General features: G+C 67.5%; 43 protein-coding genes. 28 read left to right on the top strand and 15 right to left on the bottom strand.

All coding sequences use genetic code 11. The features are described 5' to 3' along the window. Positions 1-125 precede the first annotated feature (125 nt). Both ACN469_RS41360 and ACN469_RS41355 read right to left on the bottom strand, forming a co-directional pair. Positions 126-1,925 (bottom strand): DUF4215 domain-containing protein, encoded by a 1,800-nt coding sequence (locus ACN469_RS41360; RefSeq protein ID WP_498777555.1) that lies wholly within the window; start codon positions 1,923-1,925, stop codon positions 126-128. 223 nt (positions 1,926-2,148) lie between these two features. Beyond that, positions 2,149-3,609, bottom strand: a complete 1,461-nt coding sequence (locus ACN469_RS41355; protein WP_498777553.1) for a M20 family peptidase — start codon at positions 3,607-3,609, stop codon at positions 2,149-2,151. A 199-nt stretch (positions 3,610-3,808) separates the two neighbouring features. On the opposite strand from ACN469_RS41355, the gene ACN469_RS41350 reads away from it, so the two are divergent. Then, on the top strand, positions 3,809-5,569 hold the full coding sequence (locus ACN469_RS41350) for a glycoside hydrolase family 18 protein (RefSeq protein ID WP_498777551.1): 1,761 nt from the start codon (positions 3,809-3,811) through the stop codon (positions 5,567-5,569). A gap of 84 nt (positions 5,570-5,653) precedes the next feature. On the opposite strand, the gene ACN469_RS41345 is transcribed toward ACN469_RS41350, so the two are convergent. After that, on the bottom strand, positions 5,654-7,858 hold the full coding sequence (locus tag ACN469_RS41345; protein WP_498777549.1) for a M3 family metallopeptidase: 2,205 nt from the start codon (positions 7,856-7,858) through the stop codon (positions 5,654-5,656). A gap of 194 nt (positions 7,859-8,052) precedes the next feature. Here ACN469_RS41345 and ACN469_RS41340 point away from each other — a divergent pair, with 194 nt between their 5' ends. From ACN469_RS41340 to ACN469_RS41320, 5 genes are all read left to right on the top strand, one after another. Beyond that, on the top strand, positions 8,053-9,132 hold the full coding sequence (locus tag ACN469_RS41340; protein WP_498777547.1) for a hypothetical protein: 1,080 nt from the start codon (positions 8,053-8,055) through the stop codon (positions 9,130-9,132). A gap of 38 nt (positions 9,133-9,170) precedes the next feature. Next, complete coding sequence (locus ACN469_RS41335) at positions 9,171-10,712, top strand: acetyl-CoA hydrolase/transferase C-terminal domain-containing protein (RefSeq protein WP_498777545.1); 1,542 nt, start codon at positions 9,171-9,173, stop codon at positions 10,710-10,712. Further along, on the top strand, positions 10,709-11,482 hold the full coding sequence (locus ACN469_RS41330) for a tetratricopeptide repeat protein (protein WP_498777544.1): 774 nt from the start codon (positions 10,709-10,711) through the stop codon (positions 11,480-11,482). Before ACN469_RS41335 ends, ACN469_RS41330 begins: the two co-directional genes overlap by 4 nt. Positions 11,483-11,781: 299 nt before the next feature. Continuing rightward, positions 11,782-12,063 carry a hypothetical protein gene (locus tag ACN469_RS41325; RefSeq protein WP_498777542.1) on the top strand — a complete coding sequence of 94 codons (282 nt, stop codon included), beginning with the start codon at positions 11,782-11,784 and terminating at the stop codon, positions 12,061-12,063. Positions 12,064-12,292: 229 nt separating this feature from the next. After that, positions 12,293-12,688: a hypothetical protein gene (locus ACN469_RS41320; RefSeq protein WP_498777540.1), complete on the top strand. Its 396-nt coding sequence runs from the start codon at positions 12,293-12,295 to the stop codon at positions 12,686-12,688. Between the two features lie 76 nt (positions 12,689-12,764). On the opposite strand, the gene ACN469_RS41315 is transcribed toward ACN469_RS41320, so the two are convergent. Continuing rightward, a complete protein-coding gene (locus ACN469_RS41315; RefSeq protein ID WP_498777538.1) occupies positions 12,765-13,331 on the bottom strand; it encodes a hypothetical protein in 567 nt (188 codons plus the stop codon). 330 nt (positions 13,332-13,661) lie between these two features. On the opposite strand from ACN469_RS41315, the gene ACN469_RS41310 reads away from it, so the two are divergent. Then, positions 13,662-13,982, top strand: a complete 321-nt coding sequence (locus ACN469_RS41310) for a DUF6289 family protein (RefSeq protein WP_498777536.1) — start codon at positions 13,662-13,664, stop codon at positions 13,980-13,982. A 158-nt stretch (positions 13,983-14,140) separates the two neighbouring features. Here the strand turns inward: ACN469_RS41310 and ACN469_RS41305 are convergent, their stop codons facing one another. Continuing rightward, positions 14,141-15,334 carry a sensor histidine kinase gene (locus ACN469_RS41305; protein WP_498777534.1) on the bottom strand — a complete coding sequence of 398 codons (1,194 nt, stop codon included), beginning with the start codon at positions 15,332-15,334 and terminating at the stop codon, positions 14,141-14,143. A gap of 217 nt (positions 15,335-15,551) precedes the next feature. Between ACN469_RS41305 and ACN469_RS41300 the strand changes: the two genes are divergently transcribed. Beyond that, a complete protein-coding gene (locus ACN469_RS41300; protein WP_498777532.1) occupies positions 15,552-18,254 on the top strand; it encodes a hypothetical protein in 2,703 nt (900 codons plus the stop codon). 403 nt (positions 18,255-18,657) lie between these two features. Next, complete coding sequence (locus tag ACN469_RS41295) at positions 18,658-19,602, top strand: hypothetical protein (RefSeq protein WP_498777530.1); 945 nt, start codon at positions 18,658-18,660, stop codon at positions 19,600-19,602. Positions 19,603-19,629: 27 nt separating this feature from the next. Here ACN469_RS41295 and ACN469_RS41290 read toward each other — a convergent pair whose 3' ends face one another. Further along, the gene (locus ACN469_RS41290) at positions 19,630-20,010 is read right to left on the bottom strand and encodes an oxidoreductase (protein WP_498777528.1); all 381 of its coding nucleotides are present in this window, start codon (positions 20,008-20,010) and stop codon (positions 19,630-19,632) included. Between ACN469_RS41290 and ACN469_RS41285 the strand changes: the two genes are divergently transcribed. Then, positions 19,907-20,155, top strand: a complete 249-nt coding sequence (locus ACN469_RS41285; RefSeq protein WP_498777527.1) for a LysR substrate-binding domain-containing protein — start codon at positions 19,907-19,909, stop codon at positions 20,153-20,155. The two genes, ACN469_RS41290 and ACN469_RS41285, sit on opposite strands and share 104 nt — an antisense overlap. Before the next feature lie 299 nt (positions 20,156-20,454). Beyond that, positions 20,455-21,171, top strand: coding sequence for a hypothetical protein (locus ACN469_RS41280; RefSeq protein ID WP_498777526.1), 717 nt, complete (start codon positions 20,455-20,457; stop codon positions 21,169-21,171). Between the two features lie 111 nt (positions 21,172-21,282). Here the strand turns inward: ACN469_RS41280 and ACN469_RS41275 are convergent, their stop codons facing one another. Continuing rightward, positions 21,283-22,590: an adenylate/guanylate cyclase domain-containing protein gene (locus ACN469_RS41275; protein WP_498777525.1), complete on the bottom strand. Its 1,308-nt coding sequence runs from the start codon at positions 22,588-22,590 to the stop codon at positions 21,283-21,285. A gap of 599 nt (positions 22,591-23,189) precedes the next feature. Between ACN469_RS41275 and ACN469_RS41270 the strand changes: the two genes are divergently transcribed. From ACN469_RS41270 to ACN469_RS41260, 3 genes are read left to right on the top strand one after another with little or no spacing between them, the layout of a single operon-like run. Then, entirely contained in the window at positions 23,190-23,639 is a 450-nt protein-coding gene (locus tag ACN469_RS41270) for a hypothetical protein (RefSeq protein ID WP_498777523.1), read from the top strand. Continuing rightward, positions 23,636-25,801, top strand: a complete 2,166-nt coding sequence (locus tag ACN469_RS41265) for a DUF7125 family protein (RefSeq protein WP_498777521.1) — start codon at positions 23,636-23,638, stop codon at positions 25,799-25,801. Before ACN469_RS41270 ends, ACN469_RS41265 begins: the two co-directional genes overlap by 4 nt. Further along, the gene (locus tag ACN469_RS41260) at positions 25,801-27,282 is read left to right on the top strand and encodes a GAF domain-containing sensor histidine kinase (RefSeq protein ID WP_498777519.1); all 1,482 of its coding nucleotides are present in this window, start codon (positions 25,801-25,803) and stop codon (positions 27,280-27,282) included. The genes ACN469_RS41265 and ACN469_RS41260 overlap by 1 nt, the downstream gene beginning before the upstream one ends. A 93-nt stretch (positions 27,283-27,375) precedes the next feature. Here the strand turns inward: ACN469_RS41260 and ACN469_RS41255 are convergent, their stop codons facing one another. Beyond that, on the bottom strand, positions 27,376-29,316 hold the full coding sequence (locus ACN469_RS41255; protein WP_498777517.1) for an FG-GAP-like repeat-containing protein: 1,941 nt from the start codon (positions 29,314-29,316) through the stop codon (positions 27,376-27,378). Positions 29,317-29,485: 169 nt separating this feature from the next. Here ACN469_RS41255 and ACN469_RS41250 point away from each other — a divergent pair, with 169 nt between their 5' ends. Next, positions 29,486-30,157 carry a hypothetical protein gene (locus ACN469_RS41250; RefSeq protein ID WP_498777515.1) on the top strand — a complete coding sequence of 224 codons (672 nt, stop codon included), beginning with the start codon at positions 29,486-29,488 and terminating at the stop codon, positions 30,155-30,157. Positions 30,158-30,326: 169 nt separating this feature from the next. After that, positions 30,327-33,026 (top strand): hypothetical protein, encoded by a 2,700-nt coding sequence (locus ACN469_RS41245; protein WP_498777513.1) that lies wholly within the window; start codon positions 30,327-30,329, stop codon positions 33,024-33,026. Between the two features lie 24 nt (positions 33,027-33,050). On the opposite strand, the gene ACN469_RS41240 is transcribed toward ACN469_RS41245, so the two are convergent. After that, positions 33,051-34,367, bottom strand: a complete 1,317-nt coding sequence (locus ACN469_RS41240) for a hypothetical protein (protein WP_498777511.1) — start codon at positions 34,365-34,367, stop codon at positions 33,051-33,053. 120 nt (positions 34,368-34,487) lie between these two features. On the opposite strand from ACN469_RS41240, the gene ACN469_RS41235 reads away from it, so the two are divergent. Then, positions 34,488-35,411 (top strand): zinc metalloprotease, encoded by a 924-nt coding sequence (locus ACN469_RS41235; protein WP_498777509.1) that lies wholly within the window; start codon positions 34,488-34,490, stop codon positions 35,409-35,411. A gap of 103 nt (positions 35,412-35,514) precedes the next feature. Here the strand turns inward: ACN469_RS41235 and ACN469_RS41230 are convergent, their stop codons facing one another. From ACN469_RS41230 to ACN469_RS41220, 3 genes are all read right to left on the bottom strand, one after another. Continuing rightward, positions 35,515-37,104 carry a hypothetical protein gene (locus ACN469_RS41230; RefSeq protein ID WP_498777507.1) on the bottom strand — a complete coding sequence of 530 codons (1,590 nt, stop codon included), beginning with the start codon at positions 37,102-37,104 and terminating at the stop codon, positions 35,515-35,517. A 369-nt stretch (positions 37,105-37,473) separates the two neighbouring features. Then, complete coding sequence (locus ACN469_RS41225; protein ID WP_498777505.1) at positions 37,474-38,343, bottom strand: immunity 52 family protein; 870 nt, start codon at positions 38,341-38,343, stop codon at positions 37,474-37,476. Beyond that, positions 38,249-39,463: a Tox-REase-5 domain-containing protein gene (locus ACN469_RS41220; RefSeq protein ID WP_498777503.1), complete on the bottom strand. Its 1,215-nt coding sequence runs from the start codon at positions 39,461-39,463 to the stop codon at positions 38,249-38,251. The genes ACN469_RS41225 and ACN469_RS41220 overlap by 95 nt, the downstream gene beginning before the upstream one ends. A gap of 634 nt (positions 39,464-40,097) precedes the next feature. On the opposite strand from ACN469_RS41220, the gene ACN469_RS41215 reads away from it, so the two are divergent. Beyond that, a complete protein-coding gene (locus ACN469_RS41215) occupies positions 40,098-40,703 on the top strand; it encodes a hypothetical protein (RefSeq protein ID WP_498777501.1) in 606 nt (201 codons plus the stop codon). A 169-nt stretch (positions 40,704-40,872) separates the two neighbouring features. Here ACN469_RS41215 and ACN469_RS41210 read toward each other — a convergent pair whose 3' ends face one another. Continuing rightward, on the bottom strand, positions 40,873-41,370 hold the full coding sequence (locus ACN469_RS41210; protein ID WP_498777499.1) for an RICIN domain-containing protein: 498 nt from the start codon (positions 41,368-41,370) through the stop codon (positions 40,873-40,875). A gap of 339 nt (positions 41,371-41,709) precedes the next feature. Between ACN469_RS41210 and ACN469_RS41205 the strand changes: the two genes are divergently transcribed. The 4 genes from ACN469_RS41205 to ACN469_RS41190 all read left to right on the top strand — a co-directional run bounded on the left by ACN469_RS41205 (position 41,710) and on the right by ACN469_RS41190 (position 46,422). Further along, positions 41,710-42,639, top strand: coding sequence for an arginase family protein (locus tag ACN469_RS41205; RefSeq protein ID WP_498777497.1), 930 nt, complete (start codon positions 41,710-41,712; stop codon positions 42,637-42,639). Positions 42,640-42,648: 9 nt separating this feature from the next. Beyond that, entirely contained in the window at positions 42,649-43,203 is a 555-nt protein-coding gene (locus ACN469_RS41200; RefSeq protein ID WP_498777495.1) for a CGNR zinc finger domain-containing protein, read from the top strand. Between the two features lie 198 nt (positions 43,204-43,401). Beyond that, positions 43,402-45,354: a hypothetical protein gene (locus ACN469_RS41195; RefSeq protein ID WP_498777493.1), complete on the top strand. Its 1,953-nt coding sequence runs from the start codon at positions 43,402-43,404 to the stop codon at positions 45,352-45,354. Between the two features lie 162 nt (positions 45,355-45,516). Further along, positions 45,517-46,422 carry a Vgb family protein gene (locus ACN469_RS41190; RefSeq protein ID WP_498777491.1) on the top strand — a complete coding sequence of 302 codons (906 nt, stop codon included), beginning with the start codon at positions 45,517-45,519 and terminating at the stop codon, positions 46,420-46,422. A 37-nt stretch (positions 46,423-46,459) separates the two neighbouring features. Here the strand turns inward: ACN469_RS41190 and dusA are convergent, their stop codons facing one another. Further along, on the bottom strand, positions 46,460-47,455 hold the full coding sequence (dusA, locus tag ACN469_RS41185; protein WP_498777489.1) for a tRNA dihydrouridine(20/20a) synthase DusA: 996 nt from the start codon (positions 47,453-47,455) through the stop codon (positions 46,460-46,462). Positions 47,456-47,588: 133 nt separating this feature from the next. Here dusA and ACN469_RS41180 point away from each other — a divergent pair, with 133 nt between their 5' ends. The 6 genes from ACN469_RS41180 to thrA all read left to right on the top strand — a co-directional run bounded on the left by ACN469_RS41180 (position 47,589) and on the right by thrA (position 55,328). Beyond that, positions 47,589-48,491 (top strand): LysR family transcriptional regulator, encoded by a 903-nt coding sequence (locus ACN469_RS41180; protein WP_498777487.1) that lies wholly within the window; start codon positions 47,589-47,591, stop codon positions 48,489-48,491. 123 nt (positions 48,492-48,614) lie between these two features. After that, positions 48,615-48,941 carry a thioredoxin gene (gene trxA / locus ACN469_RS41175; protein ID WP_498777485.1) on the top strand — a complete coding sequence of 109 codons (327 nt, stop codon included), beginning with the start codon at positions 48,615-48,617 and terminating at the stop codon, positions 48,939-48,941. A gap of 260 nt (positions 48,942-49,201) precedes the next feature. Continuing rightward, the gene (locus tag ACN469_RS41170) at positions 49,202-49,828 is read left to right on the top strand and encodes a DUF47 domain-containing protein (protein ID WP_498777483.1); all 627 of its coding nucleotides are present in this window, start codon (positions 49,202-49,204) and stop codon (positions 49,826-49,828) included. A gap of 1 nt (position 49,829) precedes the next feature. Further along, positions 49,830-50,855: an inorganic phosphate transporter gene (locus tag ACN469_RS41165; RefSeq protein WP_498777481.1), complete on the top strand. Its 1,026-nt coding sequence runs from the start codon at positions 49,830-49,832 to the stop codon at positions 50,853-50,855. Between the two features lie 78 nt (positions 50,856-50,933). Beyond that, positions 50,934-52,508 carry an adenylate/guanylate cyclase domain-containing protein gene (locus tag ACN469_RS41160; RefSeq protein WP_498777479.1) on the top strand — a complete coding sequence of 525 codons (1,575 nt, stop codon included), beginning with the start codon at positions 50,934-50,936 and terminating at the stop codon, positions 52,506-52,508. Between the two features lie 366 nt (positions 52,509-52,874). After that, positions 52,875-55,328, top strand: coding sequence for a bifunctional aspartate kinase/homoserine dehydrogenase I (gene thrA / locus ACN469_RS41155; protein ID WP_498777477.1), 2,454 nt, complete (start codon positions 52,875-52,877; stop codon positions 55,326-55,328). On the opposite strand, the gene ACN469_RS41150 is transcribed toward thrA, so the two are convergent. Further along, positions 55,250-56,118 (bottom strand): sensor histidine kinase (locus ACN469_RS41150; protein ID WP_498777475.1); only part of this gene is annotated, 869 nt, incomplete at its 5' end. The genes thrA and ACN469_RS41150 overlap by 79 nt on opposite strands.

Below are 56,118 nucleotides of genomic sequence, written 5' to 3'. Positions count from 1 at the left end.
TCCCTCGCCTGGGGCCTCGCGCTTCGCCCCCACCGCGCGCCGGGCGGGATTCCCTGGCGCGCGGCGGCGGGGCCCGAACCGCCCCTGGCACTCGAGGCCAGGAGCGGCTCGTCACGACGGACGACTCAGCCGATCTCCACCTTGCACGTGGCGCTGCAGCCGTCGTTGCTGTTGGTGTTGCCGTCGTCGCACTCCTCGTTGGCCGGAGCCTCCGACTGCGTCTTGCCATCGCCGCAGCGCGGGCCGAACACGCAGCCGGGGGCGCACTGGTTGTAGCCACCCGCGTTGATGATGTCGTCGCACTCCTCGCCGGTGTCCACCTCGCCGTTGCCGCACGTGGCGGCGCAGACGGTGCGCTTGGTCTCGAAGTTGTTGAGCGTCAGCCGATAGGACGACCCGTTCGTGTGGCGCTCGGCCTGGAACACGACGACCTCGTAGATGCCGCCCACCGTCAGGCCGAGCGTGCTGGCCAGGCTCGACACCCGGACCTCGCCGTCCTGGGGGCCATGGACGCCACCCAGGTCCAGCGCGAGCGTGCCGTTGATGAACACCCACACGTCGTCATCACCGCGGAAGTTCAGCAGCTCGGTGCCCTTGTACTGGAACCAGTAGCGCACCTCGCTGGTGAAGTGGAAGTTGTGCTGTTGCGAGGGCTGTCCGTTGTCGGCGCGCAGATTCTCCAGACCCGCGGCCACCCAGCTTCCCGGATGGTTGGTCAACGGGAAGAACCGCCCCTCGTTGAACTCGTACGAGCCATTGCCCTGGCGCACCATGTTCAGCGTCCCGACGATGGTCTTGTTGTAGTTGGGGTGGTCCGTGTACCACTGGTGGAAGGCCGCCGCGCCATGCGTGGTGGCGGAGGTGACCCCCGTCTTGTTGTACTCCGGCTTGCCACCCGGGTAGGCCTTGCCCTCGAGCGTCGTGGCCAGCTTCGTCTTCACGATGCCCCTCTCGGACGCGTTCCCGTTCTCGAAGTCGATGTGGCCGCGCGGAGTCGAGCCCTGCGCCTGCAGGTCATACCCACGGAAGTCGCGGAAGACAGTCGGCAGCGCGATGGTCGTGGGCGGCTCCGTCTGGATGACCTGGCACACGTAGCCCGACTCCAGCTTGCACGTGGACGAGCAGCCGTCGTTCGAGCGGGCGTTGCCGTCGTCACACTGCTCGGAGGTGTCGTTGGGCAGGATGATGCCGTCGCCGCAGGTGGCCTGGCACACGCCGTTGGCGCAGCGCGGCTCGCGCTTGCACGTGGGCGAGCAGCCATCGCCCATGTCCTTGTTGCCGTCGTCGCACTCCTCGGTGCCCTCGATGACGTTGTCACCACACGTCGTCTTCGCGCAGGACGCGCCCACCGTGGGGCACTTCCAGCCCTCCTCGAGCTTGCACGTGGACGTGCAGCCGTCGCCGTTGGCGACGTTGCCGTCCTCGCACTCCTCCTCGCCCACCCGGATGCCGTCGTTGCACTTGGCGGCGTGGCACCGGCCGCCGATGGCGGGGCAGTTCCAGCCTGGCTCCACGGTGCACGTCGCGCTGCAGCCGTCGTTGGACAGCACGTTGCGGTCATCACACAGCTCGGGAGCCTCCACCTTGCCGTTGCCGCAGCCGAACAGCTTGACGCAGGCCTGACCGGGGACCTCGCAGGACCAGCCCTCTTCGATGGTGCACGTCGCCGTGCAGCCGTCGCCGCTCACCTTGTTGCTGTCGTCGCACGCCTCACCCGTCTCGCGGGTGCCGTTACCACAGGGGTCCGAGGTACAGGGTCCGCCGTCACAGAGGGTGGGTCCACCATCACCGTCGGGGGGTCCTCCGCCACCGTCGGGCTTGCCATCACTGCCACCGCCTCCACAGGAGGATGCGATTATCGAGAAGAGAAGAGAGGCGAGTACGAGACTCGCGAGCCGCGTTCCAACAGGGGGGACGGTCGCCATGGACACCGATGCTGGAAGTGCACGCGGTGCGTGTCAACGCGGTTGCGCATCTGCCCTCCCGCACCACCCGTGAAAATGCAGGGATTGCACAGATGTGCAGGAAGAGCGGATTGAATCACCTGTTTTCGTGTCTCAGACCCACATCCCCATCCATGGCGCGCGTGTCGGGCCCGGACTCGGCTGCCCTGGCCCGGCTGCCAGGGGGCCTGTCTCAAGCGGTGTCTCAGCGCGCGGCGTTGCGCAGGTACTGGGCGTAGAACCGCACGGCGTCCGCGTGGGCGGTCACGGCGATGCGCTCGTCCTTGCCGTGGATGCGCGCCAGGTCCTCGCGCTGCAGGTGCACGGGGAGGAAGCGGTAGACGTTGTCGCTCAAGCCCACGAAGTGCCGCGAGTCGGTGGCGGCCACGTTGAGGTACGGCGACACGAGGACCTGGGGGAACACCTGGCGCAGCGAGCGCTCCAGCTCGCGCCAGGATTCGGAAGTGGTGGGAGACACCGGCGAGGGCTCGCTCTGGAAGTCCAGCGTGCCGACCTCCACGCGCGAGTCATCCACCGTGGCCTTCACGTGCGCGAGCACGCTGTCGACGCTGTCGCCCGGGAGGATGCGGAAGTTCACCACCGCGCGGGCGCTCGGCGGCAGGACGTTGTCCTTCACGCCCCCCTGGAACACGGTGACAGCCGTCGTCGTGCGCACCGCCGCGTTGGTGGTGGGCTTGGCGGCGAGCTGCGAGACGACGAGCGGCTCGGTGAGCCAGAGGTTGGCGAAGAGCAGCCGCATGCCGAAGGGCATCTCCGGCCCCACGCGGGTGAACAGCTCGCGGCTGCCACCCTGGAGCCGCGTGGACATGGGCGCCGACTCCAGGCTCGCCACGGCGCGGGCCAGGATGCCCACCGCGGTGCTGGGCGGCGGCATGGACGAGTGGCCCCCTTCGCCCTTCACCGTCAGCACCACGCTGACGAAGCCCTTCTCCGACGTGCCCACCAGCGCCACCGGCGCGCTCACCCCGGGCACCGTGCCGGACATGATGACGCCACCTTCGTCCAGCACGGACTCCAGCCGGACCTCGCGCTCCTGGAGCAGCTTCGCGATGGCCACCGCGCCCGCCTGGCCGCCCACCTCCTCGTCCGCGCCGAACGCGAGCAACACCGTGCGCCGGGGCTTCTCCCCCGCCGCCAGCAGCGCCTCCACCGCCTCCAGCTGCGCCAGCACGCTCCCCTTGTCGTCCAGCGCGCCGCGCCCCCAGACGAACCCGTCCGCCACCACGCCGTCGAACGGAGGATGGGCCCAAGCGGCCTCCGTGCCGGGCGTCACCGGCACCACGTCCAGGTGCCCCAGCAGCATCAGGGGTCGCAGCGCGGGGTCCGTCCCCTGCCATGTGTACAGCGACGAGTGCGCGCCCACCGCCTCGCGCTTGAGCTCGGCGTGGACGCGGGGGAAGTGCTCTCTCAGGTAGGCATGCAAGGCCTCGAAGGCCGCGTCGTCCGCGGGCACGCCCTCCGACGCGGCCACCGTCTTCAGCCGCAGCGCCCCCGACAGGCGCGAGGCCAGGGCCTCCGCGTCCACCGCCAGCGCCGTCGCCGGCTCCGGCACCACCTGCCGGGAACGGAAGGTGAGCGTCCGGACGACCAGCACCACGGCGAGGACACTGACCCCAAGGGCAATGGACAGGAGGAGTCTTTTCATTGGCAGGTGCGCCCAACCTAGCAAACGCGCTACCGGGGGACCTGGGAACGTCCACTCCCCGCATTCCATTTTCTCGGGATATGAGAGCGACTCAAACCCTTGTCCTGGGGGAATCACATGCAGTACTGCTACACAATTCCAGCACAAGAAATGTCAGGCTTCCCCGTATAATCGGTAGCTTGGTCCATGAGGTGCGCAGGTGAAAACTCGACACGCGGCGCGGTGGCAGCTCGTCCTGGCGTTGGCAATGGGGACGCTGCTCGGGGGATGCGGCAAGAGTGACGAAGGCCCGGGGCTTCCGGCGGAGCCGTCCGCGGTGGAGGCGCAGGCAGCGGACTCCCAGGCGCTGGTGACGTGGACACCTCCGACGAGCGACGGTGGCCATCCGCTCCTGTACTACGTGGTGCGGTGCCAGCCCGCGTGCGGCGGCGCCATCGTCAGCGCCAATGAGCGCCAGGCCACGGTGATGGGCCTCAACAATGGCTTCGCCTACCTGTTCAAGGTCTCCGCGGTGAATGCGCGAGGCGAGGGCACCTCCTCCGTCCAATCCTTCCCGGTGATGCCGATGCCGGGCATGTCCATCAACAACCCCACGGTGCCCGGGCAGCCGCGCTCGGTGAGGGCGACGGCGGGCAACGGGCAGGCCTACGTCAGCTGGCTGCAGCCGGCGAGCTACGGGGGTCGCGCGCTCACGAAGTACGTCATCACCGCCGAGCCCGGTGGCAGGTCCGTCACGGTGGACGCGCGGGCCGCGAGCGTGAGCATCCCGGACCTGACCAACGACAGGCCGCACGTCTTCACGGTGAGGGCCGTCAACGAGGTGGGCGAGGGCCCCACGGCGCTCGTGGGCCCGGTGACGCCTCGGCCCGGCGGAGCTCCGGCGAGCTGGGTGTCGGGCTACTACGTGGGCTATCAGCGACAGCAGCTGCCGCCGGAGCAGGTGGACTTCTCCGGGATGACGCACATCGTGGTGGGCCGCGTGCGCCCCCGGTACGACGGGACGCTGCACACGGACTTCGACATCACCACCTACGAAGGGCCCATCATGGCCAAGGCGCTGTCGGCGGGGGCCCGGCTGGCGGGAAAGAAGTCCCTGCTGATGGTGGGCGGCTTCGGTGAGCATGACGGCTTCGTGCAGGCGTCCACGGGCGAGAGCCGCATCGTCTTCGTCAAGGAGCTCATCAAGGCGATGGACGAGCTGGGCTACGACGGGCTGGACCTGGACTGGGAGCCCATCAACCTGCCGCCCGCGGGCAATGACGGAGAGCTGCTGATCGCGCTGATTGATGAGCTGCGCGCGGCCCGCCCGGAAATCATCATCACCGTGCCTGTGAACTGGCTGAACTCCAACTTCGGGATGCCGGAGGTGGAGGAGAAGTTCATGGCCCGGCTCGCCGAGCGCGTCGATCAGCTCAACATCATGTCCTACAAGATGAGCGGCCACTGGGGCGGCTGGGAGAGCTGGCACTCCAGTCCCCTCAAGGACGAAGCCCAGAACCGCCCGACCTCCGTCGCCTACTCCGTGGCGGGCTACCTGAAGGCAGGCGTGCCGCGCGGTCGGCTGGGCGTGGGCATCGGGTTCTTCGGCACCTGCTGGCAGGGCGTGACGGAGCCCCGCACGCCGCTGGACGGACGGCCCGACGTCAACGAGGGCCAGAGCGACAACGCGATGAGCTACGACAACATCATGGAGAACTACTACCCGACGGCGGAGAGGCACTGGGACGAGAAGGCCGCCTCCCCCTACCTCTCGTCTCCCTCCGTGAATGGCCCGGGCCACTGCAACTACATCTCCTACGAGGATGGCCAGTCCGTCTTCGCCAAGGGCCAGTGGGCGCGCTCGCAGGGCCTGGGCGGCACCATCATCTGGACCATCAATCAGGGACACAGGACGAAGAAGCCCCAGGGCGAGCGGCACGAGCTGCTCATGGACGTGAAGCGCGCGTTCCTGGACCCCTGAAAAAGCGTGGGGGCACGAAGCGGCGGCTGGCCATGCTTCGCGCCCCCAGGCTGTGTCACCCGACGTCGGTCACGACGTCGTCGCTCAAGGCTGCGACTTCGTCTGCGCGGCGGCTGGCACCGGGAAGCCGCGCTTGCGCATCAGCGCATTGATGCCGGCGTCGCGGCCCCGGAACGTGCGGTAGCCCTCGGCCGGGTCCACGGTGTTGCCCACGGAGAACACGCTCTTGCGCAGCTTCTCCGCCACCGCCTTGTCGTAGGCGCCCTTGCCCTCGGTGAAGCCCTCGAAGGCGTCCGCCGTCAGCGTGTCGGACCACAGGTAGCTGTAGTAGCCCGCCGAGTAGCCGTCGCCCGCGAAGACGTGGCCGAACTGCGGCGTGCGGTGACGCATCACGATTTCCTTGGGCATGCCCAGCGCCTTGAGCGTGTCGCGCTCGAAGGCATCCGCGTCGATGCTCACGTCGCCCGCCAGGTGCAGCTTCATGTCCACCAGCGCGGAGGACAGGTACTCCACCGTGCCGAAGCCCTGGTTGAACGTGGCGGCCTTCTCGATGCGCGACACCAGCGCCTGGGGGATGGGCTTGCCCGTCTGGTAGTGCAGCGCGAAGGTGTTGAGCACCTGGGGCGTGGACAGCCAGTGCTCCAGGAGCTGCGAGGGGAACTCCACGTAGTCGCGCGCCACGCTGGTGCCGGACAGCGACGGATAGGACACCGAGGAGCTGAGGCCGTGCAGCGCGTGGCCGAACTCGTGGAACAGCGTGCTCGCGTCCTCCCAGGAGATGAGCACCGCCTCGCCGGGAGTGCCCTTCACGAAGTTGGAGTTGTTGGAGACGATGGTCGTCACCTCGCCCTTGAACCGCTCCTGGTTGCGGTACGCGTTCATCCACGCGCCGGAGCGCTTGCCCGGCCGCGCGTACGGGTCGAAGTACCACAGGCCCACGTGACGGCCGGAGGCCTGGTCCTTCACCTCCCAGACGCGGACATCCGGGTGGTAGACGGGCACGCCCGTCACCGGCGTGAAGGCGAAGCCGAACAGCTCACCGGCCACCCAGAACATGCCCTCGCGCAGCTTCTCCAACTGGAGGTAGGGCTTCACCTCGTTCTGGTCCAGGTCGTACTTCGCCTTGCGGACCTTCTCCGCGTAGAAGCGGTAGTCCCACGGCTCGATTTTCAGCTTCGCGCGCTCCTTGTCGGCCACCTTCTGCATGTCCGCGACCTCCTCGCGGACACGGGCCACGGCGGGCTTCCACACCGCCTCCATCAGCTCCATGGCGCGCTCGGGCGTGCGAGCCATGGCGTTCTCCAGGCGCCAGTGCGCGTGCGTGGCGTAGCCCAGCAGCTTCGCGCGCTCGGCGCGCAGCTTGAGGACCTCCGAGATGATGGCGTTGTTGTCGCGCGCGTCCCCGTTGTCGCCCCGGTTGACGTAGTTGCGCCAGACCTTCTCGCGCAAGTCACGGCGCGACGAGTACGTCAGGAACGGCTCCATGGAGGAGCGCGTGTTGGTGATGATCCACTTGCCCTTCTGGCCCCGCGCCTCGGCCGCGGCGGCGGCGCCCGCGCGCACGGAGTCCGGCAGGCCCGCCAGGTCCGCCTCGGACTCCAGGACGACGGTGTAGCCCTCCTCGTCACCGAGCACGTGCTGGCTGAAGGACGTGTAGAGCGACGCGAGGCGCTGGTTGATGGCGCCCATCCGCGTCTTCGCCGCCGCGTCCAGCTTCGCGCCGGAGCGCACGAAGCGCGTGTAGTGCAGCCACGCCAGCCGCTGCTGCTCCGGCGTCAGCTTCGCCTTGTCGGGGGACTGGTAGACGGCTTCGATTCGGCGGAAGAGGCCCTCGTTCTGGGTGACCTCGTCCTCGAAGGCGGCGAAGCGGGGCGCCATCTCCCGCTCCACGGCCTGGAACTCCGGGCTGCTCAGGGACGAGCCCCAGATGCCGTAGAGCGTCTCCACGTTGGCGTACGTCCGGCCCGCGTTCTCCAGCGCGCCCAGCGTGTTCTCGAAGTCGGGCGCGGCGGGGTTGCCCGCGATGGCGGCCAGCTCCCGGCGGTACTCGTTCATCGCCGCTTCGATGGCGGGCTTGAAGTCCTCCACCTTCACCTGGGCGAAGGGCGGCACGCCGCCGTGCGGGCCGGACCACTTCGCCAGCAGGGGAATCGAGGGGGCCACCGGCGCGGCGACCTCGCTCGTGGGGGCCGGCGCGGCGACTTCGGGGCGGGCCTCCGGGGACGTCGTCGCACAGCCGGAGGAGACGAGCGCGGCCACACCCGCGCTGGCGAAGAAGAGGTTACGCATGAAAAGTGGTTCTCCCGACGAAAAGGGGTGTGCACCAAAGCACGGAATCAGGGCCCCCAACACGTTCCGGAGGCCGCGTCTTCCCGGCCGAGGACAGACGCCCCTTCGTCCGGGTGAGGGGGCCCTCGAAGCGGGCTAGAGCAGGAGGCCACGCCGGGGTGTCCCGGCCCGCGCACGTCGGCAGGAGCCTCCTCATGCGGAACGCCCCGGGCACCCGCCCGCCCAGGACCCGAACCCCGCTGCCAGCGCTGGTGGCGGTGCTGCTCGTCGCGGCGTCGGAGGCCCGGGCGGACTGGACGTGGGAGTACAACTCCCCCGCCCCGCTCTTCCTGGACCGCAGCTACGTCTTCGGCTCGCCCAACCGCATCCACCGACAGGGGGACCCGGACTCGCCCGCCCCGTTGCTGTTCGAGGCGCAGATTGCCCCCAACCTCTTCTTCCCCCAGCTCCACAACGGACACTTCCGGAGCAAGGGGGGCGAGTGGTTCCTCACCGCGGTGCTCACGCCGTACATCCGGCTGCGGATGTTGAACACGGACAGCAATCCCGTCATCCCTCCGTCCTACGTCCCCAAAATCACGCTCCAGGTGGCGCACCTGCGCGTGCTCCCGGGCTCGCGAGGCAAGGACGGTCCGGGGCGGGGACTGGCGCTCGCGGCCAACCTCACCGTGGGCCACTACTCGAATGGCCAGGAGGGGTGCTTCTTCGCGAATCAGGAGGGCACGGACCCCGACTGCACGCCCGCGCGAGGAGAGCTCCCGCTCAACGAGCTGACCGGCAGCTTCTCCACCAACTTCCTGCGCGGAGAGCTGCACGCGCGGGTCGCCTTCGCGGTGGAGCCGAACCTGGACAGCGCGTGGCTCGTGGGCGGCGGCTCGTTCCTGGAGCTGAACACGACCATCGGCCCTGGAGGCATCACCGAGGAGCAGCGGCGCGTCTACGGCGATGGCAACTGGGGCGTGAGCGTACTGGGTGAGCGCATCTGGAAGCAGCACCGCTTCCGGCTGGAGTGCGCCCTGTCAGCGCCCTTCGGGGAGACGCCGCACCGGCGCGCCACGGTGAGCGCCGAGGTCGCCGCGCTGCCGTACTGGGGCGCGGGCTTCGGCATCTTCACGCGCTACGTGCACGGCCAGGACTCCTACAACATCCTCTTCCTGGAGCGCGCGAACTTCTGGCAGTTCGGCCTGGTGTTCGAGCTGTCTCCAGGGGCTCGACTGAAGGCCGAGGACGCCGAGACGGACGCGGACAAGCGGCGGCCTCCGGGCTTCCGCTGAGGACCCAGGCGTGAGGGTGTGTCATCCTCTCGCCGCCCATGAACGCTCCGAGCACGCTGAAGGACCGCATCCAGAACGCCGGCCTGCTGGCCAAGGTCATCCCCGTCGAGGAGGCGGTGAAGCACGTCACCGACGGGAACACGGTGGCCATCAGCGGCTTCACCAAGTCCGGGGAGCCCAAGACGTTCTTCCCCGCGCTGGCCGCGCATCTGGCGAAGACGGCGCCCCAGACGCGCATCACCCTGCTGTCGGGCGCCTCGCTCTCCGAGGACGTGGAGGGGCCCATGGCGCCCTTCATCCGCAAGCGTGGGCCGTACATGTCCTCGTCGGCGTCGCGGCGTCGCATCCACGCGGGGGAGATGGACTTCACGGACGTCCACCTGTCCGCCTTCGCGCGCAACATGATGTACGGCTTCTACGGCGACATCGACGTGGCGGTGGTGGAGGTGTCGCGCATCCGCCCCAACGGCAGCGTCATCCTCAGTTCGTCGGTGGGGGTCAGCTCGGAGGCGCTCGCGAAGGCGAAGAAGATCATCCTCGAGGTGAACACCTCCGTGCCGGACTACACGGGGTTCCACGACATCGTCCTGCCCACGGTGCACCCGCACGTGGGCTGGCCGCTGCCGCTGCTCAACGTGAGGGACCGCATCGGCAACCCCTACGTGGAGTTCGACACGAGCAAGGTGGTGGCGGTGGTGGAGTCGCGGACGCCGGACCATCCGGTGCCCTTCAAGGCGGCGAACTCGACGGACAAGCGGATTGCCCAGAACGTGGTGGAGTTCCTGCTGCGCTGCCGCGAGCAGTTCCAGTGGGGCAAGCGCCTGCCGCCCATCCAGTCCGGCGTGGGCAACGTGGCCAACGCCATCATCGGTGAGCTGTACGCGTCACCGTTCCAGAAGATTCGATTCTGGACCGAGGTCTTCCAGGACGGAATGCTGCGCTACGTGGAGGATGACGCGAAGTTCGAGTACGCGTCCGCCACGGCGGTGTCCTTCTCAGCCGAGGGGCGAGCGAGGTTCCATCAGATGTTCGAGCGGTGCCGGGAGCGACTGGTGCTGCGGCCGATGTGGCTGTCGAACAGCCCGGAGATCATCTCCCGCCTCTTCGTCATCGCGATGAACACGCCCATCGAGGTGGACATCTACGGGCACGTGAACTCGACGCACATCGACGGCTCGCGCATCGTCAACGGGCTGGGTGGCTCCGGGGACTTCTTCCGCAATGCGTACCTCAGCATCGTGCACACGCCCTCCGTGCGGAAGCTGAAGGACGGCCGGACGGTGAGCTGTGTCATGCCGTACGTGCGGCACATCGACCACACGGAGCACGACATCAAGTGCGTCGTCACCGAGCACGGCTACGCGCTCAACATGGACATCCGCTCGCCGAAGCGGCGGGCCACGGACATCATCGACCAGTGCGCGCATCCGCACTTCAGGCCGCTCCTGCACGCGTACCTGGACATGGCGGGACCGGGCGATGAGCCCCGGGCCTCGGACATGAAGGTGCTCGATGCGTGGTGGCGTGACTACGACGCCCTCTGCCGTGATTTCCCCGCCGGGGAGTCCGAGGCGGAATGACGAAGCAGGGCGACCCAAGGCCTCGGCCACTGGAGCGGCCGGAGGACGGCGAGCGCAATGGACGCGAGCCGTGTCCTCCCGAGGTCGCCGAGAAGCTTCGCGAGCTGGACCGGCTGCGCAGGAGCGGGAGGTACACGACGGCGCTCGCACTCGCCCGCTCGCTCGCGGAGGCGCACCCGAAGCTGGGGCGCGTCCTGATGGAGCTGGCGATGACGCTCGGCATCTGGGGTGGCGCTCCCGCCGAGGCCCTCCCCTGGTTCGAGCGCGTCCTGGAGCTGGCACCCGGACACCGCACGACACGCCTGCACAGGGCGCTGTGCCTCGCCCGCCTCGGTCGCCATGTCGAGGCCGTCGCGGACTTCGACGCGCTGGTGGACGGCAACTATCGCAAGGCGCTCGTGTTGCACATGAAGCGCGCCGAGTCCCTGGAGGTGCTTGGCCGAGACGCCCAGGCCGAGCAGGACTGGACGCTCGCGCTCGCGGAGGACCCGGACAACCCCTGGCTGCTCCAGCAGCGGGCCTCCGTCCGCGCCCGCCTGGGCAGACACGCCGAGGCCATCCAAGACCTCACGGCCGCACTCGCCCTGCAAGAGGGAGAGGGCATCGACCCCGAGCTGCTTCACGAGCGGGGCCTGCTGCGTGCCCAGCTTGGAGATGTCGACGGCGCGCGCGCGGACTTCCAGGCGGGACTGTCCGCCCTGCGCCGGGGAGACCCGAGCACGCTGCCAGACGCGCTGCGCTCGGCGCTCGACGCCCTCTCCGCGACCTGAATGGGAGAAAGAGCTGTCAGGGACACCAGGCTTCAGCCGGTGCTGACTCCAGTTCCCTCACCGTGTCATGGCGGGCGCGGTCCGTCGCGCTATTGGACAAGGCGTGGCGCTCAACGGGCCTGCGACGCTCGACGACGCCATCTCGATACATGGTGGCCGCCAACGCCCGCGCATTTGACAATGAGATGAGCCGAAAGAATAGTCGCCCTGTGAAATGAGAAAGACTGGGCATGGTAGTTCCGCGGTCAAGCCTTTGCACGCGACGAGTCGGACAGCACCCGGCAAGCGCAAGGCGATTGATGGCTCTGCTCATGGTATTGGCGGTGGCCAGCCTCGGATGCACCCACACGCAAGTGCCCGAGCGAAAGATGTACCTGATTGCCGAGAACGCCAGCAGCATCGAGCTCAAAGAAGATGCGCGCGGGATTGGTGGTTCTGGTGCCGAGGCCTACTGCAACGAACTTCAAATAAAGTGCTATGACAATTGCTGGGAGCACAAGCCTCCCATTTGGAGTATCGCAAGACACTCCGCCATGCATCGCGAATTCTTGCACCAAGAAGTGCCGCGAAGAGTTCAATGACTGCGTTTCCAAGTTGGAGGAGATTGAACGGCAAGACTCCCCCAGCAAGAAGCTGATCTTCAAGAATATCGACGCGGCACTCGACTGGCTCAAGGAAAACACGTCCGAGGCAGCACCCGGGACTCAGGTGGTTGTCGCGGGAGTAGCCTTCATGGTGGTCGTGATGGGTAGCGCGCTCTTTCTCGTCCCCGTCTAAATTCAACCACCCCCAGAAAGGCGCGGTGCCGTCATGCCCTACATTCACGACTTCGACATAGATGCGATTCTCGGGATTCTTGACTCCATCGGACAAGAACACCCAGCGGGCTCTCCGGAAAGGGATGCAATCGAGCTTGCGCAGATCGCGCTGATTTATCCTCGCCACGTCAGAAAAGAGGACGACTTCCGCAGGTTCTACAGGGATTGCTTCGACTCTTCATTCAAGCTCGTGGTTTCTCATGAGTTCATGACTCAGGAGGACGCGGATAGGTGGATCGCCAGCGGAAATGCCAAGGACGCGGAGCGCGTCAGAATCGCTGGGAGGGGGTTCATGGTTGTCGAACTGTCTGGGCGGTCTGTGTTCATGCGAGCACCGCTTGAAGGGGAAGCGGCGAAAACAGACGAATCAGAGGAGGACCCCAAGTAAGGATTTCCGGCCGTGCGGCCAGAAATGCCGTCGCCTCCGGAAACCCCTCTGCCCTTGTTGAGCTGTTGCTGAGGTTTCAGCGAAACGCGATGGGCTCGAAGCGCTTCCCATCGCGCGACGACGCCAGCTGATGGGGGAACACCGTCCACAGCTGGCCGCCAGCGACCACGAGGCGAGCGACCCCATGGGAGGGAGAGGGCAGCATCAGAGCGACGCCGCGCTCCTTCTCCATCCGGAGCACCTGGTCGCCGACGCTGACGAACAACCGATTCTTGAAGAAGGCCAACGAGTGGATGCCGTCCTTGGGGAGCAGGCGGTTGAAGTCGACGTCGTAGTCGAGCCCGTTCGCCTCCAGTTCGTCCTTGTCCACGTCTATCTGCTTCACCCACACGATGTCGTTCCACGGCTGGCTCCACTTGATGTCTTGGTCGAAGTCCCACAGGTCCTCGCCAGCGACATGGCCATGGTCGGAGTCCGGGTGGGGCGTACCCGCGAGCACCACCACCGTGCCTTCCCGGGTCACGTGCACGTCGGCGAACACCTGGGCCGTGGAGTACACGTCCGGCGCGGCCTGCGTCCTGACAGCCGGCTTGTCGGCGCGGGTGGACAGCGAGTCGACATCCGACGGGCGGGGCTTGGGCATGGGGGTGCACATATCACCCCCGGGCGAGCCCGCGCGCATCACAGTGCTGTGCGATGGGTCGCTTTCGGGTGCCGGATGTGTCCGCCCCGATGTGCGACCCAGAGGTCCTGGATGAGATGCCGGAACATGAAGCACCCCACGTAAAACCGACAACGAGCCGTTGCATGCAATGACTTTCAGCAACAGCTACGCCATCCGCTTTCTACAGAATTCGTAAGGGTTTCAGACACCCCATTCCGCGGCTCCGACTCTTCGAGTCCAGGGAAACCAAAGTCTTCCACACACCCTGGACTGGATTGGCCCGCATACTCCCACGCAAGGAGTTGTGGCATGCTCCTCATGCAACAACCACATGAAGCGCCTCATCCCTCTGGAGGAGCAATGCGTTCATTGTTGATGCTGGGTCTTACCGTCCTCGGATTTCAGTTCGGCTGCGGAGCAGGCGAAGTCGACCCAGGGGCGCAGTCCGATTTGACATCACGCGAAGACTCACTGCTTCGCTGCACGGCTGATTTCTATCTCACCTATTACAGTGATGCCACCTACACCACCCAAGTCGGCACCGAGCGGTGCGTCTGCGACAGAACACCCACGCGTACGGGCATCCGGACCGCCTACGCGATCGAACACTATTATGAAGAGTGCCCCTAGCGCGAGGCAACGACGCCTAAAACCAGACAGGTGAAGCTTGCGCAGCCCTGAGCGGCGCAAGCACACTCAGCCGCCACGCGGGGAGCAGCTCCCGGAGGGCCCTCGGCGACGAGGCCCTCCTGTCCACGAGCCGCGGCCGCCGAGGTGGAGAGCCGCTGCTACCCGGCTGTGGGCGCTCTCGGAAGGGTGAAGAAGAAACTGCTACCCGTCTCCGAATCGCTCTCAACCCAGATTCTTCCTCCGTGAGCCTCGACGATGCACCGGGAGATGTAGAGCCCAAGGCCCAGCCCTCTCTTGTCGATTTCGAGGGCTTGCCAGAAGCGCTCAAAGACGCGGCCCTGTCGCTCCTCGGTGATACCCACGCCCGTGTCAGTGACAGAGAACCTGACCTCTTCGTCCGCGGGCTCGACGCGAATCGAAATCCTGCCGCCCTCGGGAGTGAACTTGATTGCATTGCTCAGGAGATTCGCGAGCACTTGAAGAATCCGCTCGTGGTCGAAGCGAGCCAATAGGGAGTCCTTGGCGACTTCCGAATCGAGGGAGATGCCCTTGGCCGATGCGGAAGGCTGGAAGGCCTCCACCGTCTCCCGGACAAGGCGAATCGCATCTTCTGGCCGAGGATCCACCGTGAGCTTGCCCGCCTCGATGCTGGCCACGTCCAGCAAATCTCCGATGAGCCGATTCATTCGAGCGGTGAAGAGTTGAATGCTCTCCGCGTCTTTGCGGGTTCTCTGCCCGACCGCATCCTCGGATGCGTTCCTGACGAGCATCGCCGCGCGCATGGCGATCCCCCCGAGCAGCGTCCTCAAGTCGTGGCTCACCATCCCCAGGAAGTCGTCACGCGCCGTCACGGACTCATCCGAGCGCTCACGTTCACTCAACAGATGCTGGTCCGTCGTCGCACGTTCCAGCCGGAGGAGGCTCGCCAGGGCGCGATTGCGCGCTTCGCGCTCCTCCTGGAGCTTTTCGTCCGAGGTCGTCCGCTCTCGCAGAAGGGCCGCGTCCTCGTGGGACCGCTCGCGCGCCACGCTTTGGCGCTCCTGTTGTGGCGCATCGCTGCGCGCCAGCCTCTCATCCGAGGCCGCGCGGTTCTCCCTCAACGACGTGTCTGCCTCGGCCCGCGTGCGCTGGACGACCTCGTCCGCTGCTTCTTCGATGTCATCCCTTCGATTGCCGAATTCATCGTCGGTCTTCTGCCTCTCCTCTCGGAGGCTTTGATCCGTGCGCTCCTGCTCCGGTCGCGGCTTCTTGTTCTTGGGCGCCATTGGAATCGGTCTAACAGAGGCACCCGGACCCCGGAGGTGATACCCCGCCGCGCCAGGGGCAACGTCGCCTTGCGCACGGCCTGTCACCCGCCCTGCCCCCACCTCCGTCCTCGCCTGCCGGGTGTTGGACGTCGGCGCATCCCCCCCGCGCATCGCGGTCTGGAGCCTTCACTTCCCAGGCGGGTTGTAGTCCGCGGCCTACAGGCCCGACGTGGAACCTCTCACCATTCCAGACCTTTGCCGTAGGCCCGGAGCTTGCTCTTGGAGCGCCCCACAGTCTCCCAGACCCCCAGGAGCGGCATCCATGAGCGTCGGACCGGCGAGCGGCAATCGGAGCAGCGGCATCAGCGAGCAGGAAGCAGCGGCGCGACGCGCGGCGGAGGAGGCACGGCGCGCCGCGGCCGAGGCCGCGCGTCAGGCGGCGGAGGCCGCGCGTCAGGCCGCCGCGGCGCAGGCTCAGCAAGCCGCCGAGGCCGCTCGCAAGTCCAACACCGCCTTCGAGGGCCCGAGCCGTCAGCCGGAGTTCGACAAGCAGTTGGGGACCGAGGCTCCGGCCACGTCGCTGCTCACCGAGAACACCCAGGACGGCCAGAAGAACTGTCTGGACGTCGCCGCCGAGTGGGCAGACAAGGCCACCCCGGAGCTGCGCGCGAAGTCAGACATGGTCTTCCTGAAGGACACGCGCGCCGGAGCGGAGGGCGAGTCCGGCCACGTCGTCATCCGGCAGGGAGAGAAGATCCTCGACCCGACGACGAACAAGTCCTACGAGTCGATGGACGCCTTCAAGAAGGCGCAGCCGCACTACCAGGAGGCGGGCAGCATCCCCGCCACCCACGTCAAGCGCATCCTGGACACGAAGCCCGGCTCCCCCGAGCGCGCCGCCGCGATGGACAAGGCCAAGGTCCCCCCCGAACTGCGGCAGCTGATGGTCGCGGATGGCGACAAGCCGTCCCCCGCGGACCAGGCCAAGGCCGACATGGAGGCCCTGCAGTGGAACGGCAGCCAGCCGGAGACCAACTACCGGGACTTCTACGCGAAGTTCGACGGACTCAAGCAGAAGCTCGAGGCCAACCCCGACCCCGCCTATCAGAAGGAGCTGCTCAAGCTCGCGCAGCCGTGGATCCAGAACAACATCTCCGGCGAGATCGGTCGCATCGAGGTGACCTCCAGCCGCATGGATGCCTTCCGGGGAATGGCACAGGGGCTCTCCCCCGAGGCGCAGCAGGACCTGGCGAAGGTCGTGTCGGCGGGCGTCAAGGGCTTCCCCTCGAGGAAGGCCGACCTCGCGTCGGGCCCGTACGACTTCGCCATCCTCCGGCAGCTGGGCTCCGAGGGTGCGCCCATGGCGCATCAGCTCGCGCTCCAGATGCGAGAGGTGCGCGAGAAGTTCAGTGACGCGAAGAAGGACGTCGAGCAGCTCAACGAGAAGCTCGGCAGGCTCGTCGCGGGCTTCAGCGGCGCGATGACCGATGAGCAGAAGACCAAGGCCATCAACGCCTTCCGCGAGCGCCACAAGGACAAGTACGGCGCCCTGGAAGAGGCCGCGAAGAACATGACCGACGCCGTGAAGCTCTCCGGCGACGTCCTGAACCACTCCAGTGAAATCCCCGGCTCGGATCCGAACCTCGGAGGGGAAGCCCGGAAGGTGGCGGAGGAGCTGTCGACCTTCGTCAACACCGACGTGGGCAGGCAGCTCATCGACGCGGAGGTGGAGAAGCAGACCCTCGGCAAGCCCTCCATGATCGACGACCTGAACAAGCTCGTGAGCGGCGGCGAGGCCGTGAAGATCTTCGGGAAGGACATCCTCTCCGACATGACCAAGGGCCTGACCAACGCCGTCACCCGGTCCCTGGGCTCCATGGCCCTCAACGCCAAGCTGGAGGGCAAGGACGCCAGCAACTCCCGCATCATCCGGATGTTCGAGGCCGGGCTCGAGAAGAACGCGCGGCTGCTGGGCATCAACCCGGACGCGGCGACGCCTGGGGGAAAGAACGACCTGGACGACCTGAAGAAGTCCTTCAGGGACCTCCTCGATGGAAAGAAGGGGGCCTCTGACGCCTTCGTCAAGACGCTCAACGAGACGGAGCTCTTCGCCGCGGGCGCTGGCGGAGACCGGGGGACGGCTCCGGCCCTGCGGGGTCTCGCCGCCATCGCGGGCTCCATCGGCGTCGCCAAGGATGGCACGGACCTCGTCAAGCGGATGATGGGTGACGGCAGCGAGGATGCGAAGAAGCTTGCCGCGGACTCCGTCAAGCTCTTCGGCGACACCGTCTCGACGATCAGCGACACCTCGACGCTGGTCGCCGACATGGTGAACAGGGTCAAGCCGGGTCTCATCAACGTCAGCAGCGTCCTCAAGAACGCGGCCCCCGTCGGAGGGCTCTTCGGCGCCGCGGCTGACGCCTACAGCGCCATCGATGCGTTCCAGGAGGGCAACGGCACGAAGGCCGCGGGCAAGACGATGACGGCGCTCGGCGGCGCGGTCCTGTCGCTCGCGGTGCTGTCCAACGCCGTCCCCGGCGCGGGGCAGATCGCCGCGGGCGCCCTGTTCCTCGTGGGGACCGGCATCAACATCTACGCGGACATCAAGGAGAAGCGGCTGGAGGAGAAGGAGACCAAGGCCTTCCTCGCGGACGCGGGGTTCCCGTCCGCTCTCGCGGAGAAGATCAAGGACCCGGAGCTGGCCGCCAAGACGGGCCAGTTCCTGAGCCAGCTGTCGGACCGCACCGGCATGGACGCGCAGACCCTCCAGGCCCAGCTCGGCGCCATGGACGAGCGCCAGCTCGACCTGCTCATCCGCGCCGTCAAGCACACGGAGATGGACAAGACGGGCTTCATCGACTCCGACAACGATGGTGGCACCTACGTGGTCTCCGACGGCAACTCCTCGCCTGGAGACAAGAACGACCCGAATGCCATCAAGGACAAGCTCGGGAGCATGGACGACGTCATCAGCTACTTGCACACGGCCCACATCCTCGTGAGCGAGAAGGACCTCGTCTCTTGACCCACCCTCTCCGCCCACCCGGAGCCAACGCCAGGCTCCGGCGGGACTGACGGGGCACGCCAACCGCCAGCCGTCTCGCAGGTCTTCCGTTTCGCACACCCTCCAGGGTCTCCCTGGGTATGCTGTGGCGGTGGCGAAGCATCGACGGCAACCTGCGGCCACCGAAGGTCGAGGAGCCTCGCCGGACTGGGGGGCGCAGCCCCTTCTCCGCCGTCCTGCTCCAGGTGCGTCTTCGTCGAGGGGAGTTTCTGACATGCGCTTGACCTGGATTCTGTTGGGAGTGCTCTGGTTGGGATGTTCCGTTCAGCTCACGGGGGTGCCCTGCGCGGACGACCTCCAGTGCCTCGAGACGGAGCGGTGCGGAACAGAAGGCGTGTGCCTGGAGGGAGCGCGGACGGAGCAGATGCTCGCCGAATCCTGCAAGGAGGCGGCGGAGCAAATCGCAATCCACGCGAGCAAGTGCTTGAAGGGCACCGTTGAAGGTTTCCGTTCGGTCATCGCCCCTACGGAAGCATGTGCCTCCATCGAAGCGAGCGTCGCCGCCGGAAGACAGCGGTTCCAGCCCGAGAAGTTCGGGGAATGCGTGCGCGCGATTCAAGAGAGGGACTGTGAAGACATCGATCCCGAGCATCTCGCGCCAGGGATGTTGTTCGAAGGGTGCCCGGCCTTCGCAGCACAAGCCGAGCTGAATAGCGCCTGCGCCAGTACCGCGGACTGCGGGGACGGGTGGTGCGACCTCTCCGCGGGATGTCTTGGCGTGTGCCGCGCATATGCCAGCGCTGGCGGAGCCTGCACAACGCAGGACGAGTGCGCTCCTGGCTCGTACTGCTTCAAGGACAAGTGCCTTGCAGCCGCGAAGGAAGGCGAGTCCTGCAACAAGACCGTGAAGTGCGAATCGGGCTTGAGTCTTGGTTGCAGCGGTAGCGAAAAGTGCGTCAAGCGCAAGGATTCGGGCCCGTGCAAGGAAGATGGCGAGTGCCTGGCTGGGTCTCAATGCTTGAGTCTTCAGTCCTCCGGCAACAAGGAGTGCCATCCCACGAAGGCGCCTGAAGACTCGTGTGTCGTAGGCACGGGGGAATGCGGCGCAATCTCATTCTGCGACAAGGGAACCAACACCTGTCAGCAATATCCTGGCCCCGGCAAGCCGTGTGGCTATCTGCTCGACATCCCAGATGTCCTGGTCACCTGCCTGGACAGCGTATGCAAATTCGGCACAAGTCTTATTGACGGAAGGTGCCAGACACCTTTCTTCCCCTTGGGACAGCGGTGCAATACGAACGTGGAGTGCGGTCGCGAGAATGCCTGCCACAATGACATCTGCGTCAGACAATGGTGTATCCCCGCGTGAGCGGAGAAGACTCACGCCTTCTCCTGCTTATCCGTCAGACAGGGCCTGGCGGCGTACAGCACGCGTCGCGCGTGGGTAGTCCGTATACCCCTCCGCGCCAGGCCCATGGAGCAGCTCCTTCCTCATCTGCGCCAGCGGCAGCCCCTCGCGCGCGCGCGTGACGAAGTCGGGGTTCGCGATGAACGGCGAGCCGAAGGCCACCAGCTCCGCCTGCCGGGCGGCGAGGAGGGACTGGGCGCTCTCCGCCGTGAAGCCCTTGTTGGCGATGAGCGTCCCTCCAAAGGCGCTTCGAATCGTCACGGCGGTGAACAGCTCCCAGGTGTTGTGCGCGCTGGCTGGCGCGGGGGCCGGACTGGCGCGCCTGCCACGCGCGCAGGCGAACACCCGTGCCTTGATTGAAGTGCTCAAGCCGTTCGCGCCGCCTCCGTACCAGGCGTTCGCGGTCTATCCAGCCGCGCGGCACCCGAGCGCGTCACTGCGTGCGATGCTCACGGTGATGGGCGAAACGTTCGGTTCATGCGAGGCCCCGATGCGCGTTGGCAGTGATTTGTAAGGCGACGACGCGCGCCCCTGGCCCTCGCGAGCTGCCTGGCCTTACCGCCGCGTCTTCCTGGAACGCGCCTGCGTCTGGCTGGAACGCAAGTGCGCGCGGACACACCGGGCTCCTCGCCTCAACTGATATGGACCATGACTTGCAATCCTCCCGCCCCAAAGGCCTCGTCGAGGAGCGCGGGAATGATTTGCGAGAAGCATGGCTGGCTGGACTGTCCCTTATGTACGGCCTGTCGCCATGGGCTCCCGGTAGCCAGCTGTAACTTCTGTGCGAAAGGTATTGAGGGCTTCGAGCTTCAGATGCCGTCGCCCACGACTCCGCCCCCGCCCCTCGTCACGGCCACGCTCCTGAAATGCGAGGACCTGAAGACACACGCGGGTATCAAGGAGATGAGCCCCTCCACCGATTTCTACCTCGCGCTGAACTCCGCGCCCATCAAGGGCTTCCCGGGGAGGTTCGTGAAACGCCTCATGCAATCGAGTGAAGGCAATCCCATCCAGGTCCTCGTCCTGGCGAACTCGCAGCAGGTATCCGAGCACAGGGACTCTCCCCACCTGGCGTTCAAGAACATCTGCCAGGGGGCTTCGGACCTCCCCATCGATGTCACCATGTCGGACTATACCTACAGGGACACGGAGTGGACGAAGGAGCTGCCGAACTTCCGGACCAGGACCGTCCGTCTGGACCACACCCAGACCGGCGCGAGCTCCATCGCGGGGACGAGCTTCGACCTCATCGTGGGCAAGCGCATCCTGTGTGACTGCGAGAACCAGGCGGGCTGTACCGGCATTGGCTATGAGACCGGCCCGGCCAGGGACTTCCTCCTGTTCGTCATCAACCGGCTGCGAAACGCGAACTCCATCGCCTATCTGCACGGAGACACCGGCCACCTGCGCACCTGCTATCTCTACGCCATCCAGGCCATCAAGGCGCAGTGCGATGACCTCAAGTACGTCCCGGACCCGAACGACTCGACGAACTGCGTGGGCTTCGCGTTCAGCAAGAAGAACGCATAGCCACGTGACGTGCCGCCACATGCCAGGACGCGCGCGAAGTCGGGAGCCCGGTGTATCACCGCACCTTCTCGGTGGCGCGTTCACTCTGTCCGAAGTCGCGGGCCGCGGCCCTCACTTCGCGTCGAGGCTGTTGTGAGGGATGACGATCCTCACTCCGGGAGGCCCCGCCGGTGATGCGATGCCCACGCCGGGCACGAAGGTGGCCACCGGCTCGCTCTTGCCCTTCACCGCCACCGGGGCCGCTGGGGACCAGCTGAAGGTCTCTCCCGCGTTGGCGCGTGTGGCCGCGGACACGAGCAGCGGCGTTCCCACCTGCTTGGTCAGCCCTTCGATGCGGCTGGCCAGGTTCACCGCGTCACCAATCACCGTGTACTCGCGCCGCTGCGAGCTGCCCACGTCCCCCACGACGACGCGGCCGGTGTGGATGCCGATGCCAATGCGCAGCGCCTCCTCGCCCCGCGCCACGCGCTCCGTGTTGAGCGTCGTCAGCGCGTCGAGCATCTCCAGCCCGCACGCCACCGCCGCGCGCGCATGGTCCGGATGGTCCAGCGGAGCGCCGAAGTACGCGAGGATGCCGTCGCCGATGAACTTGTCGAGCGTCCCGCCATGGCGGAACACCACCTCCACCATGCGCGACAGATACTCGTTGAGCAGCGCCACCACCCGGGGGCTGTCCATCCGCTCCGACATGGAGGTGAAGTCACGGATGTCCGAGAACAGCAGCGTCACCTCGCGATGCTGGCCATTCGCCAGTCCCGTGCCCCGCTCGGCGATGTGGCGGGCCACCTCCGGGGAGAAGTAGCGCCCCAGCCGCTCCAACCGGGACTGCTCGCGGGAGATGCCGTGCAGCAGACGCTGGATGCGGTGCGTGGCGTAGCCGAGCGCCAGGGCCGTGACACCCAGGATGACGATGAGCGTTGGAGCAAGGCTCCACACGCCAGGCGGGCCCAGCTGCATCAGGGTGAGCGTGAAGCCCATGCTCATCACCGCGCAGAGCGCCACGATGCCCACGTCCAGCGACAACACCGACAGCGCGAGCAGCGCGCAGTACACCCCGCAGGACAACGGCCCCACGAGGTCGGTGGGCACTCCGGCCTGGAGGGTGAAGTATTGCTGGAGGAAGACCATGGGCGCGTCCACCAGCGCCACGGCCATGCCCGCGTACCGGCACCAGCGCACGAAGCCCCCCGCCACCGCCCAGAGCGCCCCCGCGAGCACCAGGTATCCGCCCAGCGCCACCGGGGACGCGGGCCACCCAAGGCTCACGCTCAGGCAGAGCCAGGCGAGCACCCCCGCGAAACGCAGCGCCCCCAGGCGCCGCGCCACGCGAATCTGCTCGTCGAGGAGGTTGCGCTCGAAGGCGATGGACAGGTCCGGCTCAGCCGGTTCAGGAAGAGGAGTCACGAGCTTTGATACCATGTGTTCCTCATGTTATCAGAGGCCGCCCCTGGCTATTTCGCTCGCCTCCGGCAACACCAGACATGAATTCCTCCGGCGCCAGTCTTTTGATGTAGACAGCTTGGAGGGTTGATTCCCGCGACGCGCCGGAGGGGCGCGCGGCCTGCCGACGGCCGGGTGCATCGCTCGGCCGTCCGCGTCCGCGGCCATCCTCGGCTCCTCTGGAGCACGCCACCGCGCTCTGTAGCGGAATATTCCTGGAGGTCGGGCGGTGGAGCCCTTGCGACCCACCTTGTCGTATTGACTGGCGTACGAATTGACGAACATTCCGCCTGTCAACCGCTCATCAATAAATAATCGACCCTATATTGCCCTGGAGTATCAGCCCTGCCTGAGCCGGTCTGACGCATTTGTTCGTTTATTCGTCCACCTGTGCCGCAGCCCCTATGGCCCAGTCCAGCGCGGCGGTACGGCTAGAACGATGAGAGCGGGAAAGCATGCGATGGGCAGGCAAAGCACTTCGGGCACCCCCTCGGCCACGCTGAGCACCTTCCCCATTCAGGGCGGGGTCGACGCCCGTCCAGCAGAGGCGCGGGTCGCTCGGTCGGGTGGGGGAAACCGTGCTTGACGAAGGTGAGCACGAGGCCTGCGTCGACGCCTGGCTTGACCGAGCCGCCAGGAACCTGTCGACGGAGGCCTTTCTCCAGCTCTTCGAGACGGCGCTCACCGTGTTATGGAAACAGACGTTGACCACGCTCGGCGAAGTGACGCTGACCGCCATCGCTGGACGCGTTCTACACAATGCCTCCGAGCGGTTCCCGCTCTTCTTGTCCCTCAAGGTCGAACGGCTGAAGGGGCTCCAGTTCGGCGAGCTCTGGGAGCAGGTCCGCGCCGGGCACGACTCCGGGCTGAGGGAAGGAAGTCGCTTCGTGCTCGTGGAGTTCCTCACCGTGCTCGGCAACCTGACCGCTGAAATCCTCACGCCGGAGCTGCATGCGGAGCTCTCCAAAGTCGCACTTCCAGAGGCGGTTCCGCCACGCGTCACCGCGGGCGAGGACACAACGTCATGACGAAGAGAATCGAAATCCCGCGCCTGCAGACCGGCGTCCCCAACCTCGATGAGCTCTTCAAGGGCGGCCTGCCCAAGGGCTCCGTCACCGCCGTGTGCGGCCCGCCCGGCTCGGGCAAGACGACGCTCACCCAGCAGATCTGCTTCCACAACGCCTCGGCCGCCCACCGCGTCCTCGCCTTCAACACCCTCTCGGAGCCAACCGCGAAGACGCTGCGGCACCTCCAGCAGTTCTCGTTCTTCGACCCGAAGAAGTTCGAGGAGGGCGTCAAGTTCGTGGACCTCGGCACCATGCTGCGGATGAGGAGCTTCGATGCGGCCCTCGAGCTCATCATGGACAACCTCAAGCAGGTCAAGCCAGACATCGTCGTCATCGACAGCTTCAAGGCCTTTGACGACCTGGCGACCTCCAAGGAGGAGCTCCGGACGTTCGGCTATGAGATTGCCGTGAACCTGATGGCTTGGGAGACCACCGCGCTGCTCCTCGGCGAGTACGGGCCCGGCGACTACGAGAACAATCCCCTCTTCTCCATCGTCGACGGCCTCCTCGTCCTGTCTCAGCGCGTGTCCCAGGGCGAGCACCAGCGCTTCTTCAGAATCGTCAAGATGCGTGGGACGGACCACAGCCGGGACGAGCATCCCTTCCTCATCACCTCCAACGGCCTGGAGATGTTCGCTCCCCGCGAGGCCATCAAGCGCGAGTCGATTCCGGAGGAGCCGCAGGAGCGCTGCAAGACGCACATCACCAAGCTCGACGAGCTTCTCGGGCCCGGCATCCCCTGGGGGTCCAGCCTCCTGCTCAGCGGCGTCGCGGGCACCGGCAAGACGGTCCTCTCCCTCGAGTTCATCTACCGGGGCGCGCTCGCGGGCGAGAAGGGCATCCTCTTCTCCTTCGAGGAGAGCGAGGAGCGCCTCCGCGCCGCCGCGAAGGGGCTCGGCTGGGAGCTCGACCGGGAGATTGAGCGCGGCATGGTGGAGATCGTCTTCATCCCCCAGCCCGACATCATGGTGGAGGCCCACCTCTTGATGATTCGCGAGCGCATCAAGGCCATGAAGGCCCGGCGCGTGGTCATCGACTCCGTCTCCGTGTTCCTGGACAAGGTGACGGACCCGCAGCTCAGCCGCGAGAAGGTCTTCCACCTCTGCAGCATCGTCCAGAACGCCCATGCCGTCGGCTTCTTTGCCACCGACATCCCCTACGGCTCCCGTCAGGTCAGCCGCATGGGCGTCGAGGAGACCGTGGTGGACGGCGTCATCATCCTCAGCTCCACGGAGGAGGGCCTGGAGCGCGAGCGCTACATCGAGGTGTACAAGCTTCGCAACACCGCTCACCTCAAGGGCCGACACGCCATGGCCATTGGCGCCGGGGGCGTCTCCATCTTCCCTCGTTATGGAGAAGAGCTCTGCGTGGAGGCCCCTCCCCCCGCGCTGGAGGCCTCCTCCCGGCTGGGCTCTGGCACTCCCGGGCTCGACGCGCTGATGGGTGGTGGGTTGCTCAGGCGAAGCGCCACCCTCGTCTCTGGCAGCGCGGGCGTCGGCAAGAGCACCTTCGGAATCCAGTTCCTCCTGGAGGGCGCCAGGGCCAGGGAGCCGGGCCTCTATGTGTCGATGGAAGAGGGACCCGAGCAGCTGCTCGCCAGCGCCGACGCCCTGGGATTGCCGCTGCGCGCGCAGCTCGCCGCGGGCCTCATCCAGGTGCTCTACGTCTCCCGGGAGCACCTGCGCGCGGGGCAGTTCCTGGCCGTGCTGTCGGACCAGCTCACGGCGCTGAAGGCCTCACGAGTCGTGCTCGACGCCGCGACGCAGCTGCTGACGGCACACACGCCCATCGACGAGTTCCGTCACGTGCTCTACAAGCTGGTGGTCCGCTTCAAGACCCTGGGCATCACCAGCGTCCTCACCCTGGAGTCGTCCTCGCTCTTCTCCATGGAGCGAGTCACCGACCAGGGGCTCTCACCCATCGCCGACAACCTGCTCATGATGCGCTACGAGGAAGCAGCGGGCCGCCTGGCGCCCACGCTGACGGTCGTGAAGACTCGTGGCAGTGAGCATGATCGTCGAACCTATTTCATGACGGTCGCGCAGGGAGGGCTGCGAATCGGGTCGTCCGTGAGCGAACTCCCGACGCCTTCCTGGGCCGCCTTCGATGACACGAGGCGCTGATGAGCCCTGGTCGGCGAAAGAAGGGCCCTCACCCTGCTTCACGGGAAGCGACAAGCGCGCAGCGCACGCGGGACCTGTCACCAGCCGACCCTTCGTTCGCGAGCCTGGAGCAGGCCTATCGGCGGCTCGACCACCTGTATGAAATCAGCAAGCTCTTCGCGAGCTTCGAGAGCGTCGCGGAGTCCTTCGACCCGGCGCTTGGCATCCTCGCGAAGTCGCTGCCCCTGCGCAGCGCGGTCCTCATCGAGACGGAGAACGGCCAGTCGAAGATGATCGTCTGGCCGTCCGAGCTCCAGGACTCCGAGCGGCTGCGAGCGGTCAAGGACCACGCGGAGGCCTCCTACGCCTACCTCGTCGGGGCGAAGTCGACCGAGGCCCTCGGGCTCAGTGAGCAGCCGGGCAAGACCCTGCTGCCCTGGCAGGCGCGGATTGAAGGGGACGACGGCAAGCGGTTCATCGTCATCCCCCTCGTGGTGGCCCAGCGCTCGCTCTTCGGCGCCCTTCAGCTCGAAGGGGCCTTTTCCCTCGACAAGAAGGACCTGATCTTCGTCAACGCCATCGCCAATCAGCTCGCGATCGCGCTCGAACGTGACCGCGCGTGGCGCAAGGACATCACCCGACGCGAGGACGCCGAGGAGGAGCGTGAGCAAGCGAAGGCGCGCGGCGCCGTGGCTGACCGGGAGCGCATTGTCGCCGAGAGTTCGAGTGACAGATACGAGGCGCTCGCCAGGGAGAACGCCCAACTGTACAAGCAGGCGCAGGTCGCGGTGAGAGAGCGTGAGCAGATCCTCAGGGTGGTGTCTCACGACCTGAAGAACCCCCTCTCGACCATCATCATGACCACCGGCGCGCTCGCACCGAAGGAAACCGCCGCGAGGCCGCGGACCGAGCTTCCTGTTCCCCTGGGGGTCGAGCGAATCCAACGCGCGGCCGAGCGCATGATGCGGCTCATCGAAGACCTGCTCGACTTCGCGAGCATCGAGCGCGGGCATCTCTCCATCAAGCGTCAGCCGAACGACCCGGCCACGCTGGTCCACGAGACGCTGGCGAGCTTCGAGCGCATCGCCCAGGAGCATCAATTGAAGATGACTGGGGAGGTCGAGCCGGGCCTCCCGCTCATTTTTTGCGACAAGGATCGCATCCTCCAGGTCCTGTCCAACCTGGTCGGCAACGCCACCAAGGTCACAGCGGAGGGAGGGAGCATCACCCTCTCGGTGGAGGCGCGCGCGCGCGAGTGCGTGTTCGCGGTCGCGGACACGGGTCCAGGGATTCAGCGGGAGGACCTCAAGCACCTGTTCGACCGGTACTGGCGCAGCAACGAGGCACGGTACGAGGGGCTGGGCCTGGGGCTCTCCATCGCGAGCGGAATCATCGACGAGCATGGTGGCCGCCTCTGGGTGGAGAGCGAGTGGGGACACGGCGCGACGTTCCGCTTCACGGTTCCCCTGGCCAAGGACGTCGGCACGGCCACCGCGCCGTGACTTCGCGCCCGGGCATGCGGGCCTTGCGAGCCCAGGCGTGGACACGCGGCCCGGAGTCGAGCGACCTCCGGGCCGTGCTTCACCATACGTCCATCACCAGGGGGCGATGGCCATGTCCGGGTAGAAGGCGGTGAACTGCCCGGTGGAGAGCGACTGCACCTGGCGGAAGCTGTCCGTGCGGTAGAGGTAGAGGTCGTCCCGGTTGTCGTTGTCGTGGTCGAGGATGACGACCTTGTCCTGGTGCTTGGAGACGTCGTAGGCCCACGTCCCCCCGATGCCCGAACCGCCGTAGGCGACGGAGAAGCCACCCGCGCCGTTGCCCTGCAGGACGTACGCGGCATTCGAGCCGGGCCGGTAGAAGAAGAGGTCGTCGTAGTTGTCGCCGTTGAAGTCGAGCTTCACCGCCGTGTCCCAGCGGTCCAGGATGTCGTAGCCACCGACGCCCGTGGTGGCGGTGGTGAGCGTGAGGCCGGTGCTGGTGCCCCTCGCGAGGTACGCCGCCCCGGTGCCCGGACGGTACATCAGCAGGTCGTCACGGCCGTCACCGTTGTAATCGAGCACCAGCGCCTCATCGAGCGGGTCCTCGAAGTTGTAGCCCAGGAATCCAAAGCTCATGGAGCTGCCCATGAAGCCCCACGACGAGGTGTTGTGAGCCAGGCCCGTAAAGCCAACGCCCGGGCGGAAGAAGAAGAGGTCGTCGCGGCCGTCACCGTCGTAGTCGAGCACGCGCACCTGGTCGCGGATGTCGCTGAGGCTGTAACCACCGATACTCGTGTAGCTGGCATAGGCCTGGGAGAAGGTCCCGTTGCCGTTGCTGCGCGCCACCCAGGCCACGTTATTACCGGGCCGATAGAAGAAGAGGTCCTTGTAGCCGTCGTTGTCGTAGTCGAAGGCGAAGGCGCGGTCCTGCGGCTCGGCGAAATCGAAGCCGGCGAAGATGGACGCCGCCGTGGTGGTGGTGAACGTCCGGTTCGCGTTGCCCTGCATGGCGTACGCGGGGCCGCCACCCGGGCGGTAGACGAAGAGGTCATCCCGGCCGTCGTTGTTGAAGTCGAGCACCACCACGCGGTCATTCGGGGACCAGAAGTCGAAGCCCGCGCTCATGATGCTGGTGGAGCGCGTCCAGCTCCCGGACGAGTTGGAGTAGCCGACCCAGGCCTGACCGGTGCCGGGCCGGTAGGTGAGCACGTCATCCAGGCCGTTGCCGTCGAAGTCGCCCGCCACCGTCAGCGGTCCACGCTTGTACGTGTCCGTCGCCCCCCAGGCATCCCAGTTGCTGAGGATGAGATACTGCCCCGTGTAACCCGGGCAGATGTCGTAGTGCATGATGGAGGCGGAGTCGTAGGGAGTGACGGCCCTCCAACTGCTGTCCTCGAAGCAGGTCCCGGAGACCCGGGTGTGCTCGTGGCGGAAGCCCAGCACGTGCCCCAGCTCGTGCGCGAGGATCTCCGCCAGCGCGTTGGTGACCAAGCCGGAGACCCGGTCCGGTCTGATGTAGAGGTTGCGACTGGCGCGGCTGCCATTCGGGAAGAAGGCCCGGGCGTCATAGGGCGCGTCCAGGGGGCCCGGGCGCACGTCGAAGAGGACGTTGTTGTTGGTGTTGGTGCAGTTGTTGTCCTGGGAGCTGTCGTGGATGAAGGCAACGTGGGCCTCGCTCTCCCAGACGAGGGCGGCGCGCTGCATGGCCTCGACCACCTTGGCGTGGTCGCTGAAAAGCGTGCTCACGCAGTAGGTGAGGTTCAAGGCCTGCGAGGCGTTCCACACGACGTCCGCCCCAGCGCCCTGGTGGACGAGGAGCGCGCCTGCCTGGATGTTCCGGGCGTAGTACTCCCGCAGCTTGTCTTCACCCTCGACGGGGATGTCTCCGTCGACGATATAGATGCCGGTGTCGGGCTCCTGGTAGACAGTCGCCTTGAACTGCTCGAAGGAGAGACCCGAGGACAGGGTCTCTTCCGGAGCGGGCATGGAAGGGCTCGACGAGCCTCCGCAGCCCGCCAGGAGCAGACCACCCAGTAGATAGGAATAGCTACGCATTGAGGTCTCCATCGGACACGCCGTCCGCGGTGTCCGTGTGCACACTGCCGGTGTCATCCCGGGATACGTGGAGACCTTCGAACCCTGGTCGTCGCGAGGCGTTGATTTCTGGGACGATGGACGCGCGGGGCACCTCGTCGCCCGCGCTCCATCTCCAAGGAACCTCACCATGCTTCGTCAGCTCTCGACCCTTCGCTCACTGACCACCCTCGCCACGCTCGCCACGCTGTCCACCGCCGCCGCGGAGGAACAGGCCCGGACGGTGGCCTCGACGTCCCCCAAGCCCACCGCGGCCGTCTCGGAGGCACGGCCGGAGAAGGTCGCCCGGACTGGCGCCTCGACGCTCCTGGCCGGCAACCACTCCATCTCCATTCCCGCCATCACCTGCACGCCCCAGGACAACATCCCGTCGGGCAACCCAGACATCTGTATCAGCGGCGCCACGGTCCGTACGGACGGCGACCAGGACGTCCCGTGCATGGTGCGCGGCGGCACCACGCGCCGCACGTACGCGTGCGCCTTGAACCTGCCCGCCGGCGCCCAGCTCCAGGAGGTCATCGCCTACGGAATGGACTACTCCACCCTCGGCTACTTCGAGGCGTCCATCTGGAAGACCCCGGACGCGGGCTTCACGCCCAGCTACATCAGCACCTTCGGCGGCACGTGGCAGTCCTCGGGGATTGCCTTCAACGGCGGCTACGCCAGCTTCCCCATCTTCCCCGCCACCCAGCCGCCCCACACCGTGCTGGCCGGCGAGCGGTATGTGATTGGCTTCGCCACGCGTGACCCCAACGAGTTCACCTACATGGGTGGCTTCAGCGTCAACTATTACCTGCCGTGACGTGTCGCCGCCGCGGCGCCGCGGGCTCAAGACATCAATGTCTCCGTGAGTTGTAGTCCGCGGCCTGCAGGCCCGGGTGGGGTCCCCTCGCCTTTTCGCGCACTTGGGCGTGGGCCCGGACCTTGCTCCTGGGGGCTTTCACAGTCTCCCAGTCCCCAGGAGCCGCATCATGAGCGTCGGGTCCGCGAGCAGCAGAGGCAACAGCGTCAGCGACAAGGAAGCGGCGGCGCGTCGAGCCGCGGAGGAAGCACGGCGCGCGGCGGAGGCGGCTCGCAGGGCGGCGGAGGCGGCTCGCAAGGCGGCGGAGGCCCGGCAGGCCCAGGAGTCCAGTCGCAAGACGGACACGAGCTTCGAGGGACAGAGCCGCAGGCCGGAGTTCGACAAGCGGCTGGGCGCCGAGGCTCCGGCCACCTCGCTTCTCACGGAGAACGCCCAGGACGGGCAGGTGAACTGCCTGGAGGTCGCGGCCGACTGGGCGAAGAAGGCCACGCCCGAGCTCCGCGCGCGCTCGCAGATGGTCTTCCTCGAGGACCAGCGCCCGGGCGCGGAGGGCACCTCCGGCCACGTCGTCATCCGGCAAGGTGACAAGGTCCTCGACCCGACCACGAACAAGTCCTACGAGTCGATGGAGGCCTTCAAGCAGGCCCAACCGCACTACCAGGAGGCGGGCAGCCTCTCCACCAACCACGTCAAGACCATCCTCGACGCGCCCCCAGGCTCGCCCGAGCGTGCCGCCGCCATCGCCCGGGCGAAGGTCTCTCCCGAGCTGCAGCGGATGATGGTCGCGGACAACCCCACCAACCCTCGCGTGGCCGAGCGGCGATTGGCGGACCCCCGTCTGGAGAAGACGAAGACCGCCCAGAAGGATGCCACGGCCCAGAACGTGCGCGATGCCCAGGGGCAGACCTGCCCCACGAAGAGCGCGGCCGAGCACCTCCAGTCCGCGCTCGAAGGGCCCCTGAGCCCCGAGGAGAAGAAGGCACTCATCCAGGAGCTGGGCCCCGAGCTCCAGCGCATGGGCAATGAGGCCCTCGCGGCCGCGCCACACGAGGCGGGGCCCATGCTGCGCGCGCTGGGCCTCGCGTCACAAGTCGGCGGTCCGGGAACGGCCAAGATCCTCAGCGACGCGCTGGCGAAGGGCTACCCGGCCGACGGGCTCTCCGAGCCGATGAAATCCATGCTGGGTGGGCTCGTCGACAAGCCCGGCGTCACGGAGCTGGGGACGCTGCTCGCGAAGTCGCGGAGCGCGAATGGCGACTTGATAGGCGCCGCCCAGCTGGGCAAGACGCTCACCGAAGGCATCCGGACGGTGCGCGAGGACTTCAAGGACAAGAAGGAGAAGGTCGACGAGCTCAACAAGACCCTGGCGAAGTTCATGGGCGGGCTGAGCAACGGCCTCACGCCGGAGCAGCGGCAGAACGCCATCCTCGACTTCAAGAGCCGCCACCCGGAGTACGCCGCCTTCGAGACAGCCGCACAGAAGCTCCAGGGCGTCCTGGATGCGGCCAGCACCACCCGGGACAGGGACAGCATCAGGGACCCCAACGCGCCCGTCTCCAAGTGGGAGGCCACGCTGACCCAAGAGACCTCCGCCGCCATCGAACAGGCGCCCCATATCATCGACACCGAGGCGGGACAGAAGTGGCTCGCGCAGGAGGTGGACAAGCAGATACAGGGCTTGCCGTCACCGGCGCTGGACACCATCCAGAGCATGGCGAAGGACGGCAAGCTGGCCACGGACGTGCTGACCAAGCTCACCGCGGCCGCGACCAAGGTGGTGGGTGAGCGGGTGCTCAGCAGCGCCGCGAAGGGAGACACCGAGGGTGCGAAGCGCCTCTTGGACACGTTGGACCAGAACCACGCGCTGTTCGGCGCGACCGCCGAGGAGATGAAGGGCATCACCGCCGGCCTCCAGGATGTGATTGACGGCAAGCCGGACGCGCACAAGAACCTCCAGCTGCTTTCCGGGGGCCTCGCGGGTGGAGCCCCTGGCGTGGTGCAGTCGATTCGCGGCCTGGGGATGGCGTGCACATTCGTCCAGCTGGCGCAGCACGGCGGGGAGCTGACGGACAAGCAGCTCGAGGACCACGTCAAGGCCGCTGGAGACGGGCTGGCCCTGACCGGCGATGGAGCAACGTTCTTCCTCCAGATGACGGGCCGGGGGGCCAACATCCCGGCGCTGCTGGGGCGCTTGAGCGGCGCTGGAAATGCCATGGGCGCAATCGCGGATGGCATCAAGGGCGTGAAGGACATCCAGGACAAGGAGTACCTCAAGGGCGCCTTCGGGCTCACCTCTTCCGCTGGCGGCCTCGGGCTCGCGGCGTCCGGGGTGATGGCCATCCCTGGCTGGGGTCAGGCCATCGCCGGCCTCGCCTTCGTCACGGGCGCCGTTGGCGGCTACGTGCTGGAGAAGATGGAGGAAGGCGAGCAGAAGAACGACGTGAAGAAGTCTCTCGAGGCCGCGGGCCTCAAGGACCCCGCCCTCTCGGCCCTGCTCGACAGCGACGAGAAGACGCTGAAGGAGCTGCGCGAGGACATGGGCTACTCGCCCGAGCAGGTCCAACAGCTCGCGTCGAAGTACCCCAGTCTCATCACCCATTCGAGCCAGGCGCTCAACAACCTGACGGACCTGGCCAAGGCCCACGGGTTCACCGCCAAGGACCTCGTGGGAATGCTCGACTCCTTCACCCAGGGGTCCAAGGACCCGTCACGAGACCTCGACAACCTCGTGCTCCGGCTCAACCAGGCCGGCCCCTTGAAGACCCGCGAGCAGTGGGAGCAGTTCTTCGCCGTCACCGGGCAGTCCGAGGCCTTGAAGGACCGGGTGGCCAACCTGCGACACCACCTGAGTGTGCCTCCGGCACCCTAGCGTCCCTGAAGCCTGACACCACCGCTACCAGGTGCCGAGGGTGCCGACCAGGTTGCCTGTCTTCGCGTCGAAGACATCCAGCCACATCCAGTGGGGCACATAGAGCCGGTCGCCATGCTTCCAGATGCTGGAGGGAAGCGAGCCATCCTTGGAGCGGGGAACGGGGACATCCCAGGTAGCGACCCCCGTCCTCGCGTCCCGGCGGACGAGCTGCATGCCGCCAGCCTTCAACCTGTAGCCCACGTAGATGGCGTCCTCGGACATCTCGATGACGTCCGGAGTGCTCTCGAAGACATTCGCCGTGTCCATGTCTGCGATTGCGCCGTGCCACAGGGGCTTCTTCGCCCCCGGCTCGAACACCGCGACCATGGGCACCCGCGTCCCAGGGTGCCTGGAGCCCACCACCAGTTCAAGGCCATGCGCCTTGTAGACGTGGTCGCCCCTGAACCCGGGGATGGACGGGACGTGATGGGCGAGGGCGCACGGCAGCGAGGACTTCCTGAGCATGGCGGGAGAGCAGCTACGGACGGTCCTCGCGGGGGCCTGGCAGTTGGGAGGAGTCTGGGAGGCGGGCCGCGCGGTCGCCGCCTTCGTGTCGAGCAGGATGTCCCGGCCATCCACGACCGACACCCACACGGTGGAGGAGTCACCCTGGGGAATGCAGAGCCGGCCGGGCTTGTCCGACAGCGCCACGCGCCCCAGGGGCTTGCCAGTCGCCAGCTCCAGGAGGCTCACCGCCGTGGCCTCTCGCATCACCAGGCGACTGCCTTGATGCGCGTACCGCGCCCGGGAGACGAGGTCCGTGGGAGCGCCTTCGATGGGCGTCTCCCAGAGAAGCTCGAGCGTCTTTCCGTCGAACGCGGCCGCGAAGTAGCGCTCGCTCCAGGCGCCGGGAGTCCCGGTCCCCTGGCGACGAATGGTCCCGACGATGTCGTCCGTGCCGTCCCCGTTGAGGTCCATCACCGCGGGGGCGTTGTCGAGGTCCCAGGCGAACTTGGGCGCCGGCGTCGGCGTCGGGGCGGGGACAGGTTCCGAGGGGCGCGCGGCGCTGGGCTCCGCACCCGAGGGCGGGGCCACGTAGGGCTCGCTCGAGGGCTCCCTGGCCAGGAAGACCGCCATGCCCGTCAGCAGCATGACGGCGAGCCCGGCGCCCAGGATGAGAGGGACCTTGCCGGGCGTGGTCGTCGAAGGGGCCTGATAGAGAGGGCGAGGTGCCTGCTCTCCTCGCGTGTCGATGGACGCGTTGCAGTAATTGCAGGTGTAGAGCACCTGCTCGGGCAGCAGGGTGAACGGGGCGTTGCACCGAGGGCAGCGTGGTGATGTGGGACGTGAACGAGCCATCCCACCTTCCTACCATTACGGCCGGTCCTGACATGGAGCCGAGGAATCTTCCAGCCCGCTTGTCGCCGCGAGGCTGCGTGGTTGGAAGGTGTGACGGCGGCTCGATAGCGTGAGGCTCCCATGCTCCCAGCCCACTCCATCGTCGTCTCTGTCCTGGCGCTCCTGTCTGGAGATGCCTTCTTTCTCCACTCCGACCGCTGTGTCGCTCCCGAGCCAGCTCCCTCCTTCCGAGGGGCGAGCTTCACGGCCTCGGATTGCTCCATGGAGCAGACCGTTCCGGGTCCGCTGTGGCAGCCCACGACGCTGCGGCGCATCCCCGTGGTGGTGCATGTCATTTCGGATACGGCGTGCGCGAATGGCAACGTCACGGATGCCCTGGTCCACAGTCAGCTCACGGTCCTCAACGAGGACTTTCGCGCCGTGGCGGGCAGCCCCGGTGCGGCGGGCGTGGACAGCAAGATTGAGTTCTTCCTCGCCACCGTGGATCCGTCGGGCAATCCGACGACGGGCATCCAGCGCTATTGCAACACGACTTGGTACCAGGACCAGGGCAGTTATTGGCTCACCATCGCCTGGGACCCGACGCGCTACCTGAACGTCTACACGAACAGCGCCGCCGGTTCGCGTGGGTATGTGCCCTTCCTCCCCGCGGACCCGGCGGGCGCGGTGGGACAGCCTCAAGACAGGGTGGTCATCAACTGGCTGGCCTTCGGACGTGTCGGCCCGGTGACGCCCTACCACAAGGGGAGGACCGTCACCCACGAGGTGGGCCACTACCTGGGCTTGTTCCACACCTACTACGCGGGCTGTGGCACCGCCACCGCGCCGGCCTGCTACACCACGGGCGACCGCATCTGTGACACCCCGCCCAACGCCACCTCGCACAAGGGCTGCACGGCGAGCACGAGCTGCGGTGGCGTACCAGTTCCCATCCAGAACTACATGGAGCTGACGGACGACGCCTGCATGACAGGCTTCAGCGCGGAGCAGGTGCAGCGCATGCGGTGCACCCTGGCTTCCTTCCGCCCCACGTTGGCGCAATAACACCCGGTCAATCCCACACACCCATCCAGGGCGCGCACCACCAGAAGGACCAGGCCCGCTACCGTGCCGAGAGGAAGGGAAGTAGCGGGCCGGCCCACACGCCTCACGGAGTGAGGAACAGGGTGCTGACGACCTCCGCGCTGTGCTGAGGCAGGTAACTCCATGAGCTGAACGGGTAGCGCTCGACGTCGAAGTGCGGCGCGGCGATGGCGCTCACTCGCAGATAGTAGATGGAGGCAGGGTCCAGCATGTCGGGCGGCAGCCGCACCTGGGTGACGGAGCCGGGGACATAGAGGGAGTTGCGGAACACCGGCTGGCTCAAGGTCGGCTCGTACTCATAGACGAGCACCCGGTACGCCGAGGGAACGCCCACGCTCGGCGGACTCCACGCGAGAACCGGGTGGGTGGAGAGCACCTTGCGCACCGTGAACGCGGGCATCCCGTCGAGGGTCAGCGACAGCGGCGGCGTCATCTGGGGCACCACCGGCCCCGCGATGAGCTCCTCGATAGACACGAACGAGGTGAAGGCCCCCCGGACGTACACGGCTCTCCCCGAGTCATCTGGGACTGGCAGCAGTCTGCGGAAGGGATAGGCCACGGCGGCGGCGCCCCCCCAGTCAGAAGGGAATGGATTGCCAAACCGCAGGGGGGCCGAGAAGTCGAACGACGCGCCGAGGGGCAGATACAGGTTGAGCAGCTCGGCGGAGTACCCCACCCATCCGTTCGCGAGGCCGTGCGCGGCGGGCGAGATGGAGAGAACGGGCACGGCCCCCCTGGCCCCGAGGTGCACCTCATCCGCATGGCGGGTGTACTCGGGCAGCCGCCAATCCAGCGAAACCTCGCGCATCGGCAACGGCTCCAGCACGCCCGTCAGCGGCAGGTACCCGCCAGGGTAGGCGTCGAATGCCTGCGTCTCCACGGAGCGCACCACCGCGGAGTAGCCCAGGGACGTGCCGTCAGGCAGCGTGCCCGCGCTGAGTTCGCTGAGCTGGTTGATGTAGACCTTGTCGCCCGCCACCGCCTCGAACAGGGGCATCGTCCCGCCGTACGGGGAGGCCCAGGCCATGCCGGTGTGGATGGACGTCTGCCCTGGGAGGGGCTCGTCGAAGAAATATATCGGGCCGGCGGCGTCCACCTGGTTGGAGACGAACTGGAGGCTGGAGCCCGGCTGCTGGTTGCTCACGGGGGGCTGCCACGGCGCCAGATTGTCCAGGTGGACCTCCGCGTACGTGGAAGGGGCCTCCGACGGGTAGATGGCATCCATCCGCCCCAGTCGGTTGCTACCGATATCCACCTCGCGCTCGCCCGTGAGGACGTAGGTCGTCCCCGTGCGCAGGAAATACGGCCGCGAGGGAACGCCCTCGAAGAACCACTCGCCTCTCAGCGCCGAGCCGACGTTCCGGGTGAAAGTGGAGCCGTCCTCGCTGGGGATGAAGAGGATGGGAGGGTCGATGGGCCAGCCACCCTCGGCCTGCTCCCCCTTCCCCACCGCCGTGAAGAACCGCGTGGTGCGCTTCACCGACACCGTGTCCGCTGCGTGGACCCGCGGGCCAGACGCGGCGAATTCCGACGGGGAGTCGATGACGCCTGGTCCGCTCCCCCCAAGCTCCGCCGCCGCGTCCACTCCACCACCCTGGCACGCCACCAGCCACCCGACACACGCCGAACCCCACAACACGAGCCTTGTCCGCATGAGAACCTCTCCGAAAAGAAAGACCTCCGAGCTGCCCTCGGACAACCCCGGTCCCCCATCGGAGGCGCCAGATGCGTGTCACGGCGCAAGCACCCGACGGCTGTTTGCGCAATCTGCTCCCCTGGGGTGTCGTGCCGAGCTCCTCCGCGAGCCACCTCGCGAGTACGCCCGCGCCTTCGGTCTGCCTCCGGCTCGGGACGCGGAGCGGGTGCTCACCAAGGCGCGAGCACGTGGGTAGCGGAGGCGGAGCGCGGTGGGCGGCAACCCGGCGAACTGTCTATCGTGGAGCCTCCCTAGGAAACGGCCGTCGAAGGCCGCCGCATCATCCGGACGCATGATTGAGCGGGGTCGAGCGACACCTCTTGATCCCTACGGTTGGGCCTGGAGCGGTTTCACCAGCCCGGCCCGCGCCAGCAACTCCCGCACGCGCCTCGACAGCGCAACATGTTCCGGGTTCGTCACCGTGAATCGCTCGGGCGTGAGGACAATGAGCGTGCCCTTGTCTTCTACCGGCTCAATGCGTACCGGGGCGGGAAGTGGCGGCACTTTGCCACGGTGATTGGCGAGGTACGTCACCCAGCCCACCCACAGGTTGTCTCGGCCGCCTTGGTCGTCCAGGTTCCGGTGAGTGCGAGATATTGCCACGGCCCAGTCTGGGTCCCACGCATGGACCATGCTTCTTACTACGCCGGACAACACGTGGGCCGTGAAGATCCGTTCAGCATTCGGACCTTCGCTCGGGAGAGACAGGAGGCACAGATTGGGCAGACCTTCAGCGCAGCTGCCGCAACACATCGACAGCGACGAATAGTCATGCCGGGAACCATCGTTGTACGCCCCTACGGTCAAGCCCAGTCTTTCGATATCGGGCCCCCCAGGCTCTCGGTTGACTCCGCGATGGAACGCTTCGGTGAGCGTTGCGAGGTCAGGTGGCATGAGGGGTGTCTTACGTCCACGACCACGCGGCTTGGGGATCTTGTTCCAGTGGGCCAGGAGGGGGTCATGCTCGGCCAATCCGTTGAGGAAGGCTGCTGCACGACCGGCGCACTCCTCCGGGGACTCCCTGCGAGGGCCCCAGTAAGCTCCGGCAAAGTAGGAGTCCGGATAGTTCTCAGGCGCGGGAATGGCGTTCAACTGGGGCTCCTTATCGTGGCGGCGTGTGGATGACCTTGATCTCACCAAGGCCGTTGTTGATGAAGAGGTCCCGCATGGCGTCCGCAGCGTGCTTTTCAGCGACATGCCACTCGATGGGGACGCCCTTTCCCTGAACTACGTCGCGCTGCCTCCTGGCTTGATCAACGAGGTCTTGAGCCTTTCCAGAGTCTTTGTACCAGCTCTTGGGGGAGAGGTTCTTCTCGAAGAACTCCGCGTAGCCAGGTCCTTTGGCCTCCAGCAGCACGCCCATCTCGAAGCCATCGAACTTCGTCCCGCCGCTCTTTCTGCCCACGCCTCCGACCCAGTAGGCATCATCGATGGAACGGCCTGAGATTTGTTCCTGGTACGCCCGAGCACGCACAGACGCGCCCTTCTCTCCAGACGGTCCCCACTCCCCGGGTCCATCGGAAGGTCCACCCTGCTTCGCTGCGGTGCGCGTCCGCTGAAGGATGATGGCCGCGCCGGGCCCGCCACTTAGCACCGCCGCCGCGCGCCCCACCGGCACCGCGACGCGCCCCATGACAAGTGCCCCTTGTGCCGAGAGCGACAGCACTGGCACCCCGGCCGTAGCGAGCGTCGCACCTTGCAACGTGCGGGTTGCGGCAGACGCCGTGCCCCAGGTGGCGATGAGGTTCGTCACCAGCTTGGAGACGGCCTGCACCTGCTCGCCCCGCGTCATGTACTCGAAGCGCTCCAGGTACTCAGGCGACGAGGCCAGCAGCGCCGCCACGGCGGCAGGCATCTGCTTCAGCGCCGCGAGGTTGTCAGCGGGCGAGGTCGAGAAGATCTGCCCTACCGCCAGGGCCAGTCCGACGAAAGCCTCTTCAGCTCCGTCCAGCGTGCGGCTCACGTAGTCCGCATCGTCGTGGACGTCCGCGAAGGCACCTCCCCCCGCCTCCTCCAGCTGCACGTTCAACTGCCGGAAGACCCCGCCCTTGCCCGAGTAGAAAACTCCCAGCTCGAACTGGCCCGCCCGAAAGGCACCGTCCTTCCACTCCACGGAGCCCACGCGCTGCTGGGTCTGCCCGCTACGGACCCAGGCGAGGCAGCCGTCGGGACGGAGGACCGCCAGTTGCGTGAATCGTCCCGCCCGCCGCACCAGCTCGGCGCGCGACACTTCGCCCGCGTCCAACACCTCGCGCAGCATGAAGCCCACCGCGACGCGTGCCGGGAACTGTCCCAGCGTCACGTCCTTGCCGAGCAATACCCCCAGCAGCCGTGCTGCCTGCGTCGCCGTGAGAGAGTCACCCGATACGGGTCGCGAGTCGCGGTCCTCCAGTCCCGCGTCACGAAGCAGCGCATCGAACGCATCGCTTCGCTGTCCTCGGGAATGCCGCGCCTCCGTTCCTCCTTCCCCAAGCAGTGCGGAACGCTGCTGGAAAGTGCGCCCGCGAGTCGAGGGTTCAACGCCTGCGCACCCCGTGACGAAGAGAACGGCGCACAGTATCAGGAGGCCACCACGCATTTTTCACCCCCATGCCCCTCTTCAAGGAAGGCAAGTGGGTTGAATGCTGGCATTCCCGTCTGACAAACGGATGGAAACCGACTGCGCGGCGGAATCTTACAACGTCACCCCGACATGCCTCGGAGCCCCTTCAAGGGAAGGTCACGTTGCAAATCGTCACCGTGCGCGGCCCATTGGCCTCCCACAGTTTGGGGGAGTGCAAACCACTTCGTCCCTGGTGAAATTCAATTCATCCCTGGCTCCCCTCGCTTCGTCCCCGAGTCTCTGACAGGCAGGAATGACTCGCTTACCTTTGGCACCGTGGCGGGGGCACCTCGCGGCGGCCGGGCTCATGGGCGAAACCCGCGCTCTGAATCACCAGGAGGAAACAACAATGATGCGTTCACATGGATGGGTTGTGATTGGCTCGATTCTGCTCGGCGCGTGTGGTGGCGGCGAAGTCGCCCCGAGCGCCGAGGTATCGGAGCAGAGTGGCCTGAGTGCCCAGGAGACGGCCCCCCGGGACAGGGTGACAGGCGAATACCTCGTCACGGGGGTGATGTACTTCACCGAGAATGGTCAGACGGAGGCGATGGAAACGGAAGACATCTTCATCATCACCCCCGACGGTCCCTCGCCACGACTGAACGTCGCCGTCCTCTCCTGGGAACAGTGCGGCCCTCCGGCGGTGATGGTGGGCCCGCGCTCCTTCCTCACCCTGCCGGGCGCCTGCACGGCCAGCCCAGCGCCGGGCTGCTCGCTCACGATGAGCTACAGCTTCGGATGGGGCTACCTGGATACCCATGACGTCCTCAACCTCTCGCTCAATTCGGTCCTCACGGGCGATTGCGGCGCCGGGCCGGTGGTCATCGATGTCTACTCGGAGGTCTCGGGCCCTGCCTTGGAAGACCCCGCGGTTTCGAGCCCACGGGCCCAGGCCGGCTCCAAGGAGACGGGGCTCGCCGCCCTCCTCCGGCGCGTGAAGGCCGGCAGCCGCTGAGCCGTCCTGCGTCTCACTGGGTCCTGGGCCTCATCGGCCCAGGGCCCACGGCCTCGCTGTTGATGTCTCAATGCCCAGGTCGAGCACACCGTGAACCCCGGTCCCTATGTCCCGCGGCCCCTCTGCCTACTCCCCCCTCAACAGAGCCCCCATCCCCTGGGACGTGATTTCACCAAACGCGATCTATTCTCCACAGCAAATTGGGTGCTGATACGCAGTCCCACTGCGTGATGTTGCCGCCGTTGGAGACCGAGCCGCCGTGGACATGCGCACACTGCCCACTGTCCCTGGAACGGATGTAGTAGTAGCTCGGACTACCAGAGTAGATCAGCTCCCATTGGGTATTGTAGGCACCCGCAAGACAGGCCCACTGAGTGATGTTCTTTCCATTACCGTATCCCCCGCCATGCACGTGCAGACACTTTCCGCTGTGTCGCGCCTTGACGAAATAGTACGGACTGTTGGTGGACACCGGAACGAATTCCCACTGAGTATTATAGTAATTACCCAGACAGTCCCATTGCGTGATGTTGTCGCCATTTCCTGAGCCACCACCGTGAACGTGAAGGCACTTGTTGCTGTTTTGCGCCCTGACGAAATAGAACGGTTGAGCGTGTGACAGCGTCGGAACGGCTACGAGAACTGCAACCAGCAAAGCAAATCGCATGATGCGCCCCCCTGTACGGGACCGGTCGCCGCCCCTCTCCAAGTCAAGAGTTGCTGAAGGTCCAGGGATTTCATGGATACACGACTATCCTGGATGGAAGCAATCCATACACGCATGTCCAAGAGTCGGATGCGTCTGCTTAGCGCGAACAGTGCCCCCGCCGGTACGGATGGGAATGTTCGGCCCGAGATAACACAGGCGAAGCGGGGCGCCTGCGTCAGGCTCTCCTCACGTAACCACCCATTTCAATTGAATGGTTGCATCCACCCGGCTTCGGGCCTACCCTCGTCGAAACCACCAAAATAAAAACAGTGGTTATATGACCCCAGAGGAGTCCCCATGCCGCTGCCCATCGCCCTCATCGCCGCGCCCTCCGGTCTGGGACTGAGTCGCCCTGACAAGCGGACACCCCGGGTGGACCTGCTGCCGGAGGCCCTGCTGGAAGCGGGCCTGGGTCACCGACTCAAGGCCCAGGTCGAGCACACCGTGAAGCCCGGCCCCTATGTCCCCCAGCGCGACAAGGAGACCCGGGTCATCAACCCACACGGCATCGCGGAGTTCAGCTCACGGCTCGCCGACGTGGTCGAAGGGGTCGTGCGCGACAAGCGCTTCCCGCTGGTGCTCGGGGGCGACTGCAGCATCCTGCTCGGCTGCCTCCTCGGCCTGAAGCGCACCGGCGCCCACCACGGCCTCGCCTTCATGGACGGGCACACCGACTTCTGGCCTCCCGAAGCCTCCGAGCTGGGCGGCGCGGCCGGCATGGACCTCTGGTTCTCCTCCGGGCGCGGCCCCTCCGTGCTGTCCAACCTGGAGGGACGCGGGCCCCTCGTGCGGGACGCGGACGTGGCCGTGCTCGGTGTCAGGGATTTGGAGCACTGGGGCGCGCAGGTCTCCGCCGAGCACGTGCGCGACACCGCCATGGGCTGGCTGGACCTGGACACCCTACGCCAGCAGGGCATCGCCGCCAGCGTGGAGCAGGCCGTCGCGAGGTTCCGCACCTCCGGCGTCAGCGGCTTCTGGATGCACCTGGACGCCGACGTCATGGACGATGACGTCATGCCCGCCGTCGACTCCCGCCAGCCCGACGGCCTGCGCGTGGAGGAGCTGGGCGAGCTGGTGGCCCACCTCGTCGCTTCCGGACTCGCGGTGGGAATGGACGTCACCATCTATGACCCCAGCCTGGACCCCGAGCGCCACGCGGCCCGCGCGCTGGTGGACAGCCTGGTCACGGGGCTGGGGGCCCTGGTGCCCACGCCCAGGACGCGATAGGCCCCGGCCATGGCCGACGCGCACAGTCCCGGGCTTCCAACGGAGGTCGTGCTGCTGCTCGACTTCGTCAACACGCTGGACGTGGAGAAGCTCGTCGACGCGGTGCCCTCCTCGGACGCCCTCGCCACCTGGTGCCGCGCGCGCGGCCTCCTGTCCTCCGGAGAGACCTTCTCCCCCGAGTCCTTCAAGGCCGCCATCGAAGCCCGCGAGGCCCTGCGCGCCGTGCTGCTCTCGCACACCGGAGAGCCCCTCCCCCCTTCCGAGCTCCGCACCCTGGACCGCGTGGCCGCCGCCAGCCCCCTCACCGTGGGCTTCGGCCCCGATGGCGTACGGCTGCGTCCCGTGGGCACCGGAGGATGGAAGGCGTTGGGCGGACTCTTCGCCGCCATCGTCTCCACCCAACAGGACGGCCACTGGCCCCGGATGAAGGTCTGCGCCGCGGGCGCCTGCCAGGAGGCCTTCTTCGACACGTCCAAGAACCGCTCCGGACGCTGGTGCTCCATGGCCGTCTGCGGCAACCGCACCAAGCTCCAGCGCTTCCGCACCAGCCCCTCCAAGCGCTGATCCACCGCCTCGACGTGGCGTGAGCACGCCAGCCGCACGGCCGGTGACCTCCCCACGCCCTGGGTACGGGCGCGGCCCCGCTTTCTCACTCCGTGACAGGGGACCCCGGCAAAAGCCTCCGAATTTCCAGTCGGGACGCAACCTCCGGCCCCATCTCCCGAGAATTGGGAAATTCGTACGACTTCAAGGAGAGACACCATGGGTACCGAGCGCATTGGTGACGGCGGGGCCGCGGCTGCGGCACGCCAGGCCGCGGAAGCGGCTCGCAAGGCGGCGGAGGCGGCGGCGCGTCAGGCGGCGGAAGCAGCTCGCAAGGCGGCGCAGGCCGCGGCGAAGCAGGCCGCCGAGGCGGCTCGCAAGGTGGCCGAGGGGCTGAAGAACAAGTCGACCTTCGAGCCCGCGGTCGCGAAGAACAAGCTGAAGCTCGACGGCCAGAGCGGCCCCTCCTCGTCGCTGTTCACGGAGAACAACAAGGACAGCAAGGTCAACTGCCTCGACAAGGCGGCGGACTTCGTCAGCAAGTCGTCGCCGGACCTGCAGAGCCGCTCGGACCTGGTGTTCCTCAAGGACTCGCGCCCGGGAGCCGAGGGCCAGTCGGGCCACGTCGTCGTTCGCCAGGGCGAGCGCGTGTTGGACCCGAGCAACGGCAAGAGCTACGAGGACATGCCGGCGTACCTGAAGGACCAGCCGCACTACAGCGAGGCGGGCTCCATCTCCGGCACGTCCGCCGCGAAGATCTTCTCCGCCGAAGCCGGCTCGCCCGAGCGCGCCCAGGCGCTGGCGGACGCGAACGTTTCGCCCGAGCTGCAGAAGATGATGGTCGCGGACAACCCCGCGGACATCGGCCCCGCGCCCAACCCCGCCACCACCGAGCCGCACGAAATCAAGATTCCGGGCCAGGCCGGGCCGGTGTCCGTCGAGTTCAGTGACACGCTCGAGAAGGACGTGAAGAAGGAGGACGGGTACGTCACCGTCTCCATCACCGCCGAGACGTCGGTGTCCGCGTCCGGGTCGGTGGAGTTCTCGAAGGCCAAGGTCGGCGTGGGCGCCTCCGTGGAGGGGAGCGTCGAGGCCGGCAAGACGATGACGTACGAAGTGAAGATGAAGGAGGCGGACTACGAGAAGCTGAAGGCGGGCGAAATCGCGCCTCCGCATCCGCTGAACGCCGAGACGATTCCGGACGGCGCCACCGTGAAGATGGAGCAGAGCCAGTTCGCCGGCTACGGCCTGGACGTGGGCCTGTCCTACCACGCGGCGGAGCTGGGCATCTCCGGCGACGTGAAGTCCGGCAAGGGCATGTCCGTCGAGGTCACGCGCAACGGCGACAAGCTGTCGATGACGGCGGGCCCCACGGAGTTCATCGAGAACAACGGCAAGGTGACCCTGGGCGCCGGCCCGGTGTCCGTGAGCATGAGCCGCTCCGACACGCTGAAGGAGTACAAGCTGCGCACCGCCGAGTTCGACCTGTCCAACCCGGATGGGAAGAAGGCCTACGAGGCCTTCGCGAAGGACGGCCGGATGCCGGAGAAGGAAGGCCCGGGCGTGTCCAACACGCTGCGCTTCGACAAGATCAACTACGAGTCGACGGGCGCCAAGGTCGGCATCGACGTGGGTCCCTTCAGCATCGAGACGGACGGCACGACGAACACGGGCGATTTCCTCATCACCCACCACCCGGATGGGACGAAGTCGATGACGTCCGACATCACCTACGGTGGCGACCACCCGGACATCACCATCGAGCAGAAGTACGGCAAGGATGGCAAGCTCATCCCCAACTCCGAGAAGTTCGCGATGAAGTTCGACACCACGGACGACAACGCGCGCGAGCTGCTGGTGTACTCGTACACGGGTGACGCGGAGAAGGCGAAGGCCGCCCGTGAGAACGACGACCCCATCACGCTCAACCTCACCGCCGCCGACATCAAGGAGCTGCAGCGCCGCTCCGGCATCCAGGCGGAGAACGGCGGGCACATGGGCATCAACATGATTCTCACCGAGTACGACGGCAAGCCGATGGACCCGCTGATGGCGGTGCGCACCATGGCCTGCTCGCCGGCGTACAACGAGTTCCGGCTGGCGGAGAGCTACTTCGGGCTGTTCATGGACGGCGACAAGAAGCCGCTGCCCGGCGAGCTGGTCATCGGCTGAGACAGACTGCTTCGCCCAAGGCCCGGGTCCCCGAGAGGAGACCCGGGCTTTGTCTTGTCTTGAGGGGAACACACGCGCGACAGGTGTCTCTCCGCGCTGGACGTCGGTGACATCGCGGGAGAGGGTTCGGCGGTCACCTCACGCGCCTCCTGGAGACACCCGATGCCGCAGGCCCCTGGCTCCGAGCATGGCCAGTTCGTCGAGTACCCCCTCGCGTCCGCATCCACGGGCCCCTACGGAATCGTCGGGGGAGCGGACGGGGCGCTGTGGTTCACCGAGGTTCACGCGGGCCGTGTGAGTCGTATCGACATCCATGGCCGGGTGACGGGCTTCCCGCTCCCGACACCCGAAGCCGGGCCGTCCATCATCACCGCCGGGCCCGATGGCGCGCTCTGGTTCACCGAGCAGAAGGCGAACCGCGTGGGCCGCGTGACGATGAGCGGAGCGGTGACCGAGTTCACGTTGCCGACGCCGCAAGCCGGTCCCTTCGGCATCTGCGCCGGACCCGATGGTGCGCTCTGGTTCACGGAGATGACCGTGCATCGGATTGGGCGCATCAACCTGGAAGGCGACGTCACCGAGTTCGCGCTCCAGGCCGGTTGCTATCCTTCGTTCATCACCCCTGGGCCGGATGGCGCGCTCTGGTTCACGGAGAATCAGGGCAACCGCATCGGGCGCATCACCGTGGATGGACAGGTCTCCGGCTACGACTTGCCCGCGGCCAAGGCGGGGCCCGTGGGAATCACGTGGGGGCCGGATGGCGCGCTCTGGTTCGTCGAGATTCTCGCGGACCGGATTGGCCGAATCACGACGGAGGGGCGCATCACGGAGTACTCATTGCTCCGCGCGGGAGCGCGTCCCCACGCCATCGTCACGGGGGCCGATGGGGCCCTGTGGTTCACGCAGTGGGGCAGCAATCACCTCGGACGGATGACCACGTCCGGAGTCGTCACCGAGTACGCCATTCCCACTCAGAAAGCGGAGCCCCACGGCATCGCCGTCGGGCCGGATGGAGCCCTGTGGTTCGCGGAGGAGGCAGGACGCATCGGGCGCTTCTCGCCGCCCTGAGGACCGCCACGCCCGCGCCGACAGCGCGACGCGGCGCTCAGGCAGCGACGTCCGCTTCCGGCTCGCGACGCACCTTCGCGAGCGCGGCCACCACCACCTCCGGCCCCGCGCCCGGCTTGTGCGCGTTCTCGCTCAGGTGCCTGCGCCACGCGCGCGCGCCCGGAAGTCCCTGGAACAAGCCGAGCATGTGCCGCGTGACGGCGCCGAGCGGCGCGCCCCGCTGACGGCTCCGCTCGATATACGGGAGCATGGCCTCCACGACTTCGTGCCGCTCGCGCGGAGCCTCTTCCGCGCCAAAGAAGCGACGGTCCGCCTCCGCGAGCACATAGGGGTTCTCGTAGACCGCGCGGCCAATCATCACCCCGTCCACGTGAGTGAGGTGCTCAGCGGCGGCGTCCAGCGTCTTGATGCCGCCGTTGATGCTGATGTCCAGGTGGGGCAGCTCCTGCTTGAGCCGGTGGACCAGGTCGTAGCGCAAGGGCGGCACGTCCCGGTTCTCCTTGGGGCTCAAGCCCTGGAGCCACGCCTTGCGCGCGTGGACGATGAACCGCGTGCAGCCCTCGGCGGCCACCAGGCGCACGAAGCGCTCCAGCGTGGGCCACTCCTCCAGCTCGTCGATGGCGATGCGCGACTTCACCGTCACCGGGATTTTCACCGCCGCGCGCATGGCGCCCACCAGCCGCGCCACCAGCTCCGGCTCCGCCATCAGACACGCGCCGAACCGGCCCGACTGCACCCTGTCGCTGGGGCAGCCCACGTTGAGGTTCACTTCGGCGTAGCCCCACGACTCGGCGATGCGCGCGGACTCGGCCAGGGCCTCCGGCTCCGAGCCACCCAGCTGGATGGCCACCGGGTGCTCGGCCGCCTCGTAGCCCAGCAGCCGCTCGCGGTCGCCATGGAGCACGGCGCCCGTGGTCAGCATCTCCGTGTACAGCAGCGTGTGCCGGCTGATTTGACGGTGGAAGTACCGGCAGTTCCGGTCCGTCCAGTCCATCATCGGCGCGACACACAACGGCATGGGGCGGGAAGGCATCGGGCTTCATCTACCCGGCTTTCCCTCCCCTGCCCACCCCCCAGTGACGCCCGGGGGCCCGAAGGGAGAGGAGCCGGACAACCGTCCCGGCTAGGCTGCTCCCGTGCCCCCGAGCCCACCCCTGCTGGATGACATGCTCCTCTTCTCGGAGGTGGTGACCGCGGGCGGCATCACCGCCGCCTCCACGCGCCTGGGCCTGCGCAAGTCCACCGTCAGTCGCCGGCTCTCCGCGCTGGAGGAGCGCCTGGGCGTTCGCCTCCTGGAGCGCAACGCCCGCCACCTGCGGCTCACCGAGGCCGGCCGCGACTACCACGCCCACTGCGCGCGGCTGGTCGCCGAGGCCCGCGAGGTGAACCGCGCGCTGGGCGAGGCCCGCGCCACGCCCCAGGGCACCCTGCGCATCGCCACCCTCTCCCTCTTGGGCGAGCTGCTCACGCCCGTCATCGCGGAGCTGCTCCTGCGCCACCCGCTCCTGCGCGTGGAGGTGTCCCTGGCCGAAGCCCACGTGGACCTCATCGCGGAGGAGTACGACCTGGCGCTGCGCACCGGGCCGCTCGCGGACTCGTCGCTGGTGGCGCGCAAGCTGGGGCGCCTGCGCACCGGGTACTACGCCAGCGCCGCCTATCTCTCCCGGCAAGGCACTCCGAGGACACCCGCTGAACTCCAGGGCCACTCCTGCGTCGTGCTGGCCGAGCCCGGCACCGACGAGGTCTGGTTCTTCGGCGAGGGCCGCACCGCGAAGAGCGTGCCCGTCACCGGAAGGCTGCGCGTGCCCAGCGTGCGCGCGGGCCAGGCGGCGGCTCGCGCGGGGCTGGGCCTGGTGCGGCTGCCCGCGTCGCTCGTCGTCGACGACGTGAGGAACGGGCTGCTCGTCCCGGTGCTGGAAGCACAGACGCCCCCGGGCATCCCCATCTTCGCCGTCTACCCCAGCAGCCGGCAGCTCCCGCCCAAGGTCCGCGCCTTCCTGACGCTGCTGGGAGAACGCGGCGCCGCGCTGCCGTGGGACGAGGCCACGTCTCCCACCCGCGCGCGGTAGGGGCGCTTCCCGCAACCCAGCGTTCCGCCAGGGGCTCTCGTCCCCACGCCGCCCGGCCGCTACACCTTCCCTCCACAATCAGGCGCGGCCTTCACGGCCGTGCCCCCACGAGGAGGACAGGACATGTCGGCGGACGTCATCGAGCTGGGAGACGCGGAGTTCGACCGGGAGGTGCTGGAGGCGAAGGGGCCGGTGCTGGTGGACTTCACCGCCGCATGGTGTCCCCCGTGCCGCTTCATCTCCCCCATCCTGGACGCGCTCGCCGTCGAGTACCGGGGCCGGCTGAAGGTGACGAAAATCGACGTGGACGCCCACCAGCAGGCGGCGCAGCGCTACGGCATCCGCGCCTTGCCCTGCCTGCTCGTGTTCAAGGAGGGCAAGGTGGTCCGCCAGCTCGTGGGTGCGATGCCCAGGGCACGGCTGGAGCAGGAGCTGCTCGCCTGGCTCTGAGACGCGCCGTCTCGCGCGTGGCTCGTGAAAGGTCGGCTCAGGGTGGGAGCCAGAGGAGCGCCAGGACGACAACAGCCCACCCCGGGTGAGCCTGGCCTGTAGCACCGGCCGTGAGTACGGCCGCCCTCTGAGGTGACCGGCTTTCAGTTGCAAGTCAAAAAGGAAGGCTGGCGATTATCCCCAGGTGAGGTAGTCACGGGCGCGCCACGGGAGCGTCACACGCAGGTGACATCCCGGGTGTGCCCAACCGGGAGGTAGCCATGCTCGAAAGGCTGATGCCCAAGTCGGACGAGTTCTTCGACGACTTCGACAAGCAGTGCGCCGCGACAGTTCAAGGCGCGAAGATGCTGTACGAACTGCTGAGCGACTATCGCGATGTGCCCGCACGGGTCCGCGCGCTCAAGGACGTGGAGCACCTGGGCGACGAAGTCACCCACACCGCCTTCAACCGTCTGCACAAGCAGTTCATCACCCCGTTCGACCGGACGCAGATCCACTCGCTGTTGTCGCGCATCGACGACGTGCTGGACCTGGCGAACGCGGCCGCATCCCGGCTGCACTACTACGAAATCCAGAGCAGCCTGCCCGACGCGACGGAGCTGGCGCGCCTCCTGGTGATGTCCGCGGAGAAGGTGCAGGAGGTGGTGGCGGCGCTGCGGCTCATCAAGAAGCCTGAGCAGATTCTCGCTGGCTGCAAGGAGATCAAGCGGCTGGAGACGCAGGCGGACGAGGTGCTGCGCTCCGGGCTGGGCCGGCTCTTCAAGAGCGGCGTGGACACCCTGACCATCATCAAGTGGAAGGAGATCTACGACCTCATCGAGACCGCCACGGACAAGTGTCAGGGTGTGGCGAACGTCATCGAGGGCGTGGTGCTGGAGCACTCCTGAGATGCTACTCGCGGCCGTCATCCTGATAGTTGGAGTCGCCCTCATCTTCGACTTCATCAACGGCTTCCACGACGCGGCGAACTCCATCGCCACGGTGGTATCCACCCGGGTGTTGTCACCGAACCTGGCCGTGGCGTGGGCCGCCTTCTTCAACTTCATTGCCGCCTTCAGCGGCGGTGTCCATGTCGCCAACACCATGGGCAAGGGCATCATCAACTTCGACATGCTGCGCGGCGCGGGCCCTTCGGCCGTGCTGTCGGTCATCTTCGCCGCGCTGATGGGCGCCATCGCCTGGAACCTCCTGACGTGGTGGTGGGGCCTGCCCTCCTCTTCGTCACACGCGCTCGCGGGTGGAATGATTGGCGCGACGGTGCCGGTGCTGGGCTTCAAGGGATTGATGGGCGCGGGCATCGCGAAGATCGCCGCCTTCATCGTGCTCTCCCCGCTCATCGGCACGTTCCTGGGCATGTCGCTGATGCTCATCAGCACCTGGGTGGTGCACAAGCAGACGCCCACCTATGTCGACAGATGGTTCCGTCGGCTCCAGCTCGTGTCGTCCGCCATCTTCTCCTACAGCCATGGCACCAACGACGCGCAGAAGGTGATGGGCATCATCGCCGTGGTGCTCTTCGGCACCATCTGGAAGGACCGCCCGTTCCACATCGACTGGTGGATGATCATCTCCTGTCACGCGGCCATCGCCCTGGGCACGTTCTTCGGCGGCTGGCGCATCATCCGCACCATGGGCCACAGCCTCACGAAGCTGGCGCCCATCGGCGGGTTCAGCGCGGAGACCGGTGGCGGCGTCACCATCATCGCGCTGGCGGAGCTGGGCATCCCCGTGTCCACCACCCACACCATCACCGGCGCCATCGTCGGCGTGGGCTCCACGCGCGGCTGGCGCGCGGTGAAGTGGGGCGTGGCCGGCCGCATCATCTGGGCCTGGGTGTTCACCATCCCCGCCGCCGCGTTCATGGCGCTGCTCGTCTATGGGCTGACGCAGATTGTCGTCCGGCTGGTGGGCTGAGCACCCGGCCTCGCCACCCGCCCGCGCCGGCCACTTCCTTCGGGAGGCCCGCGGGCGGGTGTTAGCATCCCCCGCTCCATGCGCCTCATCCTCAACCCCGGGCGGGAAGGAGAGCAGGAGCTCCTGCTCCCCGAGGGCACCACCACCATCGGCAGGACGGACGACAGCTCCGTCTGCGTGCTCCACAAGAGCCTCTCGCGGCGCCATGCGCGGCTGGAGCGCCAGGGCACGCGCGTGGTGCTGGTGGACCAGGGGAGCAAGAACGGCACCTTCCTGGGCGAGGTCCGCGTCGAGCGGCACGTCCTCCAGGAGGGCGATGCCTTCCGCTGCGGCGAGGTGTGGTTCCAGCTGCTCGCGGGCGACCCCGAGCCAGAGGAGGAGCTGAGCCCGCTGCACACGCGCACGCTGGACACGCGCTTCACCCTGTCGCCCCTGGAGACGCTGCTGGACGCGGACGCGCCCAGGCTGCGCGTTCGGCCGGAGCCCTCGGGCGACCTCACCCGGGAGCGGCTCCAGGTGCTGCTCGCGGTGGCGCGGGTGCTCTCCTCCCCCGGCGCGCTGGACACGCTGCTGGAGCGCATCCTCCAGCTCGTCTTCCGCATCCTCGGCGTGGACCGCGCGGCGCTCCTGCTGGTGGACGAGGCCACCGGCGAGCTGCGTCCCCGCGTGGCGCGCGCGGCCAATGGCGAGGTGCTGCCGGAGCGCTTCTACAGCCAGCGCATCGTCGACTTCGTCAGGGACCAGGGGCTGGCGTCGCTGTTCGCCAACGCCCAGGGCGACCTGCGCCTGGACAGCTCCGCCTCCATCCGCTCGCAGGCCATCCTCTCCGCCATGTGCGTGCCCCTGCGGCCCCGCGACACCTGGCTGGGCGTGCTCTACGTGGACAACCGCTCGCAGGGCGGGCTCTTCACCGAGGAGGACCTGGAGTTCCTCACCGCCTTCGCCAACCAGGCGGCGGTCGCCATCGACAACGCGAGGCTGGCGCGGCGGTTGGAAGAGGAGGCCGTGCTGCGCAACACGTACCTGCGCTTCTTCCCGCCCGCCGTCGTCCGCAGGCTCAACGCGTCGCCGGGCGCCATGCTGGAGGTGGTGGAGACGGAGGTGACGGTGCTCTTCGCCGACATCTCCGACTTCACGCCGCTGTCCGAGTCGCTGCGTCCGCGCGAAGTCGTGGACATGCTCAACGAGTACTTCCCGGTGATGGCGGACGCCGTCTTCCGCCACGAGGGGACGCTGGAGAAGTACATCGGCGACGCGCTGATGGCCGTCTGGGGCGCGCCCTTCTCCCGCGAGGACGACGCGGACCGGGCCCTGCACGCGGCGGTGGACATGCAGCGCGCGCTGGTGGCGCTCAACGCGCGCTTTCGCGAGAAGGGCCATCCGGAGCTGCGCATCCACGTAGGCCTCAACAGCGGGCCCGCCGCCGCGGGCAACATCGGCTCCGGGCGATACCTCCAGTACGCCACCCTGGGCGACGTCACCAACGTGGCCAGTCGCGTGTGCGGCGTGGCGAAGGCGGGAGAGGTCGTCCTCTCGGACGCCACGCGCGTCAGACTGCTCGAGCCGACGTGGCGCCTGACGCCGCTGCCGCCCACCCGGGTCAAGGGCAAGCAGGACGCGCTGACGCTCCACCAGGTCGCGTGGGACGACTGAGGCGGCGCGGCCCTCGCCCGCCCGGCTGGGAGGGCGGCTTGACTCGCACCGGGGTCATCGGTCAGCGTTCCACTTCGTGAACGGCATGCGCTCCGACTTCGCGTGGACCCCGGGACAGACGTCCTCGTCCTGCGCGCGCGCTGCCACCGCTCCTTCCACGACGACGACGACCACGACGACTCCCCGCGGAGCGCGGGCGGTCTAGCTCGGAACTGGCAGTCCTTCCGACCTGGCCCCGCGCTCCCCGGCGCGGGGCTTTTTTCGTTTCCCTCCACACCGACCCTGGAACCCCATGCAGACCCAGACCCCGACGACGCCCCGACAGTCCGCCGCCTCGCGCCTCCCCGCCCGCCGCGAGGTGCCGTCATGCGGGTGATGAAATTCGGCGGGACGAGCGTGGGGGGCACCGCCCAGATTCGGCGCGTGGTGGACCTTGTGGAGCAGGCGCGCAAGCAGACGCGCGTGTGCGTGGTGGCCTCGGCCGTCACCGGCATCACCAACCTCCTGGTGGACACGGCGCGGCTCGCCCAGGAGGGCGGTGAGGTGGACACCGCGCTCTCCCGCTTCGAGCAGACCCACCTCTCCATCGCCCGGGAGCTGGGAGGGGAGCTGGAGGCGCTCGCGCCGCTGGAGCTGGGGCTCGCGGCCATCTCCACCGAGCTGCGCGGACTGCTCCAGGGCGTGGGGCTGCTGCGCGAGTGCTCTCCGTCGGTGCTCGCCCACCTGTCCGGCCTGGGTGAGCGCGCCTCCTGCCTGCTGCTGGAGGCGCTGATGTCGGCGCGCAAGCTGGCACCCCACGCGGTGGAGCCGCGCCACACCCTCATCTGCTCGGGAGACCCGCTGCAGGCCACGCCCCGCATGGACGAGATTCGCGCGCGCTTCGCCCCGCTGCGCGACGAGAAGGGCCCCGGGCTGCTGCTGATGCCGGGCTTCTTCGGCGGCGACGAGCGCGGCAAGACGATGTCGCTGGGGCGCGGGGGCTCGGACTATTCGGCGGCGCTGGCCGCGGCGGCGCTGGATGCACAGCTGCTGGAAATCTGGACGGACGTGGACGGCATCTTCAGCGCCGACCCGCGCCTCGTCCCGGAGGCCTTCCCCCTGGCGGAGGTGAGCTTCGAGGAGGCGATGGAGCTGGCGTACTTCGGCGCCAAGGTGCTCCACCCCAAGACGATTGCCCCCGCCCGCGAGCGCGGCATCCCCGTGCGCGTGTGCAACAGCTTCCGCCCCGAGCACCCCGGCACCCTGGTGACGGACTCCGCCGCCCCGCCGGACCACCCCGTGCGCGGCCTGTCCTTCCTGCGCGACGTGGCGCTCATCAACATCGCCGGCGCGGGCCTCAAGGGCGTCCCGGGCACCGCCGCGCGCGTCTTCGCGTCCATGGCCCGCACCGGCATCTCCGTGGTCCTCATCACCCAGGGCTCCAGCGAGTGCTCCATCAGCTTCTGCGTGCAGCAGTCGGAGTCCGACGCCGCCGTGCACGCGCTGGAGGCCGAGTTCGAGGTGGAGCTCGAGGCCGGCAAGGTGGACACGATTGAACGCCAGGGACAGTTGGCGGTGCTCAGCATCGTCGGCGACGGCATGCGCCACCGCGTGGGTGTGGCGGGCACCTTCTTCAGCGGCCTGGCCGACGTGGGTTGCAGCATCGCCGCCATCGCCCAGGGCTCCAGCGAGCGCAGCATCTCCGCCGTCATCACCGAGGCGGACGGTCCGCGCGCCATGGCGCACGTGCACCACCGCTACTTCGGCACCACGGAGGTGGTGGAGCTGCTGGTGGCCGGCGTGGGCAGCGTGGGCGGGGAGCTGATGCGGCAGATTCGTCAGCAGGCGCCGCACCTGCGCGCGCAGGGCGTGGACCTGCGAGTGTGCGCCATCGCCAACAGCCGCAAGGGCGTCATCGAGCCCGCGGGCATCCCCCTGGAGCAGTGGAAGGAGAAGCTGGAGGCGGGCAACGTGTCGGCGTCGCTGGACCACTTCCGCGAGCAGGCGCGGGAGAAGCGCCCGGGCCGCCCCATCTTCGTGGACTGCACCAGCAGCGAGGACGTGGCGCTCGCCTACCCGTCCCTGCTGGCCTCGGGGCTCCACGTCGTCACCGCCAACAAGAAGGCCAACGCGGGCCGCATGGCCCACTGGCGCGCCATCCGCGAGACGGCCTCCCGCCACCAGCGCCGCTTCCTGTACGAGACGAACGTGGGCGCGGCCCTGCCCGTCATCGACACGCTGAAGAACATGCTGCGCACCGGAGACCAGGTGCGCCGAATCGAGGGCATCCTCTCCGGCTCGCTGTCGTTCATCCTCGGCCTCACCGAGCAGGGCGTGCCGCTGTCGCAGGCGGTGGGCACCGCCATGGAGAAGCGCTTCACGGAGCCGGACCCTCGTGATGACCTGCAGGGCACCGACGTGGCGCGCAAGGTGCTCATCCTCGCCCGGGAGCTGGGGCGCGAAGTGGAGCTGGAGCAGGTGGCGCTGGAGTCGCTCCTGCCCTCGGACTTCGACGCGACGGGCCCGCTCGACGCGTTCCTCGCGCGCCTGCCGAGCATCGACGCGGACTTCCAGCGCCGCGTGGAGCAGCTGCGCGGCGAGGGGAAGGTGCTGCGGTACGTGGGCAGCGTCGGGGACGAGGGCTGCGCGGTGGGACTCAAGGCCGTGCCCCTGGAGAACCCGCTGGCGGCGGTGAAGGGCGGAGAGAACGCGCTCAGCTTCCTCTCCGAGCGCTACAGCCCCACGCCGCTGGTCATCCGGGGCTACGGCGCGGGCGCGGCGGTGACGGCGTCCGGCGTGTTGGCGGACGTGCTGCGACTGGTGGAAGGCCCGCTGACGTGAGTCCACTGGGGCAGCTCGACGACGAAGCGGGCGCCCCGCCCCGGCTCGCTCTCCACCCACACCCGGCCACCGTGGGCCTCCACGATTTGCCGGGTGATGAAGAGGCCCAGGCCCAGCCCGCCGTAGTTGGGTGAGGCGGCGCGCTCGAAGCGCTCGAAGATGCGCGCCTGGGCCTCGCGGGGGATGCCCAGCCCCCGGTCCTCCACGCTCAGCCACACCCGCTCGTCGTGGGAAGCCAGCCGCATCCAGATGGGCTGGCCCGCGCCGTACTTCACCGCGTTCGTCAGGAGATTGATCATCACCTGCTCCAGCCGCAGCCTGTCCCACCGGCCCGGCAGCGACTCCGGCGCCTCCAGCACCAGCTCGCAGCCCGCCTTCTCCACCTGCTCACGGAGGTGGGCCGCCACGTCGCGCGCGACGACGGCCAGGTCCATCTCCTCCAGGCGCAGCGCGAGCCGCGACTCGTGGATGCGGGAGACGTCCAGCAGGTGCTCCACCAGGCGCGACAGCCGGGAGAGCTGGCTCTCGCAGACGAGCAGCATGCTGGACAGCCGCGCGGCGAGCGTCGAGTCGGGCCGGGGCCGGGACAAGAGCGCCCCCATCTGCTGCATGCGCAGCTTCATGGACGTCAGCGGCGTCTTCAGCTCATGCGAGGCGATGGAGAGGAACTCGTCGCGGACGCGGATGGACTCCTGGGACTTGCGGTAGAGCTGCGCGTTGTCGATGGCGAAGGCCGCGCGGCGCCCCAGCTCCTCGGCCAGCGTCACCTCGTCCGCGCTGAAGCCCCGGG

Source organism: Corallococcus terminator, assembly GCF_049194865.1.
Taxonomy (GTDB): Bacteria; Myxococcota; Myxococcia; order Myxococcales; family Myxococcaceae; genus Myxococcus; species Myxococcus terminator_A.
This window is presented reverse-complemented; position numbering and strand designations above follow the sequence as displayed.

Excerpts from the sequence above, each read along its gene's own strand:
- ACN469_RS41205 (WP_498777497.1), top strand. The coding sequence starts at position 41,710 with ATGCCGCTGCCCATCGCCCTCATCGCCGCGCCCTCCGGTCTGGGACTG.
- ACN469_RS41355 (WP_498777553.1), bottom strand. The coding sequence starts at position 3,609 with ATGAAAAGACTCCTCCTGTCCATTGCCCTTGGGGTCAGTGTCCTCGCC.
- ACN469_RS41275 (WP_498777525.1), bottom strand. The coding sequence starts at position 22,590 with ATGGTATCAAAGCTCGTGACTCCTCTTCCTGAACCGGCTGAGCCGGAC.
- ACN469_RS41200 (WP_498777495.1), top strand. The coding sequence starts at position 42,649 with ATGGCCGACGCGCACAGTCCCGGGCTTCCAACGGAGGTCGTGCTGCTG.
- ACN469_RS41235 (WP_498777509.1), top strand. The coding sequence starts at position 34,488 with ATGCTCCCAGCCCACTCCATCGTCGTCTCTGTCCTGGCGCTCCTGTCT.
- ACN469_RS41260 (WP_498777519.1), top strand. The coding sequence starts at position 25,801 with ATGAGCCCTGGTCGGCGAAAGAAGGGCCCTCACCCTGCTTCACGGGAA.
- thrA (WP_498777477.1), top strand. The coding sequence starts at position 52,875 with ATGCGGGTGATGAAATTCGGCGGGACGAGCGTGGGGGGCACCGCCCAG.
- ACN469_RS41300 (WP_498777532.1), top strand. The coding sequence starts at position 15,552 with ATGAGCGTCGGACCGGCGAGCGGCAATCGGAGCAGCGGCATCAGCGAG.
- ACN469_RS41180 (WP_498777487.1), top strand. The coding sequence starts at position 47,589 with ATGCTCCTCTTCTCGGAGGTGGTGACCGCGGGCGGCATCACCGCCGCC.
- ACN469_RS41190 (WP_498777491.1), top strand. The coding sequence starts at position 45,517 with ATGCCGCAGGCCCCTGGCTCCGAGCATGGCCAGTTCGTCGAGTACCCC.
- ACN469_RS41295 (WP_498777530.1), top strand. The coding sequence starts at position 18,658 with ATGCTCGCCGAATCCTGCAAGGAGGCGGCGGAGCAAATCGCAATCCAC.
- ACN469_RS41330 (WP_498777544.1), top strand. The coding sequence starts at position 10,709 with ATGACGAAGCAGGGCGACCCAAGGCCTCGGCCACTGGAGCGGCCGGAG.
- ACN469_RS41315 (WP_498777538.1), bottom strand. The coding sequence starts at position 13,331 with ATGCCCAAGCCCCGCCCGTCGGATGTCGACTCGCTGTCCACCCGCGCC.
- ACN469_RS41240 (WP_498777511.1), bottom strand. The coding sequence starts at position 34,367 with ATGGCTCGTTCACGTCCCACATCACCACGCTGCCCTCGGTGCAACGCC.
- ACN469_RS41225 (WP_498777505.1), bottom strand. The coding sequence starts at position 38,343 with ATGTCGCTGAAAAGCACGCTGCGGACGCCATGCGGGACCTCTTCATCA.
- ACN469_RS41245 (WP_498777513.1), top strand. The coding sequence starts at position 30,327 with ATGAGCGTCGGGTCCGCGAGCAGCAGAGGCAACAGCGTCAGCGACAAG.
- ACN469_RS41160 (WP_498777479.1), top strand. The coding sequence starts at position 50,934 with ATGCGCCTCATCCTCAACCCCGGGCGGGAAGGAGAGCAGGAGCTCCTG.
- ACN469_RS41170 (WP_498777483.1), top strand. The coding sequence starts at position 49,202 with ATGCTCGAAAGGCTGATGCCCAAGTCGGACGAGTTCTTCGACGACTTC.
- ACN469_RS41195 (WP_498777493.1), top strand. The coding sequence starts at position 43,402 with ATGGGTACCGAGCGCATTGGTGACGGCGGGGCCGCGGCTGCGGCACGC.
- ACN469_RS41280 (WP_498777526.1), top strand. The coding sequence starts at position 20,455 with ATGCCGTCGCCCACGACTCCGCCCCCGCCCCTCGTCACGGCCACGCTC.
- ACN469_RS41310 (WP_498777536.1), top strand. The coding sequence starts at position 13,662 with ATGCTCCTCATGCAACAACCACATGAAGCGCCTCATCCCTCTGGAGGA.
- ACN469_RS41255 (WP_498777517.1), bottom strand. The coding sequence starts at position 29,316 with ATGCGTAGCTATTCCTATCTACTGGGTGGTCTGCTCCTGGCGGGCTGC.
- ACN469_RS41210 (WP_498777499.1), bottom strand. The coding sequence starts at position 41,370 with ATGCGATTTGCTTTGCTGGTTGCAGTTCTCGTAGCCGTTCCGACGCTG.
- ACN469_RS41230 (WP_498777507.1), bottom strand. The coding sequence starts at position 37,104 with ATGCGGACAAGGCTCGTGTTGTGGGGTTCGGCGTGTGTCGGGTGGCTG.
- ACN469_RS41320 (WP_498777540.1), top strand. The coding sequence starts at position 12,293 with ATGCCCTACATTCACGACTTCGACATAGATGCGATTCTCGGGATTCTT.
- ACN469_RS41360 (WP_498777555.1), bottom strand. The coding sequence starts at position 1,925 with ATGGCGACCGTCCCCCCTGTTGGAACGCGGCTCGCGAGTCTCGTACTC.
- ACN469_RS41325 (WP_498777542.1), top strand. The coding sequence starts at position 11,782 with ATGGCTCTGCTCATGGTATTGGCGGTGGCCAGCCTCGGATGCACCCAC.
- ACN469_RS41165 (WP_498777481.1), top strand. The coding sequence starts at position 49,830 with ATGCTACTCGCGGCCGTCATCCTGATAGTTGGAGTCGCCCTCATCTTC.
- ACN469_RS41345 (WP_498777549.1), bottom strand. The coding sequence starts at position 7,858 with ATGCGTAACCTCTTCTTCGCCAGCGCGGGTGTGGCCGCGCTCGTCTCC.
- ACN469_RS41335 (WP_498777545.1), top strand. The coding sequence starts at position 9,171 with ATGAACGCTCCGAGCACGCTGAAGGACCGCATCCAGAACGCCGGCCTG.
- ACN469_RS41250 (WP_498777515.1), top strand. The coding sequence starts at position 29,486 with ATGCTTCGTCAGCTCTCGACCCTTCGCTCACTGACCACCCTCGCCACG.
- trxA (WP_498777485.1), top strand. The coding sequence starts at position 48,615 with ATGTCGGCGGACGTCATCGAGCTGGGAGACGCGGAGTTCGACCGGGAG.
- ACN469_RS41215 (WP_498777501.1), top strand. The coding sequence starts at position 40,098 with ATGATGCGTTCACATGGATGGGTTGTGATTGGCTCGATTCTGCTCGGC.
- ACN469_RS41340 (WP_498777547.1), top strand. The coding sequence starts at position 8,053 with ATGCGGAACGCCCCGGGCACCCGCCCGCCCAGGACCCGAACCCCGCTG.
- dusA (WP_498777489.1), bottom strand. The coding sequence starts at position 47,455 with ATGCCTTCCCGCCCCATGCCGTTGTGTGTCGCGCCGATGATGGACTGG.
- ACN469_RS41265 (WP_498777521.1), top strand. The coding sequence starts at position 23,636 with ATGACGAAGAGAATCGAAATCCCGCGCCTGCAGACCGGCGTCCCCAAC.